This is a genomic window from Alcanivorax sp. DP30, assembly GCF_009882945.1.
GTDB lineage: Bacteria > Pseudomonadota > Gammaproteobacteria > Pseudomonadales > Alcanivoracaceae > Alcanivorax.
Window position 1 is genome coordinate 437215 of record NZ_WTUY01000004.1, and the last position, 54712, is coordinate 491926.

The following is a 54712-nucleotide window of genomic DNA, read 5'->3' on the forward strand; positions in this document are numbered from 1 at the left end:
CTGGAAACCCCGGCCTACATCATCCGCGCCGCCGCCATCACCAGCGCCTTCCGCTTCAACGAAGGCGACAGCCACCTGCGCATGGTCATCGTCGACGAAGCCTTCATGCACATGGACGAAAGCCGCTCCAAGAGCGTCATCAACTACCTCACCAACACCCTGGGGCTACAACTGATCTTCATCATGCCCACCAGCAAAGCCGGCCCCTTCCTGGACCTGATCAGCAACCAGTTCGTGTTCAGCAAAGTGCCCAGCCCCATGGCCGTCGGCGAACTCAACACCCGGGTACTGGTGGACCGACAACAACTCAACCAGGAACGCATCAGCGAACTGTGGGAACAACATCGAAGAGTGATTCGCCAGCAGGGGGCGCTGGACTTCATGGAGGAAGTAAACGGATGAGAGGCTTAAGGAAAAGCACTATTCACGAAGGATATTAAACTGCTAGACAGAAAGAGCAGGCCATGCCTGCTCTTCTCCCATACTACTTACACGCCTCTGGTGTGCGGCATGCACACTCAGTCGGCACATGACAGGCGTGGCCCGCGCAACGCATGGCTTGGAACTGCGACTTGTCTGGATAATGACCAAAGTGGCGCTCATACAGCGCACAGGTCTTGTCAAACGCCGTCACAAGCTGTTGATAGTCCTCTTTGCCATAAATACCGAAGTAGGGGAAATGGTGCATAAAGTAGCCGAACACCGTCTCACAATCCTTGGCATAGGCCATGGTATCGAGGATATGCGCATGCCATACCTTGTCCACCAGCTTGTTCGGCACTAATTCAACAGAGGGGTACCATGCTTTCAGAGAAAGGAAGCGGCGGTATTCCTGCTCACCGAAGTCCCATTCTGCCTCAGCCATTTCAGGCTCCTCACCTGTCGTGTACTTATGCTTGAGACGCGAAAAATCCAGCCCGACAACCACTGGGTGAAGCTGATTAAGGACAGGCAATGCCAGTTTGGGGTCAAACATTGCAATTGCAGTCATGATGTTTCTCCTTTGGAAATGGGATTCATCTTCGTGCAATCGCGCTTTCAAGCGCTTGACGTGTCACCAGCTCGAATTGCCGTTGGCCATCATCTTCTTCCCAGCAGAGAAGACGGTACTTCCGGCCAATCCTGAAACGCCATACGCCCTTTAAGGCACGGACTTTGCGTGCCCCCAGCTCATAGGGATTCCGGCCTTGCTCAAACGCCTCCAGCAAACTCATAACAGCCTGACGGTAGCAGTCAGGAACCCCCATCAAACAGGGCAACTCATTAGTTTCACTGAACTTTGAAGTGTTCATTATCTGTCTCCATGTGATCAATGGAGACAGATTCGGTTTGTGCGCCGCACAAACAACACCCTTTTCAGATTTTCCCCAAAATCGTCCTTAACTCTTCATGCTCGGCACGTCTGGAGCGAGCCTGATCAAGCAAACGCTCAGCCACAGGGATCCGGACGATACTTTCTTTTATTAATTGCTCCAGCGAAGAGATACAGCGAAGCAAGTCCCCAGCGTGGAATAAATCTTCGGCCTGATCGTAGACTTCTCGATACTCAGACCACGGAATGCTCTGGTCATAATGTGCAGCAATGACGGAAAGGCCTTCCCCTTCGAACGGAGAGGGAAGATGATCCCTCAAAATATCAAAATCGTCATAAAGCAAATGCTCGATGATTTTCTCATGCTTTTCCGGAACCACACCAAGAACCGCGAACTCAAAGCCTCTCGCCTTTGATGATTCCCGTATGGCACTAACCGACTCATCAATCAGATTGGAAAAAATTCTTGATGAAAACCTGGATAATGCATGCTTGGCGGTAATGAACTGTCGTGACTTAACCCCGCTACCTAACAGGTAAATCAATACCAAGGCGTTGGAAACCGAAGCCTCGTAGCCAGCCTGAACATCCTTTCTGTTCGAGCCAACTCGTTCTCTCAGAACAAGACCCAGCCATTTCTTGAGCTCAGGATCGGACTTCTTTTCTTTCCTTGCTCTGAAAACACTATTGATCTCATTCCTGAGCGTTTCAGGGATATCTCGGCCAAGTTTATCCCTGGCAACAGAAGCCAATGATCGGTTCATGGCTCCCACCAACAAAGAAGCTTCAAGGCTTCGTTTACTGTTTCAACTTTCCTGTTCACCACGACATTTGCCGCTTTCAATGTGTCAAATATCTCACAGCGATAATCAGTATAGGCGCTCATTGCATAAAGGGTTTTCAGCGCACCAGAGCAGGACCCGGCATAGGCCGACTCCTTCAAGGATGTGGTAAACATGCCGCCCACATTGTTATCCAGTTCTACCAATTCGTAGCAACGCTCCCAGAGAGGCACGTCACCGCCGCCAATTTCTGCCGACTCACAAGGCAGAGAGGCCAACAGCAAGAAAAAAGCAGTTAGTTTATTCATTCCCCGCTCTCCTTCCCGAAAACCCCATATAAAGAACAAGCCAGAAGACCATGGAGGATACGAAATCCATATCATCAAACCAGTACCCGCCTACTTCCATATCAACAGAGCCATGAATTGACCCTACCAGCAAAGGATCACGAGCAACCCCCACCCACATAGCAGTAAGAAATAGAACAGTGGAAACCCAAAGTGCCTTCAGAACGCAAGCACTTACGTAGGAAAAATAGAAACCAAACTTCCTCGCACCAGAAAGCCTCTTGTCTCTTGAGGCCGACATCAACATAAAAATAATCACATAGAGAGAAAAACCCCACATCATAATCTCGGCAATACTGATCCCCATGACGCCTGATTCAAAAGCAAAATAGATTGTGGCCACGATGATGACCAAGAAAAGCAGCCAGACCAGGCAATGGATGGGGTAAGACCACCATGACACACCAAGCTGATAGTTCCTTGCTCGTTTGGCCGGGCTAAAAATTGCGCTGATCGACTTCCCTGACGCCAATTTTATTTCTTCGGCTACTGCCTCCTCCGACATGGCTCCCCCATCAACACTCACAACATTCCCCTTTCATTTTTTCTTGTTTTTCTATAATCCCGAATAAATAGAGCCTTAAATCGCCACCACATGCCCATGCCGCTTCAACCATTCCCGGCATTCCTCATAATCCGGCAGCACCCGGCCCACCTCTGCCCAAAACTGTGGCGAGTGATCATGGCGAATCAAATGACACAACTCATGAACCACCACGTAATCCACCATCCGGTTCTGTGCCATCATTATCTGCCAGTTGAATTGCAGCTCGCCTTTGGCGGTGCAACTTCCCCAGCGGGATTTGAAGGTTTTGATAGACACATCCGGCACAGCAACACCTACCTGCGGTGCCCAGCGGGCGACTTTTTCTTTTAGCTTCTTTTCGGCCTGACGCTTGTACCAGCGGATCAGGGCGTTGCGGATCATGTGGGGTTGTTCCGCGCCCTGGGGCACGGACACGACCAGGCGGCCCTGCACCAACTTCACCGGGGCGAAGGGGCCTTTTTTCACTTTCAGGCGGTAGTTGCGACCGAGGTAAGAGAAGGATTCGCCGGAAACGTAGCGCTTGTTGCCGGGCGGGGTCATGTCCTGGTGGAGGGTGATCTTTTCCTTGATCCAGCGGCGCTTGGACGCCAGAAGCTCGTCGATGCGCTCCAGTGAAGTGTCTACCGGCACCACCACCGACACTGCCCCTTCCTCCACACGAATATCGGCAGACTTACGGCGACGTGTGCGGATCACTTCCGCGATGAAGCCATTGCCGTCGATAAATTCAGGGCGCGTCAAGTTATAGCTCTCTGATCCATTCCAGCGTTTCCGGGTGGCGCTGAATCAGGCGCATCAGGGTAGCTGAGCCCTGGTCCGGCTTGCCACGGTCCTGCTCCCAGCGCTCCAGAGTGCGCACACTCATGCGCAGCATGTTGGCGAAGATCGGACGGGAGACTTTCAGGCTTTCCCGTAGCGAACGGATTTCGGCAGCGGTGATCTCCACCGGGTCTTTCAATTCCAGCTCGGTGGTTTGCAGGGTTTGCTTGCCCTGCCGTGCGTCCTGCAACGCCTCAAAGCCTTCGGTCAGTTCACCGAAGATATCGCGTTTGTTGTCAGCCTTCTTTGCCATGGCGTCTCGCCTCCACCTCACGCGCCAGCAGCGCCTTGAGGGCTTTCTTCTGGTCGGCGGTTAAATCGGTTGCCTCATCCTTGCCATACAGGGTGAACAACCAGAACTGGGCGCCACCGGCGTACCAGTAATAGATGATCCGCACCCCGCCACGTTTGCCCTTGTTGCGCTTCTTGTCTACCCAGCGCACCTTGCGCAGCCCGCCGGTGCCCTGAATTACATCGCCCATATTGGGCGATTCCAGCAACATGGCCTGGAGCAGCCGGTATTCCTCGTCTTTCAGGTAGTCCGCCCGGTGGCGGCTGAAGGGCGGCAGCTCGACAAACAGCGCCTTCATGAGGTGCTCGAACCCAAGTATACGCGATTCGCGTATAGCGGCAAGTCATCGACTGTCAGCAACAGTCCATCAGCATACAAAGCCATCCTTGGCTCCTTGTATTTCAATTAGTTATATCCGAATTCTCTCCGTAGGAGCGTCGCTGGCGGCGCGATTCCAGTGTTGCTGATCGCGCCGCCAGCGACGCTCCTACGGCAGAGGCTTGGCCATCACCGAAACTTCGTCTTCGCCAGATCCATAAACCGCTCCTGCACCACATTTACTATCGCCTTGTCACCAAAACTGCAGTCCAGGATCGCCCGCTTGATGGCTTTCTTCATGCGTTTGATCTCTTCGCCTTTCTTGAAGAAATCCACGATCTGGGTGGCTTCGTCGAACATCTCCACCAGCGCCTGGGTGGTGGTCTTGATCTCATCCTCGACGCTTTCGCTCACCACCTCGTCTCCACTGTGCCGAGCCACTTCGGCCATGAGGATGTTATAGAAGGCCAACTCAGTCTCGGTCAGCCCCAAGTCTTCGGCGGCCTGTTTGTGGTCGCTTTCCAGGGAGCCAACCATATCCAGCAACAGCTCCAGCTGCTGCTCCCACTTGCCGTTGGTCTTCTCGATGATGTCACGCAGGCGCAGGCTCAGGGACTTGTAGTATTCCGGGTCATCATCCAGCTTCACGGTGATGTGATGCTTGATGGCGCTCTCGATCTCGGAAGCACGGGATTCCGGGGATTTGATCTGCTCAACGGATTCGCGGAAGTTGGCGGCCATCAAGTCCACCGGCGGGATCTTCGGATCAACGCCGGTGCTGATGATGTGCTCATCCACCAGTTGCCGTACCTTCTCGCCGGCATCGGCGATATTCAGGCCCGGGTCGCGGTAGCGGTTGCGGGCGGCGTTCTGCACCTTGCCCCACAGCTTCAGGTCAGGAATAAACGGCTTGGCCGCCGGGTCGGGCAGCACCACGTCCATCTGCCGGGCGAAGCGCTTGTAAGCCAGCTCGAACTGTTGGCGGATGTCTTCGTCCTTGAGGAACAGGACATAGTCATCAACATCCGAGCCTTTCAAACCACTGAACACCTGCGCCACCCGCGTATGGGTCGCCTTCAGCTTGGGGATCTCGTCCTTGAGGGTGACATAGGTGCCTTCCACGTCATCACTGCTGAACTGCTCCAGCGCCTCGGTGAGGCAATCAGAGAGGCCGTAGTAATCCACCACAAAGCCCGCCTGCTTCCCCTTGTAGGTTCTGTTCACCCGCGCAATGGCCTGCATCAGGGTGTGATCCTTCAGGCTGCGGTCAATGTACATCACCTGGGCAATGGGGGCATCGAAGCCGGTGAGCAGCATGTCCTTCACGATCAGGAAGGCCAGCGGGTTCTCGTTCAGGGGCTTCTTGAAGGCCTCAATGGCCTGCTTCTGTTGGGTCTTGTCGGTGTACTGGGCGATATAGCCCGGATCATTGTGGCTGCCACTGATAATCACCTCAGACAGTGGCGCGCCCAGCTCATCCAGGGTCTTCTTGTACACCGTAGCCGCATGGCGACTGCCCACCACGATCATGGCCTTGAAGCCGTTGGGTTGGATATGCTCCCGGTAGTGCTTGAGCAGATCCAGGCACACCCAGCGAATCCGCGCCGGGGCTTCGCGCACCGCCCGCTCTACCCCGTACTTCTTCTTGATCTCGCGCTTCTCGTCGTCGCTCTTGTCCTTGAAGTACTCGTCGAACAACTTGTCCAGGGATTCGCCCACCACCTGAGTCTGGGCCTGTCGGCCTTCGTAGATGATGCGCACCGTGGCGCCGTCTTCCACCGCCTCATTGATCTTGTACTGGTCAATGTAGCCGCCAAAAGCCTGATCCATCTTCTGGGTCTTCAGCAGCGGGGTGCCGGTGAAGCCGATCTTGGGGGCATTGGGCAGGGCCGCGTTGATGGTGGCGGCCAGGCCGCCGAACTGGGTGCGATGGGCCTCGTCAGCCAGCACGATGATCTTGTCGCTGGGGTTCAGGTCAGTAAAGTCGCCTTCCGCCTCCGCATCCTGAAACTTTTGCACCATGGCAGTGACAATGTCAGAGGCATCCTTGGTCAAAAGCTCCTTCAGCTTGGCCACCGAACTGGCGTTGTAGATGGTTTCGTTCTGGGCATCGCGGAAGGTGGCGGAGAGCTGGCTGTCCAGCTGGGTACGGTCGGTGACAAACACCAGCTTGTACTTCTGCAGTTCCGGGTCGCGGCGCATCTTCACCGCCAGCATGACCATGGTCAGCGACTTGCCCGAGCCCTGGGTGTGCCACACCACCCCGGATTTTTCCTTGCGGGTGGTGCCGTGCTTGAGGCGCTCAATCACCTTGTTCACCGCCCGGTACTGCTGGTAACGGGCCACCTTCTTGATCAGGCGACCTTCCACTGGTTCGAACAGGATGAAATTGCGAATCAGATCCAGGAAGGTGTCGTGGCTGAACATGCCCATGAGCAGGCGCTGCTGGGCGGTGATATCGCCCTGACTGGCTTCGCCTGCGCCGTTCCCTGCCGCCATGGCTTTCGCCTGTTCCAGATACGCCGTGGACGGCACATCTTCAACCTTGCTGGCGGCATTCCCGTCCGTCGCTACGCTCCCTGCCTCCAGCTTCGCCAGCAACCCACGGATATCCGCATCGGTATAGGGGTAAGCATCCTTCCAGTCACCGTAATGCTGGGCCATGGAACTGATGGTGCCGACCCGGGCCTGATCCCGGCAGGTGGACACCATCAACTGGTTATACCAGAACAGCTTCTGCGCCCCTTCGTCATCTTCCGGGCGGCGCAGGTTGGCGTAGCGGCGTAGCTGGTTGATGCCCTCGCCAATGGCATCGGCCACATAGGGGGATTTGCACTCGATCACCGCCAGCGGCAGGCCATTCACGAAACAGACAATGTCGGGAATGATGTTCTGGGTCGCGCCTTCTACCTTGAACTGGCTGGTGCAGAGAAAGTCGTTATTGGCCGGGTTGTCGAAATCCACCACGGTGACGGTCTGGCCCTTGCGGCCCGCGCCCAGATCCTGCTCCACCGAAAGCGCGTGATCGCCAGTGCAGCAGAGCATTTCCCACAGGGCCTGATTGTATTCAATCAGGCCAGCGAAATTGGGGTGGGTAAACTCCCGTAGCACCTTGCGCAGGTTTTCCTCGCTGATCCACGGGTTCAAGCGGCGCAGGGCGGCTTCCAGCCGTTTTACCAGCACCACATCGCGGTAATAGCTGCGCTCATCCCCCGACTGCCCCGGTGCCAACTCGGCACCGGGCACAAAGGCCCAGCCTTGCTGCTTTAGCTGCGCAATAGCAGGAATTTCGACTTTTTCGGCTTCGTCCTGAAACATAACGGGCAGTCACGCCGATCAGGCGACTGCGTTCTCCTTGTTATCGACGTTGACTCTGACCTTGCCGGTGAGCAGGTCTTGCATTAGGGCCTTCTTAAGTGCCTCACGGCCTGAAAGCTGAGCATTTTTCTTGGCAATATCATCATCTATAGCTCTTAAAATACTCGCGATACGCCGCTGCTCCTCTACAGGAGGAATTGCAAAACCAATGAACTTAAAATGCTCGAAATATAGTCTGAGCCTGTCACTGGTAAGTCCTTGTGAATACCGTCTAAGCATCTGTATTGCTGAAGGCATTTTCAGCATGTAACCAAGAAAATCAGAATCAATATCCTTAGAGGGGTAGCAAACCACATAGGCTGGACTGACCAGACAATCCGTGGGCGCAATACCTGAAGCACCTTGCCACATCCGCATCATGTTATAGGCTAGATCACCTTTTCGAACCAAACGGTTGTCACTAGACTCCAGCTCAGAAGCAACACGCCTTTCCACTGTACTTCTAGGAACCATTCCCCCATCCATAAGAACGGAATAGATTGGCAGACCATCCTCACCCTTCTGCTTTCGCTCCGATAAAAGCTCACCTATTCGGAGCACCCTCCACCCCTCCGGAATCCGCCCCACCGGCGAATCCTTGAACGCGGCATGCCCAATGCCTTTGGCCAACAGCTCCTGCATCATGCCGGTTTTCAGGTCTTTCAGCTTGTCGATCTGTGCGCGTGTTTTTTCGATCACGTCATCGACGGAGGACAGGATGGCTGCGATTTTTTGTTGTTCGGGGAAAGGGGGAACCAGCGCAGGAATATCTTTCATTTGCGACTGATTAACAGATGGCAGTGCGCCACCTTGAACAATTTCCCCTAAGTCAACATCCTGAAGAACGTAATACAGAAAGTTATCGTCATCAGAATTCGGAATGGCTGCCATCATATTGTTATCAATAGCTGTTTGCCGCGTGAGTATTCTCCTCCGATTAAGCAGTAGGGCCGCTCCAACTTTGGCAAAAACCACTGACTTCGATGGAAAAAGTTTAACCTTGGCTTCTGAGCGAATTTCTTCATTTATCCAGTTTGATGCCTTGATTATAAAACGCTCATTCCCTTCCAAATTCATGTCACTTACTTTTATGAAAGGATATTGCCCGCTCCTAACTCCTTGATACTTATCTTTAAAGGCGTTCCCACCAGAAAACGTACATAAATCACCCAAACTAACGGCACTCCAACCTTCCGGAACTGTACTACTCATACCCCAGCTCCTGCAGATAGCCCTTCATCACGCTTTCCGCTTCCGCCACCTGGGCATCGAGCTCACTGAGAGACACCCGATACTTGTCCCACCAGCGCTCCAGCTGGCTAATGACCTTGGCATCAACCTCACCCACGGTATCCCGGATGGCTTCTTTGCTGTCGATCTCCGGCTTGAAGTCGTAATAGTCTCCATTCGCTGAGGGCTCTCCTTCGTCCCGCTTCACAAACACCGCAGACACATCGAAGTCTTCCAGAATCTCTTCGCGGATATACTCGCTTTCCACTTCCCGCACCGGGATGCCGCCGTGGAGAATGGCGCGCACGTCGAAGATTTCCGGGGGCGGGCTGGTGTCGGCGTAGCGGCGGATGTTGAGGTTGAAATCGTTTTCCTCGATCTCCGCCAGCGCTACCACTTTGGAATAGCGCTTGATCTCCTCGAAGTGCTCGAAGGTGTGGACGATCTTGTCGATATCCTGCTGGCGCAGCTTGTTCTGGTTCTTGCCCTCTTCGTATTCCAGCTCGCTGTTGATAAACAGCACCTTGCCCTTCCGCTCTGCGGGCTTGGCCTTGTTGATGATCAGCAGGCAGGCGGGGATGCCGGTGCCATAGAACAGGGCGGCGGGCAGGCCGATGACGGCTTCCAGCAGGTCGTCGTTGAGGATGCCCTGGCGGATCGCCTTTTCACTGGAGCCCCGGAACAGCACGCCGTGGGGCATGACCACGCCCATCATGCCTTCGGCATTGAGGCTGGCGATCATGTGCTGGACGAAGGCCAGGTCGCCGGCGTCCTTGGGTGGAGTGCCGTAGGGGAAGCGGCCATAGGCATCGCTGTCGGCCTCTTCCTTGCCCCACTTCTTCAGGCTGAAGGGGGGATTGGCGATCACCCGGTCGAAGGTCATCAGCGCGCCGGCTTCGGTGTGCTGCGGCTCGCGCAGGGTGTCGCCCTTCTTGATGTCGGCGCTGTAGACCCCGTGCAGGAACATGTTCATCTTGCAGATGGCCCAGGTGTTCAGGTTCATCTCCTGCCCGTAGAGCGACAGGTTGGACGGGTTTTCGCCGTGGGTGGCCAGGTAGTTGCGGGTTTGCACCAGCATACCGCCGGAACCGGCGGTGGGATCGTAGATGCGCATGCCGGCGTGGGGCTTGAGCAGGGACACCAGCAACTGCACCACTTCCGAAGGGGTATAGAACTCGCCGCCCTTCTTGCCGGCGCTGTCGGCAAACTTCTTTATCAGGTATTCGTAGGCGGTGCCGAGCAAATCGGTGCGCTCGAAGTCTTCGTTTCTAAGCCGATACCGACCGAAGTGACTGAGCAGATCCTGCAGCTTTTTATCAGTTATCTTGTTTTTGATGTTGAAATCGATAGCAACCAACACGCCTTCAAGCGTGGGATTATATTCTTCAATGGCCTCGGTGGCCTTGTTGAGCTCTGCACCGATGTCGTGTTTCAGGTCTTTGATAGATCCCCAACGTGCCTGCGGAGGAATGTAGAATGTCTTGTCGTACTCATCCTCGTCGTCGGCCAATGCTTCGGCCTGCAACTGGGTCTTGCCCTTGCCCAGGTAATACTCGACAACCTTCTCCTGGGCCTCTTCAAACGCATCGGACAGGCGCTTGAGGAACAACATACCAAAGATGTAGGTCTTGTATTCGTTTGAATCCACTGTGCCGTGAAGGATATCGCAGCTTTCCCAGAGGAAGGATTCGAGTTGTTGCAGGGTGAGCTTTTGGGTCATTAAGGCTTCTCGGTATGATCAGGTTCGCCCGCTGGGCAGTTTGGTGGCCAGCGTGGCCGGTTATTCTTCGTTGAAGTAGTCGCTGTCGATCTGCTTCACGGCGTAGGTTTCCTTGATCCCCACACCCAGGTTGTACTGTATCATCAGTTTGGCCAGTTCCTGGCCGTCGATGAGTACGATCTTCTTTTCGATCAGGCCCACATACTCGCGGGCATCAGCGCTGAATTTGGAGGTGGTGATAAACACCCCCTTGCGGGCCCGCTGCATGTCCAGCGCCCCGGCAAAAGCCTGTACCTCCGGACGACCCACGCCTTTTTCGGTATAGCGCTTGGCCTGCAGGTAGATCACGTCCAGACCCAGCGGGTCTTCCTTGATGATGCCGTCGATACCGCCATCGCTGGTGTAGCGGGTGGCTTGCCCGGCATCTTCCCGGGAGCCCCCGTAGCCCATGGCCAGCATCAGATCCACCACCAGTTTCTCGAAGAAGCCTGGGGTGGCGGCGGTAATGGTGTCCAGCAGCTCATCGGCCAGGGAATCCATGAGCGAGGCATGGGCCTGCTGCAGCTGTTCATCCGGTGTCTCGTTACTGGTCTCGGCCTCGGGCTGCTCGGTCTTGTCTTCGCTGGGGGTATGGGTGTGGAAATCCACGAACTCCTGATACTTCTTCAGGTAGCGCACGGTAATCCGCTCCGGGCACTCCTCCATGGCCTGCCGGCCCCGCTCGGTGATCTGAATCAGCCCCTTGCCCGGACTGGTGAGCAACCCGGCCTTCTTCATGTACGTGCGCGCCCAACCCACCCGGTTCTTTATATAGGTCTGCTTGCCGGAGGGAAGGCGCTGAGCGCGCTCATCCTCGGAGAGCTGAAAGTGCTGACACACGTCTTCCAGCACATCGGCCATGAGCTTCGGGCTGCCATCGTTGATGGAGACAAGCATGGGGCGCATGACGGATTGGAAATCGGGTACTGGCACGAGCTGTTCCTCTTGATTTATTTATTTCCAGAAATCGTTTCGGCTCAAATACTTTTTGGCCTGATTGATCAGCTGGGTAATGGCGGCCTGTTCATCCGGGGTGAGGCTGAACCAGTCTTCGGCGTGGCGGCGGGGGATGATCAGGAGGTGACCGGGTATTTCTCTTCGCGGACATAGGCCAGGGCGTTATGCAGCTCGATACCCCCGCCAGTGCGGCAGGCTCTGCACAAAATGGACAATCCGGCATCCCCATCCCCTTTTTCTGCCTTGGCATTCCGTGCCTGAAGGCTGTTCATTATTGTGTGTGAACCTTATCACAAGCCCCCCGGCCTGCCAGCCATATCTGACTTGATCTTCTTATATGGCTTACAGCCATTGTCTACGCACTCGCATGACAATCAGTTTTAGCCCTCCCCCCAAACTGTGACCGCCTCGTTAGCGAGTCTTTACTCACCGCTTTACGGTGGCGGAAGGCAATACCGCATGCCAAGGAAACCCACGGGGGCAACATGAAACGATCTCAACGCAAACGCGCCGGTTTGGCCGGTGCTCTGTGTGCCTGTCTGTTGTTATTGAGTGGCTGCGGCGGTTCATCCGGCTCGGATTCGCCGCCGCCAGCCAGCGCACCCACACCCGACAACAGCACCGGTGCGGAATGGAACACCAGCAACTGGAATGAGGGGGAATGGCAATGAAACGGTTACCAATGATACAGGCAGTGAATGGCGTGCTGGCGTTAGCGCTGGCGGGCTCGGCCGGGGCGACGGAGGTCACCGGGCTGACCACCTTTGTGCCTAACACACCGGCCAAGGCGGAAGAAGTGAACGGCAACTTCACTGCGGTGAAGTCGGCGGTGGACGATAACGATCAGCGCATTACCGATCTGGAAGCGAAGCTGCCGGATGGCGCGGTGTCGTTGTCGGCGTATGCTTTTTCGGAGTGGCGGGCCAATACCAACCCCAGCTCGGATTGTCAGATGAACCGCCTTGGGACCTACGCGTATTTTGATCTTTTCTGGGCGAAGTCGGTTGGCTGCCAGATGTCCGCGCCGCTTCATTTACCTCAAGGGGCAACCGTCAGTGGTCTGTCCTGCCTGGTAAATGACAACATCTACGGCACCACCGAGGACACCTTCTTTTCCAATGTATCCTTGCGACGCCTGGACCTGAGCACGGCGAATCTGGATGTGATTTACCGTATTTCTCAGAACTCTATTAACGTAGGCCTGCAGACCATCACAGGCGCGCCAAACACACCGGAGCCGAATGATCTGATCATCGACAATACCCAGTTTGCCTATACGTTGATGGTCAGTTCCGATTATGCGTCTGACGTGGATGCGGGTGATGTTCTGAAACTGCATGGCTGCAAGGTGGAGTACAGCTTGCCGTAACTGTTTCAGTGCAGGGGACTGAGTTTGCACCTTTTACCGAAAGATATTCCCCTCGCTGAGGCTCGGGTTCGCAGCTCACCAAGCGAAGCGCAGGAACGTCGAAGACGGCCCCGAAGGGGGTGAGCGCAGCGAATAACCGGTGCCTACAGCCATCGGTAAGGTCTATGTTTGATTCTTGGGTCTGGTGTTTAATGGGGGCTCTTTGACTGGGTCTGAAGAGTGCGATGCGAACTCCTGTGTGGACGGATGAGAATCAGGCGGTGCTGAATCGGCGGCGCGCGCTGTTTGGTGGACTGGGCATTGATGTGCGGCTGAACAAGCGCACCCAGGTGGTGAGAGTGCCCTGCCCCTGTTGCGGTTATCCGACGCTGGAGCGGCGGGATGCCTATGAGATCTGTCATTTGTGTATCTGGGAAGATGATGGTGAAGACGATGCCACTACCCATGACTGGGGTGGCGGGCCGAACGGGGTGTATTCTTTGACCGATGCACAGGCGAATTATTTGGCGTTCGGGACCATGTATCACCCTGACAACAACACCACCGTGACCGGCAATGATTCGGCGAAAATTACGGCGCTGAAACAGGAATTGATGGCGCTGTATGAGGCGTTGCCGGGTTTGGCAGAGGGCGAGATGGTGGCGCACTGGAAGGCGATTCTGGATCAGGAGCGGGGGTTAAGGAAGGCGGAGGAGAAGCGCTGGAAGGATTTGAATCGGTAAAAAAATAGTCGCGAGTGGCGAGTTTCGAAAATCAAAGATCGCCTGCAGGCATACCCTAAAGGGCACAGAGGGCTCCTACGGTTCCATCTGCTGTAGGAGTTCCTCTTGAGGGACGAAGGTTTTTTAATTTCGAGCCGGAAGGTTCGCCCCTCGAGAGGGGCTCCTACGGGAGACGGCGGATCAGAATTTTCTGTGGGAGCTTGCCTGCACGCGATAGAGCATTGCCAACCGCACCATCGTCTGCAGGCAGACTTCCCACAGGGGCAACACCAACCCTTGGCGCTAGCGCTTCACCGCCAGCACCGCGAAGGTGTCGCCCACATTGATCAGCGCCGGGTGGCGGCGGCCGATGAGCATGGCGTCGTAGGGGGCGCGGTATTCTTTTGGCGGTGCGCCGGTGCGATGCAGGTCGTAGATGCGGGCGATGACGTCGCCTTCCTTGATCCAGTCACCCAACGCCACAATAAATTCCAGAATCCCTTCATGTTCACTGACCCGGTAGGCATCGCCATCGGGAATTTCCAGCGCCTGTAATGGCAGCGTCTCCACATCACCAGGCAACACCCCTGAGTAACGCAGCACGTTGTCGATACCGCGCTCGGCGATGGCGATAGTCTCCGGGGTGGTGGTGCCACCGCCGCGCAGTTCAGTGCTGATGAATACCTTGCCCTGCCCCTCCACCGCGCTGTCGAACAGCACATCCCCTTCCAGCTCGGCCATGTACAGGGTGTACGGTGCGCCGAAGGCGGCGGCACCGGCCAGGCAGCGCGCTTCGAAATCCTTGTCGGCCATGCGGTGGGTGGCGGCAAAGGGCAGCAGGTCCAGAGTCTTGCCGCCGGAGTGGATATCCAGCACCACGTCGCTAAGGGGCACCAGATAACGGGTCAGATAGTCCGCCAGCTTTTCAGTGAGTGTGCCCGCCGGGTTACCGGGGAAGCTGCGGTTCAGGTTGCCGCCATCCAAAGGCGAAGTACGCGAGCCATTAAGCACCGCCGGGTGATTGAGCATGGGAATGATGATCACCCGGCCGCTGATCTGTTCCGGCGTTAGCCGGTTGGCCAGTTTCAATAATGCGGTAATGCCTTCGTATTCATCACCATGGTTGCCGCCGGTGAGCAGCACCGTCGGCCCCTCGCCATTGCGCACCACCGTGATCGGGGTCATCACATGACCCCAGGCGGAGCCATCATGGGAGTGGGGCAATTTGAGAAACCCGTGCTGAAGACCGTCTTCATTGAAATCCACGGTGGCGGAAACAGGACTGTGACGCATACAGGGAGCACCAACCGAATGAATGTGATTTGCGCCATATTGCGCCTTTCACTGTCTACTTTCACCGGCTTTCACGGTCACCAACCGCGCGGAAAATGTTTCCATACAGCAGATTGAGACAATAAATTTGATCTGTATCAAAACAAGGCAGAGCTGCGCCTCTACGCTGCACCCAATACATGGAGGAGAACGCATGCAAACCCAGACCAGGAACAACGCTTATACCAACAACAAGGCGCTTCACCAGACCGTCACCAAGGAGTCTCTCCAGAAACAGTTGGAGGTAATGACCCAGCGTGTGCTGGACCCGGAAATTGGGCTGTATGGCCCGGACTCCATGGCATGGAAGATCCACGGCAATATCTCGGTGATGTTTGGTGCCGGCGCCGCCAACCTGCTGCAGCTGGCCCACCCGTGGGTGGCCCAGGCCATTGATCAACATTCCCAGACCCAGACCGATCCCATGGGCCGGCTGCAACGCACCTTCCTGAATGTGCACTCCATGGTGTTTGGCAACCTGGACCAGGTGCTGGAATCTGCGGTGCGGGTGCACAACATCCACGCCAGGATTACCGGCCAGGTCTCCGAGTCCACCGGCCGCACCAGGAAGAAGTCCGAGTACTTCGCCAATCAGGTGGAAGCGCTGCTGTGGGTACATGCCACCCTGTGGATCATCGCCCTGCGTGTGCACGAGTTGTTTTATGGGGCACTGAGCCAGGCCGAGCGCGAGCAGTATTACGAGGAATCCAGGCTGTTCGCTTATCTGTTCGGCATCCCCGAAGACGCCATGCCGGAAAACTGGGACGCCTACGTGGCCTGGTTCAATGACGTGGTGGATTCCGATCTGTTGGCGGTGGGCAAGGTGGGTCGCGAGCTGGTGGATTATCTGTTCACCATGCGCAGCTGGCTGATTCCGTTCCTCAATCGCCACCGTATTCATACCTCTGTGCTGCTGCCGGAATCCCTGCGCGAGCCCTTTGGCATGCCGGCGATCACTCCGAGCGTGCAGAAGAAATTCGACTTCGATGTGCGCCTGATCCGCACCGCCATGAAGTTTGTCCCTGTGCATCTGCGCTGGATCCCGTCCCAGATAGAGGCCCGCCGTCGCATCAAGGGCAAGAAGGCTGATCTGATTACCCGCATGACCAACAAGGTGGTCTACGGCCGACCCCTGCCGGTGTCCTGATCTGACGAAGCGTTGCCGCCTGAAATGTTGTTATCTCGCCATCTTGAGCCCGCCTTTGGCGGGCTTTTTTAGGCACGCCCAGCAGGCAAAATCCGCTACCCACACAGTGGCCGCGGCGCCTGCTCGCCAAGAGGTCGGCAAAATCGCCTGCAGGCCGACGCCCACCGCGCCGCGTAAAGCCTGCGACATCTCCCGAAATGACTGTCCGCCAGCTTCCCCCTATAATGCGCCCTTTACCCGGGATCACAGGACTCTGCGCGTATGGCCGACAAAGGCACTCTTTATATCGTTTCCGCCCCGTCTGGCGCCGGCAAGACCAGCCTGGTAGCCGCGCTGGTGGACAAGCTGGCCCAGCTGCGTCCGTCCGTGTCCCACACCACCCGCCCGATTCGCCCCGGCGAAGAGGATGGGGTGAACTACCACTTCACCGACCGGGACACCTTTGTACGTCAGGTGGAGCAGGGCCGCTTCCTGGAGCATGCCGAGGTGTTCGGCAACCTGTATGGCACCAGTTCTGACTGGGTGAAGCAGACGCTCCACGGCGGCGAAGATGTGATTCTGGAAATTGACTGGCAGGGTGCCGCCCAGATCCGCAAGCAGATGCCGGAGTCCGTGAGCATTTTTATCCTGCCGCCCTCCATTGAAGTGCTGGCCGAGCGCCTGCGCGGCCGGGATACGGATGACGAAGACGTGATCCAGCGACGCCTGGACGGCGCCCAGGACGAGATGAGCCACTATGGCGAGTTCGATTTCCTGATCGTTAACGATGACTTCAACCGTGCCCTGTATGAGCTGGAGGCTATCGTCGAAGCCCGCCGGCTGGATACTCGCCGCCAAAGCGTGCGCCTGGAGCCGGTGCTGGAGAATCTGCTGGCAACACGCTAGGGGGGAACGGCTTGTCCGTGAGAATCCCCTTCCTTCTGTAGGAGTTCCTCTCGAGGGACGAAGGCTCATGTGGCTTAGAACCGAGAGGTTCGCCCCTCGAGAGGAGCTCCTACAGAATGGTGGTCAAAATATGCTGTGGGAGCCTGCCTGCAGGCAGGCTCCCACAGCCTCGCTGTCGCCCGGATCGCCATGCGAGCATGGGCTGCTACGGGGCTGCCTTCTCCGGGACGCCCCCACCCCAGGACACAAGCACCGCCCGCCGGCACTGGACTGATCAGCTTTTCGCCATTAAAATCCCCGCCTTGCGAATTATTGTGGTGTTGCCCGCTGGCAGCACCCACCTGTAGGAGAACAGCATGGCACGTGTAACCGTAGAAGATTGCCTGGAACAACTGGATAACCGCTTCGAGCTGGTACTGGTAGCTGGCAAGCGCGCCCGTCAATTGCAGACTGGCGGCAAGGAGCCGCGCGTGGCCTGGGAAAATGACAAGCCCACCGTGGTTGCCCTGCGTGAAATCGCAGAAGGTCACGTGACTGCCGAATCCGTGGATAACCCCATGGCTGACCGCAGTGCCGATGTGGACGAACTGGCGCTGCTGACCCAGTCTTTCGGCGAGTAACATCCGGTTTGGCGCAAATCCCCCACGGGGGTTTGCGTCTCACTGCCCAAGCCCCTCCCCGCTTTACCGATTGGCCCCCTCTCTCTGTACGACAACCTGCCTCCTTGTCATAGACAAAGCTCGTCCTCAAATCTAAGCTAAGAGTGAATCTCACTAGCTAACCCGCCAAGGGCGTGACGAGGACTTTTGCCCACCATCCATAATCTGGAAAAACGGCTACGCAGTTACCTGGACGACGACCAGATCGGCCAGGTCGTACGCGCTTATCATTTTGCCGAGAAGGCACATGAAGGCCAGTACCGTCGCACCGGCGATCCTTACATCACCCATCCCCTGGCGGTCGCCAATATCCTCACCGACATGCACATGGACCATGCCTCGCTCATGGCCGCCATGCTGCACGACGTGATTGAAGACACCGCGTACAGCAAGGAACAGCTGGCGGAAGAGTTCAGCGAGGAAGTGGCCGAGCTGGTGGACGGCGTGTCCAAGATTGCGCAGATCAAGTTCGAGTCCAAGGCCGAGCAACAGGCGGAAAACCTGCGCAAGATGATGCTGGCCATGACCCGGGATATCCGCGTCATCCTCATCAAGCTGGCCGACCGCCTGCACAACATGCGTACCTTGCATGTAATGCGCGCCGAAAAACGCCGCCGCATTGCCACCGAAACCCTGGAACTGTACGCGCCCATCGCCTTCCGGCTGGGCATGTACAACATGCGGGTGGAATACGAAGACCTGGCCTTCCACGCCATCTACCCCATGCGCGCCAAGCTGATTGGTCAGGCCGTGAAAAAGGCCCGCGGCAACCGCAAGGAAATCCTCACCACCATCAAGACCAGCCTGGAACATTGCCTGGAAGAAGAAGGTATTGAGGCGCGGGTACTGGGCCGTGAAAAACACCTGTTCAGCATCTATTCCAAGATGAAGGAACAGCACAAGCCGTTCGCGGACATCATGGATGTGTTCGGCTTCCGCATCATTGTCGACCGGGTGGACACCTGCTACCGGGTGCTGGGCGCCGTACACAATTACTTCACCCCGATTCCCGGTCGCTTCAAGGATTACATCGCCATTCCCAAGGCCAATGGCTACCAGAGCCTGCACACCACCCTCAAGGCGCGCTCCGGGATCCCTCTGGAAATGCAGATCCGCACCGAGGAAATGGAGGCCATGGCCAACAATGGCATCGCCGCCCACTGGCTGTACAAGGCAGACGGCGAACCGGGCACCCCCACCCACAGCCGCACCCAGAGCTGGATGCAGCGTCTGCTGGAACTGCAGCAGAAGACCGGTAACTCCATGGAGTTTATCGAGAACGTGAAGGTGGACCTGTTCCCGGACGAGGCCTATATCTTCACCCCCAAGGGCGACATCAAGGAACTGCCCGGCGGCGCCACCGCCGTGGATTTTGCCTACGCGGTGCATACCAAGGTGGGTAACAAGTGTGTGGCCGCGCGTATCGACGGCAAGCTGGCCGCCCTGTCCACGCCACTGGAGTCCGGGCAGACGGTGAAGATCATCACCGCGCCCAACGCGACGCCGAACCCGGCCTGGCTCAACTTTGTGGTCACCGGCAAGGCGCGCACCAATATCCGCCACTTCCTCAAGCACCAGCAACGGGAAGACGCGGTGGAGCTGGGGCAGCGTTTGCTGGAAAAAGCCCTGCACAGTTACGACATGGGGCTGGATGACCTGCCCATCGAGCGGGTCGTCAGCGAACTGGCCGGCAATGGCTATTTCGAACTGGATGATCTGCTGGAAGATATCGGCATCGGTAACCGTCTCGCGCCACTGGTGGCCAGAAAACTGGCCGGCGCCCGCGACGACGATGAACGCCAGCATGAAGACGATCGCAAGCCACTGGCTATCCGTGGCAGTGAAGGGCTGATGGTGAGCTACGCCAAGTGCTGTTATGCACTGCCCGGCGACACTATCATTGGCCACCTCAGTGCCGGCCGCGGCATCGTGGTACACCGTGACAATTGCAAGAACCTGTTGGCGGAAATGCGCAACGCCCCGGAAAAATGCATTGCGCTGAGCTGGGACAAGGACGTGGAGCAGGAATACACCGCGGCCCTGCGCCTGGAGCTGATCAACAAGCGCGGCGTGCTCGCCACCCTGGCCAACAGCGTGTCGGAACTGGGCTCCAACATCGACACCATCGACATGGCCGAGAAAGATCCCACCCTGACCATCCTGAACGTGACCATGACAGTGAAGGACCGCATCCACCTGGCGCGCATCATCAAGAAACTGCGCACCATGGACAGCATCGTGCGGATTCACCGGCTATAAGAGACGCGCTGTAGCCCCCTGTGGGTTGGCCACCACGTATCGGGCCAAACGCTTCACATCTTCTTCTTGTCTTACCGCATGATCATGAAAGCTCTGCTGCCACACGCAGGCATACCCCTCTGACCTCAGCGTTCTTGTGGTGCACGACTTCACTCGCTGAACCACAGAGGACAGCGATTCACGTTCACCCAGCTGCATCAGCCAATGAAAGTGGTCCGGCATCACTACGAAGGCCTGAGTCTTTGCATACCCTGCCTGCTCACAATCCATGAACTGCCGAATCAGAATTCTGGCCGGCAGCAAGGAGGCAAAATAAGGCTGTCGGTCATCAGTGACGGAGGTCACCAAGTAAACCCTCTGAGATTCACTGTGACGGCCCTTTCTCAAACTTTTGCTATCCGGTGATTGGCGCATCCATAAAGTTTATTCACCACCGGCCAATCCAAAAGTACGCCTGGAGCCCTTTTTGACGTGGGAGTTTGCCTGCAAACGATGTCCTACTTTTCCGGTAATGAATCGCTTGCAGGCAAGCTCCAACAGGGAAATGCCACCCCTCAGAAAGGGCGTCCAGCGCTATTGCGTGCGGGCGGGCAGCGTGCCAGCATAGCCGGTTCCTGTTTCCGCCTGCCGGCTGTCGCCGGGGGGCATAACCAATGAAGAACGTATCATGTCCAACCATTCCGTAATCAGCACCGACAAGGCCCCCCAGGCCATTGGCACTTATTCCCAGGCCATCAAGGCCGGTACCACCGTGTATCTGTCCGGCCAGATCCCGCTGGTTCCGGAGACCATGGAGCTGGTGGACGGCGATATGGAAGCGCAGATCGAGCAGGTATTCAGCAACCTGACCGCCGTGTGCGAAGCCGCCGGCGGCACCCTGCAGGACATCGTCAAACTGAACATCTTTCTTACCGACCTGAGCCACTTCGCGCTGGTCAACGAAGTGATGGCGCGCCACTTCACGCAACCCTACCCCGCCCGGGCCGCCATCGGCGTGGCCGCCCTGCCAAAAGGTGCGCAGGTGGAAATGGACGGCATCATGGATATTGCCTAACGCCGCTTCACGCAGCATGCAACACGCCCGCTTTAGCGGGCGTTTTTGTTTGTACCAGATCCATGCCTGACCCTGAGGCAACCAACACAAGTCCAACCTGCCTCGTTCCAGCTGTTGGAGATCGGCCCACGGTCTTCGTTTTCAAGATCGAATGTTCCACTGCTCATTCAGATCACCTCCCGGGCTGATCCCCTGTGCCCCCTTTCGCACTCAAACCGCCACACAAACCCACCCATAAGGAGGGGAGACAGAGGGGTTGAAAAGGCGCAGGATCGAAGGCAGGTAAATAGAAACACCCATCTTTAACCTGCAAGAACAGGGAGAGCGATATGGATACCGCGACCCACGATCTCAATAGCCTGTTTGCCCAGCTTGGTCTGGATAACAGCGATGACGATATCGAAGACTTCATCCACCAGCATGCCGGCAAACTCAGCGACAGCATGCATCTGCATCAGGCTCCGTTCTGGTCGGAATCCCAATCGAAATTTCTGGCGGAATCCGTGCGTGAGGATGCGGACTGGGCGGAGGTGGTAGATTCGTTGAGTGCCTTGCTGCGGCACTGAAAAAGCAGCGTTGAGCGTCTAGAAGTCTAAAGCCTTTTACTGTGGGAGCTCTCTGTGCTCTTCAGGGCATGCCTGCAAGCGATCCGAGCGACAGCGAGGTGAACATTTCGAATTGCGAGAAGCGAGTGACGAGTTTCGAAAATCTAAAACCTGCGACCAGACCCTGGGTTGAGGGTTTGCCCTTCGAAACTCGTGACTTGTAACCCGAGCCTTTTTCCTCGCCAAGGCTCGGATCGCTTGCAGGCAAGCTCCCACAGGAATAGACCCGAGGGTTTGGGCGCTTTCGGATGGCACGGCCTTAATCCGCGTTGCAGCTTGGAGCTTGTATCTACCCGATCGGCAACAGCAACAGAATCCGGTCGAAGAACAGACAGTAAAGCGTGATCGGAAACGGCAGGCCGAGCAGGGTGCCGATCACATAGGGGCGCAGTGGAACGCCGCTGAGCGCCAGGGTGTAGTTGAGTGCCGGCATGGTCTGAAAGAGCATGCGCATCACGGTCACACTTCGCACCGGGTGGGTATCCAGTCGGGCGAGAATTTTCTGTGCCAGGGGGCTTTTGATTTCTCTCAGTGCGTTCCCGCCCAATCCGCGCACCAGGGCAAAGGTCACCAGGCACGAGGTCACTGCGGCTATATAAGTCACCACCCCACCCATGACGGTGCCCAATGCCAGAATCGCCGCCACCAGGAAGATCCAGCCAGGCAACTGGATTAGATTGCCCACCACAAACACCAGCACGAAAATCACCATTCCGGTGACCGGGTTGGCCTCCAGATTCTCGCGCAGGAATGACACGGACAATTGCTCCCGCAGGCCGGTCATCTCCACGGCGATCAACACCAGGGCAATGATCATGACCAGCATGATCAGACGACGGTAACGGGTTAGCGATAGCGCAAGCGACACGATGGCAAATCCTGAAAATGGGTGATGGGGATAGTTTAGACCATTCGCCCCGGTAATTACCGTGAAGAGAAGGCAGTGGCACGTTTCAAATTGAAACGTGCGCCGGGCACGGTCACCAGACCTGCGGCTGAACCAACTTGCCGAGGACATCGTGCATGGCCGGGTTCTCAGACTGAGACCACAGCTTGACGCTCTCACCGCTGCCACTTCGTCCGGAGTCGCCGACACACTTTGGCGCCGCTACCTGCCGGCCAGCGCCTCGCGCCTTGAAAGTGGTTTCCGGCAATTCGACACTAAGCTCCATAACAACAACCTGAGACTCCCATGCCCGTCACTCTGACCAACCAGATACTGATCGCCGCGCCCTGCCAAACGGTTTTTGAATATGTCACTCAGCCCTGGCGATGGCATGAATGGCACCCCAATTCCCGCTCCGCAAAAGCGGAGGTGGAACGCCTGCAAGCGGGCGACGTTTTTGATGAAGTCATCGAAGTACAGCCCCTGGCACCGCTACCACCACGGATGAAACGGCAGACTCACTATGTGGTGGAAGCCAGTGAACCCCACCGGCATTGGCAAGTACGCGGTGATACGGGGGATGGTTGGCTGGTGATTCGCTATGAGCTGACAGCGGAGGGCAAGCAGGCCCGTTTCCAACGAACGCTGACCTTTGACGTGCGCTGGCCCACCCGGCTGCTATTGCCCGCACTGAAACGGCAGATGCGCGCCACATCCGCAGTGGCGCTGGGGAATTTGAAAAGGAAAATTGAGGGGTAGGGACGGGTTGAGAAAACCCTGGCGCCGCAACCGGTCCAGGCCTTGGCGCCACCTTTCCTCGCCCACCAAACCAGGCCGGTTTTCGCCTGCAGCGGCTTTGCCCAGCGGCGGTTCAGCCGAGTTTCAGTTCGGAGTCGAGCAAGTCCTGATAACCTGCGGGCAGAACGTCGGCCCAGGCATCCAGCCCCTTGCGCAGGCCGGCCAGAGTATCTGCAACCAGGTTGGCGTGGCCCACCTTGCGGCCCGGGCGTACGCTCTTGCCATACCAGTGCACCACACCGGGGTGTTGCAGCCAGGCGTTTTCGAAGGGGGTGCCAATCAGGTTGACCATGGCGGAGGGGCCGTGGACGTTGAGGGCATGCAGCGGCACGCCGGCCAGGGCGTGGACGTGCAGGTCGAACTGGGACCAGTCCGCGCCTTCGTGGGTCCAGTGGCCGGAGTTGTGTACCCGCGGGGCGATCTCGTTGACCATCAGCTGACCATCCACCTCGAAGAACTCCACCGCCATGACGCCGGCATAGTCCAGTTCTTCCATGATGCCCTTGAGCATCTGCTCCGCCGGTTTCTGCAAGTCAGCACAGGCGTTGGCCGGGGCCAGGCTCAGGCGCAGGATGCCGTCCACGTGCCAGTTGCGGGTGAGTGGGTAAAACAGGGTTTCGCCACTGATGCTACGCGCGCCAACGATGGACAGCTCGCGACGGAAGGGAATCTTCTTCTCCACGATGGCCTTGCCGGCCAACTCGGCAGTGGGCACGGCGGACAAATCGCCTCCCTCGCCCACAATCCAGGTGCCGCGGCCGTCGTAACCGCCACTGCGGGCCTTCACCACCACGCCACCAAATTGCTCCACGGCGCCCTGCAGGTCTTCGACCTTGTCCAGGGTCACCCAGGGGGCAGTAGGGATACCCAGCTTGTCGAGCATGGACTTCTGGGTGAAACGGTCCGGGATCACTGACAGGGCACCGCGGGCCACGCAGCGATCGCTTTTCGCCAGATCCGCAGACAGCCCCTCTTCCGGGAAGGCTTCGCGTTCCACGGTGATCACCGGGTAGCGTTCCTGACACTCTTCCCAGCTGATCGGCACCGCCAGGTCCGAGGTGCCCGGCAGCAGCAGGGCGCGCTCCGGGTCGTAACGATCCACCACCAGGCCCAACCGGGCTGCGGCTTCCGCCATCATCAGGCCAAGCTGGCCACCACCGAGAACGAGTACGCGATTCATAGCAGGTCCGTTAACAGATCAGGGGCAGGCGCTGCACCAGGGGTTAACCCTGGCCCAGCTCCGCGTTGGCCAGCACCTCATCGGCGCGGGACGCTTTCCAGTCGGCGATCTTCTGGAGCAGCTCGGGATTGTCGGACGCCAGCATCTGCGAAGCGAGCAGACCGGCGTTCCAGGCGCCGGCGGCGCCGATGGCCAGGGTGCCCACGGCCACGCCCTTGGGCATCTGCACAATGGACAGCAGGCTGTCCCAGCCGGAGAGAGTGCGGCTTTTCACCGGCACGCCGAGCACCGGCAGCGGGGTCAGGGAGGCAATCATGCCCGGCAGGTGCGCAGCACCGCCAGCACCGGCAATAATCACCTTGTAGCCGTTTTCGTGGGCACTTTTGGCGAAGTCGTACATGCGCTGGGGGGTCCGGTGGGCAGAGACCACCTCGGCCTTCCAGCCAATACCAAACTGGGTCAGGGCGTCACAGGCTTCTTTCATGGTTTCCCAATCGGACTGGGATCCCATTACCACGGCAACCGGTGTGCTCATTCACTTCACTCCATTGCGCCCACCACGGGCATTTGCAGCGCATCGGGGTAACCCGGCACCGCCACAGACAGAATTTGAGGCGCACACTTTACTAATGCCTGCGCCGGAGGCAAGTCTATCGGCGAAAAAACCACCAATTCTCCGGCCATTCTCCGACCGGAGGAGGATTTTAGCGTGAAAATGCCGGAAATGCGCTTTAAGAGCAGCGGCAAGCTGCAAGCGACAAGGCGCGGGTGAGGCCAAAGTGGATTCAGCACCGTGCCCGCGCCCCATGCTTTAGTTCGACGGCCGTTCAAAAGCGATTTTTTACCACAGAGGGTGCAGAGGTCACTGAGTGAAGCGACTTTCTGCTATCCCCACCGTAGGAACCGGAGTTCACGTAGGTAACAGCCGAAGGCTGGCCCGAAGGGTGAGCGCAGCGAATAATCAGCCTGCTGGCGAATCAGGACGGGAAAGGTGCGTAATCGCTTGCAGGCAAGCTCCCACGGCGGACAACACGCCACCCGAGCTGGTGCGCGGGCACAACATATCAGCGCACAGCCACCCCAACCCGCGCCTTGTCGCTTGCAGCTTGAAGCTTGTAGCTCACCGCTCCGCCAGCACCTGCGCATAGCCGTCCTGATACCCCGGATACTGAAGGGTGTAATGCCCCTGGGAAATGTAGAGGCTTTTGACCTGCTTGCCGGCAGGGGCGTCGTCAGGGACATCCAGCGTCAGCCCCTGCTGCTCGGCCAGCCACTGCAGCACATCCAGATTGCGACCGCCCACGTTGTCGGTGCCCACCACCAATGGCGGCATCTCGCGGCCTTGCAGCCAGCCGTTGACCACGCTGTGCAGCAGGCCAACGCAATCATCGCGGTGAATACGGTTGGTCCACTGGGCCTCTGGCAGGGGTTCCTCACTCCGTGCCAGCCGTGCGGCCTTGTCGATCTGCCGATGACGACCCGGCCCATAGATGCCCGTGAAGCGCACCACCGTGCTCATGGCGCGGACGCTGATTTCCTCTTCCGCCGCCAGCAACACCTTGCCGTTGTAACGCGCCGGATTGGGGGGGGTTGCTTCATCCACCTGGCCACTGAGCTCTCCGAACACGGCACTGCTGGAAACAAACACCACCGGTGGCAAAGGCTGCTGTTGCGCCAGCGCGTCCAGCAAGGTCAGCGGCGCGCGCACGAAGGCCTTCAGGTAGCCCTCTTCGCTGTATTCAGACGGCGTCATGATGATCACCAGCACATCCACCTGATCCGGCGGCAGCATGGCCGCCCCTGCGGTGAGATCCTGGCTATACAGTTCCACCCCGGCCGGGCAGGTATCGCCACGACGAATGGCGCTGACGCGATGACCATCCGCCAGCAGCTTTTCCGCCAGCCCTGTACCCAGGTCACCCAGACCGGCAATCAAGATGTGAGACATTTGAAAACCAATTAATAGTTAATAATGAATAATTAATAACGAAAAGCCGCCAACACCTTCACAATGAAAGCGCGGCCTTTGGAGGTGAAGCTTCCGCCCACCTTGCCCGCGAGTTATTCACTATTAACTATTCATTATTAATCATTTGCGCCTCTGGCATCACACCTTGCGGAGGTGCACAATGCAGAGATCATCGGTTTAACGTATCGACGCTATGACACTAACAGAACTTCGCTATCTAGTCGCCCTGGCCCGCGAGCGCCATTTCGGCCACGCCGCCCAGGCCTGCAACGTGAGTCAGCCAACGTTGAGCGCGGCCATCAAGAAGCTGGAAGAACAGCTGGGCATGCCGCTGTTCGAGCGGCGCCCTCGCGAAGTGGTGGTGACGCCCCAGGCAGAGCCCATTATTACCCAGGCGCAGCGAGTGCTGGAGCAGGCAGATCTGTTGTCGCAGATGGCCATGAGCCAACGGGATCAGCTTGGCTCGCCACTGCGGGTGGGCGCCATCTTTACCGTGGCGCCGTATCTGTTTCCCACCATGGTCCCGCGGGTGCGCAAGGCCGCCCCGGACATGCCGCTGTTCATCGAGGAAAACTACACCCATGTGCTGCGCCGCAAGCTGGAGCACGGTGAGCTCGATGCCATTATTGTCGCCCTGCCCTTCTCCGGTGGTGGCCTGGTGCGCGCGCGCATGTACGAGGAATCGTTTTCGGTACTGCTGCCTGGAGACCACCCCTGGAGCAAACAAAAAAAGATCGCGCCGGAACAACTGCTCAACGAAACCCTGTTGCTGCTTGGCGAGGGCCACTGCTTCCGCGATCAGGTCATGGAACTGTGCCCGGCCATCGATTCCCAGAGCCAGCGCAACCTGGTGCAGATTGAAGGCGGCTCCCTGGAAACCCTTCGCCACATGGTCGCGGGCGGTCTGGGCGTCACGGTGTTGCCGAACTCCGCACTCCACCAGCATGGCTATGACAAGGACACCTTTACCGTGCGTCCATTCGAAGACCCGGTGCCCTCGCGAACCATCGCCCTGGTATGGCGCGACAGTTTCCCGCGCCCCAAGGCCATCGAAGTGCTGCGCCAGGCCGTGCCCAAGGAAGGGCTGGCAGGATAACCATGGGCAGGAACGTTTCTCCCTGTAGGAGCACCTCTCGAGGTGCGAACCCTACCCAGGCAAGACGCTGGAACCAGATTCGCACCTCGAGAGGTGCTCCTACAGCGGTGTTGCCCAACCATGGCCACTGACTCTCTCTCCAGCCTCCCTCTTCATCGCCTCAAGGGCGTAGGGCCGGCTGCGGCTGAGCGGCTGGCCAAGCTGGGGCTGCATAATCTGGAAGACCTGCTCTTCCATCTGCCGTTTCGCTACGAGGACCGTACCCGCATTACCCCCATCGGCAGTCTGCGTCCGGAAACCGGTGTGGTAATCGAAGGGGAAGTGATGGCCGCGGATGTGGTGTTTGGCCGGCGGCGTTCCCTGCTGTGCAAGGTGGCGGATGGCACAGGCATGGTCACCCTGCGCTTTTTTCACTTTACCGCCGCGCAGAAAAACAATCTGGAACGGGGCCGTCCCATTCGGGTCTACGGCGAACCGCGGCCCGGCGCCGCCGGGCTGGAGTTCTACCACCCGGAATACCAGATCGCCCACGGCAGCCAGCCACTGCCGCCCCTGGAAAAAGCGCTTACACCGGTGTACCCCACCACCGATGGCGTCAGCCAGAAAACCCTGCGCAATCTCACCAGCCAGGCGCTGCAGTATCTGCAGGCCCACCCGCCCCAGGAACTGATACCCCACGCCCTGCTGGACCAGAGCGGCCTGCCCTCACTGACCGACGCACTGCACAAGCTGCACAATCCCCGCCCGGACGACCCGGTGGATCTGCTACTGGACGGCAAGCACCCGGCGGTGAAGCGGCTGGTCATGGAAGAGATGGTGGCCCACCAACTGGGCATGCTGCAGAAGCGGGCCGGCCAGAAGGCATTCCATGCTCCGCGTCTGGCTGGCAACCAGCTGTTCGAAAAACTCCAGGCCAGCCTGCCCTTTGCCCTCACCGGCGCCCAGCAGCGAGTGATCGGCGAACTGATGAGCGACATGGGCAAACCTCATCCCATGCTGCGACTGGTGCAAGGCGATGTGGGCTCGGGCAAGACCCTGGTCGCCGCCGCTGCCGCGCTGGCCGCTATCGAGGCCGGTTATCAGGTGGCGCTGATGGCCCCCACGGAACTGCTGGCCGAACAGCACCGCGACAACTTCCGTCACTGGCTGGCCCCCTTGGGCATCGAGGTGCACTGGCTGGCCGGCAGTCTGGGCGTCAAGGCCCGCCGGGAAACCAATGCGGCGCTGGCCGAGGGTTCGGCACAGATTGTGGTGGGCACCCATGCCCTGTTTCAGGAGGCAGTGCACTTCCATCGCCTCGGCCTGACCATCATTGATGAACAGCATCGCTTCGGGGTACAGCAACGTCTGGCACTGCGCGAGAAGGGCCGCTTCGACACCCCCCATGGTGTGCAGGTGCCCCATCAACTGGTGCTCACCGCCACCCCCATTCCCCGCACCCTGGCCATGAGCGTCTACGGCGATCTGGATACCTCAGTGATCGACGAGATGCCCCCGGGACGCAAGCCCATCGATACCCTGGTGCTGCCGGAAGGCCGTCGCCCGCAGGTGATCGAGCGCATCAATGATGCCTGCCGGGCCGGCACCCAAGCCTACTGGGTGTGCACCCTGATCGAAGAATCCGAAGAACTGCAGGCCCAGGCCGCGGAAGCCACTTTTGAAGAACTGCAGGCCGCTCTACCGGATCTGAACGTAGAGCTGGTCCATGGCCGCATGAAGGCAAAGGAAAAAGCCGAACGGATGGCACGGTTCTCCAGTGGCGAAGCGCACCTGCTGATTGCCACCACCGTGATCGAGGTGGGCGTGGATGTGCCCAATGCCACCTTGATGGTGATGGAGAATGCCGAACGACTGGGTCTGGCCCAGCTACATCAGTTACGCGGCCGGGTGGGTCGCGGCGGCGAACAGAGTTACTGCCTGCTGCTCTACAAGAGCCCGCTGTCACTCACCGGCAAGAAACGGCTGGCGGTGATGCGTGACACCACCGATGGCTTCGTGATTGCGGAAGAAGACCTGAAACTGCGCGGGCCCGGCGAATGGCTGGGCACGCGCCAGACCGGCGACCTGGCTTTCCGGATTGCGGATCTGGTCCGTGACGAGGCGTTGATGGAACCGGCCCGCGAGGTGGCGGACCGGTTAATGGAGCAGTGCCCGGACCTTGTGGACCCGCTGCTGCGCCGCTGGCTCAAGGGCGGCCAGGATTACGCGGATATTTGATACCCCAGACGCTGGATCCCTGAAGCCTCACGCTACAACTTCACAGAGCGGCCCTCTACTGTAAGCGCTTGCCTGCAAGCGATGCAGCCTTACCCGATGCCCTATCGCTTGCAGGCAAGCTCCCACCGCTGACTTTAAGCGCCAGGCATCTGGCGTTCATTCCCCCGCCAGAATCTTCACCGGGATCCACTTGTGTTTGAGGCGCATCAGTTCCCCATTGTTCATCCATGCTTTCAGCGACGCATCCACCTGCTCCTTCAACAGTCGGTTTTCCGGGGCCATGACCCAGGCCAGCTGCTCGGAGGTAAGGGGTTTGTAGAGGCCCAGAAGCCCGGAGCGATATTTCGGATTGTTGGCCAGGTTCCAAACCGTGGGCGCATCATGCACAAAGGCATCCACCTGCCCGCCGATCAGGGCGGTCATGGCCTCGGCATTACTGGCAAAGCCCACCCCGTTATCCGTCTTCTCCATCACCAGTGCCTCACCGGTGGTGCCGGTCTTGTACCCCACACGGAAATCACTGCGCAGCAACACGCCGGGGGCAGACAGTTTTGCGGCGTCCTCCAGTCTCACCACGGCCATCTGGCCGATGGTGGTGTAAGGCAGGCTGAACAGGTAATGCTGCTGGCGCTGGGGGGTGATGGAAATGCCCGACATGATGATGTCGATCTCGCCCTGCTCCAGTGCCGCAAACAACCCTGCAAGGGAATATTCCCTGAAGCTCACCGGACGATTCAGGTCCTCACCCAGTTGATGGGCAAAATCCACTTCCAGTCCTGCCAGCTCTCCGCTGTCGTCACGGAAAATGATCGGCGGATAGTCTGCCATCACCCCAACCCGCAATGGCTCACCCCTGGGCTCCGCCTGGGTGACACAGCCTGCCAGCAGCACCAATACCGACATCATCAGGACACCGGCTTGCCCCCATCGTACCCATCCGCTTTTCTTCATTGCTCTGCATCCTTTATAGAGTGAGCCAAGACTACCAGCTTGCTATTCACGTCACAGCACTCCAGTGGCGTCAGCAAAAGGGATTGTGCAGGATAATGACAACATTCGTTATCAGGGAACGATCATGATCCATTTGCGACAGGCTTTTTCATTGCTTTTGTTTTCCGCTCTGGGGACTCAGTCCGCCCTTGCCCAGGAGCGGGCCATGGAGGAAACCTTTTCCGTTTCCGCCGGTGGGTACCATGTGTTTCGTGCCGACACCACGCTATCACTGGTTAGCCGCAACGCAGGCGCCGGTGCCGCCATACGCCCTGCCGATACCCTCGGGCTGGATCTGGAAAATACCGTACTCAAGGTCAACGGCCGCTACCGGTTCAGTCCCACGTCCCAGGTCGTGGTGTCCTGGTACAGCGTGGGCTCGAACGCCACTCGCACACTGGAATCGGATGTGGACTGGGTCTCCCCCGACGGCAACGAAACCATCATCGCAGAAGGCAGCCGCGTCTCCAGCTCGCTGGACTACGACATCACCAAGGCCAGTTATTACTGGTCCTTCTATCACAACAACAAGGTAGAGCTGATGGCCGGCGCCGGGCTGCATGTCTCCCGCTTTGGCGTAGACCTGGATGTGCTCAACGCCCCCGGAGGAGCGGCATCCAGTCAGCGCACGGAGAATGCAGAAACCACAGTGCCTCTGCCAACGCTGGGCTTTGGGCTTAACTACCGGGTCAACCCCAGGCTGCACTGGTATCTGCGTGGTGAGGGCTTCTATATGGAGTTCGATGACTGGCGTGGTCTGTTCACGGATCTGGAGGTGGGCATGGAGTACCGCATCTGGAAAGGACTCGGTGCCGGCGTGGGTCTGGCCAGCGACAGCCTCAACGTTACCGAAACCAACTCCGACTATAAATTCCGCTATGACAACCGTCTCAGCGGGGCGCATTTTTATCTGTCCTGGACTCATTAAGCGGCGTATGATCGCGCGCCCGCACCGGCCCCTGCCAGTGCGGGCAACATCATCACAGGAGAACTACAGAATGGCAGCAGCCCCTAAACCCATGCGTAACTGGGCAGCAATGGACCCACTGATGCGCAAGGGCGGTGCCCACCAACCACCGAAAAAACAGACCCGCCCGAAACTGGACTGGCGCAATGCGCTGGATGATTTCGACGACTGGCGAGACAGCGACGCAGATGACAATGCAGAGGCAGACAACGAGGGGGCGAAAGTCCCCTCTTTTTTTGTCCGCATGCGGCTGCTGCAGGCGCCACACACCACATGTAAAACCATTAAAATCGAGGCGCAGCCGCTCTCTGTTTCAGGATCAGCCTGACCCAATACACTCAAGCCTTTGCCCCCTCCTTCGTTCAGCAAGCTGAAACTCCAACTATCCTCATCACCCCTCTTGCTGTGCCTTTCGAAACTCGCTTCTCGTCACTCGCAACGGAACCCCTCACGCAGTTAACGCCACCATATCCTCCATTCCCCTGACGGATTTCGTCATTGTTGGCGCCCATGACAACGGGCATGCTGCGCAGAACCAGTGAGTTCTGAAGCGGATAGATCATGACCGACAAACGCATTCTCGTGACCGGTGCCACCGGTGCCCAGGGCGGCGCCCTGATTCCCCTGCTGCTTGAGAAGGGCTTTACCGTTCGCGCCCTGACCCGCAACCCGGACAAACCTGGCGCCCAGGCTCTCCTGCGCAATGGGGTAGAGGTCGTGGCCGGGGATCTGGATGACAGCGTATCCCTGCAGCTGGCCTGCCAGGACTGCTACGGGGTCTTCGCCCTGCAGAACTTCTGGGAAAAGGGCGTCGGCTATCAGCGTGAGATTGAACAGGGCATTCGCCTGGCCGATGCGGCCGCGGCCGCCGGCGTCCAGCATTTCCTGCAGACCTCGGTAGCCGGCTGCGAGGAAGCGGGCAACGTACTGCACTTCGCCAGCAAGTGGAAAATCGAACAGCACATCGAAAAGCTGGGCCTGCCTTTTACCATGTTGCGTGAAGTGTTCTTCATGGAAAATTTTTTCGAACCGGTGATGGGCAACAAAGGCAAGAAAGCCATCAACCCGGCCCTGGTGCTGGCTACGCTGGACGGCTGCCTGAAAAAAGACGTGCCGTTTCACATGGTCACCGTGGATGACATTGCCCGGGCCAGCGCGGAAATCTTTGCCAACCCGGACAAGTTCATTGGCCGTAAACCGGATCTGGCCAGTGATGTACTTACCGTGCCGCAGATGAAAGCCCTCTACCGGGAAGTGACGGGCAAGCGACCACTGCCGTTCCGTATTCCACTATGGGCGCTGCGCATGACCAATGCGGAAGCGGCTCGCCAGTATGTCTGGAACAACAACGTTCGCTGGCGTTTCGATCTGGCAGCCGTACGCGAGGACTTCCCGTTCCTCACCTCATTCGAGACTTTCCTGCGGCAACGGCTTGCCGCTCAACACGGGTAAACAAGGAGCAGATCATGGCGGCCATTTTCGTCGAACACACTTTCACCCGGAATGCGGACACCGTATGGCAACGGATTCGGGATTTCTCCGATTTGAGCTGGCTGCCCGGGGTAACCGGTTGCCGCGTGGATGGCGAAGGGGTGGGGGCCGTGCGAACAGTCTCAACGGTGGACGGCGGCCAGGTGATCGAAGCGCTCACCGCACTGGATGATCAGGCTCGCACCTTTGCTTATCGCATCGTCCAGGCTCCCGGCGTTCGGGAAGAAACCGATTACCGGGCGAGCGTCACGGTGACGCCTTCTGCGTCGGGCTGCACTGTCACCTGGCAGGCCACTTTCAATGGCGGCAACGCGCCGCAGGACAAGGTGGAGAAGGCACGGCAGGGGGCGGAGCAAATGTACCGTGTTTGCCTGGCGAATCTGGCCACGGTGCTGGAGTAAGTGCAGGTACGAGTTTCGAAGAGCAAAATCTGTCGCGCCCTTGAGGGGCTTGCTTTTTACCTGTTGCCTTTCGCAACTCGAAACTCGTCACTCGCACTGAATACATCGAAAGCATCAGGGCTCGCAGATCCAGACCTTTGCCTGGTATATCTGGTCTCTTTCGAACACCTGCACCTGAATATTGCTGAACAGTCTGGATGACAGGCTGCCTAAACGGCGGACCCAATCAGCGTCGGACACAACCACCTTACGCTCCACGTCGTTCCAGTGACGAATGCCGAATTTCAGATCTTCCAGCAGCGTATCCATGGCCACGCCACCGAAGCTCTCAAGCTCCACATAAACACGCACCTTGTCATGCTTCGCCAGCACCGCCTCCAGCTTCTCCACCATGCTGTCGAACTCCGGGCGGGTGATCTTGCCGGAAATGCGCACGCCAATGACGCGGGTGTCATCAAACGGAATCAAGGTCAGCATGACATCCTCCCTTCACTTACCCGTTAACAGGACCAGAGTCCCGGCTCTTACGCAGAAAAAGCCACCTCAGCATTGTGCAGTTACTGTCCGCTTTCACCCAGACCGCTCGTCGCGTGGCTCTGCCGCTCTCTCTCGCTGGTACTCGCCTCCTGCTTCACTTCCACCTTGTCCGGGACAGAGGTACTGAGGCGGGTAACGCCCTCTGCAGACTCCGCCCAGGCCGATGCCGTTGTCACCAGCATCAGTGTGGCGGCCGCCAGTAGTTTGTTTGTCATGTTCGCTCCTGAACTGTGAACGTCAGGAATAGGACAACAGAAACCGGTATTTCGCTCCCACCGGGGATGCAAAAACCGTAAAAGAACAGCAATGGGGACAGGGAAGGCACACAGGAGGAGGGCAAGTGCCCCGGTACGGGGCACCCGTAAGGTCTGGCTTATGCCTTGAGGATATAGGTCAGCATCTCCACGACCTGCTCGGGAGTGCGGGCCACGGCATCCGCCGCTGCATCCACTTCCTTGAGCGGGTGGTCATGTTCTGCATCGTGAAGAATGATCATCGGTGTGCCCAGCGCAGCGGTATAGCCCGCGTCAAACGCCGCATTCCACTGCTTGTACTGGGGGCCGAAACGAACCACCACCAGATCTGCTTCGTCGATCAGCTTGCGGGTACGGATACCGTTGATACCGGCGCCCAGACGGTCTTCCCAGAAGCGCTTGTCTTCTGCGCCCAGAATATTCACTCCCACCTTGTCGCTGGCTTCATGATCCGTGACCGGACTGGAAAATTCGATATCCAGTTCTTTTTCGGCACAACCCTGAATGATCCGTTCGCGCCAATCGGTGTGGATCTCACCGGACAGATAAACAGTCCAAAAACTCATTTCGCTTCTCCCAATGACAGCAATCGCGACCCCCGAAGGGCCGGTGCAGGATAGTGCTTGCTGTTCACGGTTGCAAAAGGCAACTTGAACACGCAAAAACGCTGGCATTAAATGCCTTTACTCGTGTTCACCACCTTATAGAAGGGTACGTCATGCGCATGACAATGGCGCTTCTGCTTGGCCTTTTGCTGCTGAGTGGTTGCGACAATACCGAAGCGCCCGACACAAACCGGGCCGACAGCCATACCAGCAACCCATCCGCTCAAACAAACGGAAAACTGACCCGCATCCGCATTGAGCTGAACAAAAGCGCACCACAGTGTGAAGGGGATGGCTGCCCCCGGGTACATATTGCCTGGGTCAACTATGAAGACCAGCCCGAACTCAACGCGGCCATCGAAACCCGCCTCGCCTCCATGCTGGTGCGGATGGATGGTGACGCCACTCATGATGGCAGCATCGAAGGCCTGGCCGATGCCTTCCTGGCCGACGCCGCCGACATGGCCATGGCCGCTGAGCAAGGTTGGGAACTCAGCGCTACCGTGAAACAGCAACGCAGCGAAAATGGTCTGCTGACCCTGAGTATGGAAAGCTACGAATACACTGGCGGGGCCCACGGCCAACCCAATGTGGGCTACTTCCACTGGGACGTGGAAAACCAGCAATGGCTTCAACTCAATGATCTGCTGGTGCCAGGCCAACAGGAGGCGTTCTGGAACCGGGCACGACAAGCCCACAAGGATTGGCTGGACACTCAGGACCTGGATGACAACTTCCGGGACAGCTGGCCCTTCGAGCAAACCGACGACGTGTTTTTCAACGGCAAGGGGCTGGTGCTGCAATACAATGTCTACCACATTGCCCCCTACGCAATGGGCCAGCCCCGGTTGACATTACCCTATGAAAAACTGACCGGGATTGTGCGGGAGAAATATTTGCCGGCGGAATAAACGCGTTTCGAGGCGCGGGTTGCCAAGTTCAAAACCTTTCGAAACTCGCGCCTCGAAACTCAAAACCCTTTACCTCTACGCTGCCGCAAGCAACATCAAAAACACCAGCTCCGACAACACCACACTGGCCCCCAGTGCATCGCCCGTATAGCCACCCAGGCTACGTTTCAGCATGGCGCCCCATAGCGCGGCCACAAGGACTACCGCGATCAGCGCTGGCAACAGCACATCAAACAACACTGCCATAATCACAACCCCGACAGCCGCCACCAGCAAACGCTGACCACTGAATCCTTCTGCCACCGGCTTACTCTTGCTGGTATCCGGGTCGGACACATAAGGCAGCCAACGCATCAGGCACAGGGGCGCAAGGCGGCTCACCGCCGGGGCGAGCAGCAAGCCCAGCCACACCGGTGTCACCTCGGTCAGCAGCGCCACTTTCAGCAACAACACCAGCATCAAGGCCGCCGCCCCATAGGTGCCAATGCGACTGTCCTTCATGATCTCCAGGCGCCGCGCCACTGTATAACCGCCGCCCAGACCATCCGCGCTATCGGCCATGCCATCCTCATGGAAGGCGCCGGTAATCCACAGATGAAAGGCCAGCACCAGCAACACACAGACCAGCGGTGACCACCAACCGGACAATACGGTATAAAGGCCGGCGTAAATGGCGCCCAGCAACAAACCCACCAGTGGAAAGTAGACACTGCACTGGTTCATCAATCGCTGGGAATAGTCAACTTTCACCAACATGGGAAGCCGGGTCAGAAAACCCAGCGCCAACCAGAAGGCCTGCCATTCACGTTGCAGGCCGGTTGCCGGTCGCGTCATTCACCCACTCCCCGAAAATGTGCCAGCGGATCCAGATAGAACATCTTCTTCCAGCCCTGGGGTTCTGCATCCGCCTTCCAGAACAACGGCAACAGACTCACCAGCGAATAGTGCAGGTGCGGCGGCTTGCCCGCCGCATTGCCGCTGTCGCCCACAGTACCCAGCTGCTCTCCCGCTGCTAGCCACAGCGCATCACCGACGGTCTGATCAAGATGGGCGTAATACTGCAGCCGCCATTTCGGACCCAGCAGCAACACTACCTTGCCTCCGCGGGCCAGCTCACCGCGGAACAGCACCAGCCCGCCACTGCTGGCGAGCACCGGCGTGCCTTTCAGCGCAAAAATATCCACGCCCTTGTGAACCCCGGAACGGCCCCACGGGTAATACCAGAAGGTATCCGGGTGCCAGTCGCCAGTCTCGGCGCCCACCACGGGCATCTGGCCACGCTCCGGCAGGAACAGGCCTGCTACCAGTACGATACCCATAACCCATAAAGAACGACGCACTACAGTGCGGATGCGCGACATAGTTCCAACCACCTCTCAATGCCCGGGCTGCGATATTTCTGCCGATGCAGCACAAAATAAAAATCCCGACTGAAATCCCGCTGCGGCACCGCAAGCTCTACCAGGGACCCACGTTTAAATGCCTCACGCAGGCACACCCGCGACAGGCAGCTGATACCAAGCCCTGCTTCCACCGCCCGCTTGATGGCCTCGGTATGCTCCAGCTCCAGGGCCAGATTCAACTCTGGCACCAGTCCATGCAGGGCTCGCTCAAAGGTCTGGCGGGTACCCGAGCCGGATTCGCGAACAATCCATTGCGCCTCTCGCAGGTCATCATCCGTGAGGGACGACTTGCCCGCCAACGGGTGATCCGGACTACAAAACACCACCAGCTCATCTTCCCGCCAGGGCAGCAGCTCCAGATCCGGATGATTCAACTCCCCCTCAATCAGCCCCAGGTCCAGCTCGAAGGCCAGCACCCGATCCACGATGGAACGGGTGTTGGCCACTTCCAGATGCACCCGGGCACCGGGCTGCTGGGCCATATAATCGGCCATGATGCCCACTGCCAGATAGTTGCCGATGGTCAGGGTGGCGCCCACATTCAGCTGACCCAGATCCCGGTGGCTCTGCAGATCTGCCTCCAGCTCCCTGGCCTGGGCCAGCAGCGCCTCCGCCCGGGGCCAGAACTGACGGCCCAGCTCGTTGAGCTTGAGACGTTTGCCGGCTCGCTCAAAGAACTTCACGTCATACAGGCTCTCCAGCTCCTTGAGCGCCCCGGACGCCGCAGACTGGCTCATGCTCAGGCTTGCCGCCGCCTTGCTGATGTTCTCGTGGTGCGCCGTGGCCAGGAACACCTGGAGCTGGCGCAAGGTAAATTTCATGACTCCCTCCGGTCGAGCCTGACGCCTATATCGTCATTGCCGATATACAATATCGTAATTACCCATTTTACCGATAACAAGGATTGGATTAAATTTCCACCAACTGGAATTTTGGAATAAGCGCAGAGCTGACTATGTCTAATTTGAATACCGAAACCGTCACCAGCGTTCGCCACTGGAACGATACCCTGTTCAGCTTCACCACCAGCCGGGACTCTGGCTTCCGTTTCAAGAATGGCCACTTCACCATGATCGGCCTGGAACAGGACAATGGCCGTCCGCTGCTGCGCGCCTATTCCATTGCCAGCGCCAACTATGAGGAAGAGCTGGAGTTCTTCAGCATCAAGGTGCCGGATGGCCCGCTCACCTCCCAGCTGCAGAACATCAAGCCGGGCGACAAGATCTATGTGAGCCGCAAGCCCACCGGCACCCTGGTGGCGGACCATCTGCTGCCGGGCAAGAACCTGTGGCTGCTGTCCACCGGCACCGGTCTGGCGCCGTTCATGAGCATCATCAAGGATCCGGAAGTCTACGATCAGTACGACCGCGTCATCCTTACCCATGGGGTGCGCCATGTCTCCGAGCTGGCCTACCAGGACACCATCCAGAACGAACTGCCCAACAATGAGTTCTTCGGCGAGTTCGTGAAGGGCAAGCTGCTCTACTATCCGACGGTAACCCGGGAGCCGTTCCGCAATCAGGGCCGCCTCACCGACCTGATGACCAGCGGCAAGATTTTCGACGATCTGGGCCTGCCCAAGCCGAGCCTGGAGAACGATCGCTTCATGCTCTGCGGCAGCCCTGCCATGCTCAAGGATACCACCGACATTCTGGATAACTGGGGCTTCAAGGAAACCCGCGGCGGGGTGCTGGGTGAGTACGTCATCGAACGGGCGTTTGTGGAGAAATAAACGCTGCAAGCCAACAAAAAAGGGCCGTCGCTGCGGCCCTTTTTTTGTTGGCTACCCGACTCTGAAGATCGCTTGCTAAAACGCGGCTACAGCTTTTGGAAAGCCTGGCGTTTTTGCATTCCAGAATCCTGGCGCCAGCTTGTCGCTACTTCTTCGGCGGTTGCAGGCTCACCGGCTGGGCAAGCGCATCAATGGCTTCTGCCGGTTTTTCGTCGAGATTCTTGGTTGCACCGCAGGACACGCATTCCATCCACTGGCGATCGCCGTCGATAACACGCTGTATCTTGTCCATCTGCCCACATTCCGGACAGGTGGCACCGGCAATAAACTGGCGTTTCATGGTTAGTCCTTTTTTCACCACAGAGGGCACAGAGTTCACGGAGAAAAATATCAAAGGAATCTGTACCGCCCCTGGACTGAAAATCTATGTCGGTTAACGGGCACCCACTGCAACAAAACAGGACACCAACAAGGCACGGAGTCCTGTATTTCTCAGTGAACTCTGTGGCAAAAAATCACCCGTTGATGCCACAGTGACGCAGCAGCGGTTCCACGCTGGGTTCGCGGCCGCGGAAGGCCTTGAACAGGTCCATGGGTTCGCGGCTGCCGCCCATGGCCAGGATGGCGCTACGGAATTCCCGGCCGGTAGCCTCGTTGAACTCACCCTCTTCCTCAAACCGTGAGAACGCATCGGAGGACAACACTTCCGCCCACTTGTAGCTGTAGTACCCCGCCGCATAACCACCGGCAAAGATATGCCCGAAGCTGTTGGGAAAACGGTTAAACGCTGGCGGTTGAATCACTGACACCTGTTCGCGCACTTCATCGAGCACTTCCTGAATGCTCAATCCATCCTGATACTCGGCGTGGATACGCATATCGAACAGGGAGAACTCGATCTGTCGCACCATCTGCATGGCACTCTGGAAATTCTTTGCGGCCAGCATTTTGTCCAGCTTGTCTTTGGGCAACGGCTCGCCAGTTTCATAGTGGCTGGAAATCAGGGCAATGCCTTCCTCGGTCCAACACCAGTTTTCCAAAAACTGGCTGGGCAGCTCCACCGCATCCCAGGCCACACCGTTGATACCGGAAATACCGGACACATCCTGCTCGGTGAGCATGTGATGCAGGCCATGGCCAAACTCGTGGAACAACGTCACCACTTCATCATGGGTGAGCAAGCCCGGCTTGCCACCGGCAGGCGGCGCAAAGTTACAGGTCAGGTAGGCTACCGGGGTCTGCAGACTGCCATCCGGACGACGGCGACGAATGCGGGCGTCGTCCATCCAGGCACCACCACGCTTGCCGGTGCGGGCATACATGTCCAGGTAAAAAGCCGCCCGTACGGAGCCATCATCGTCCACCAGTTCATAGAAACGTACGTCGTCGTGCCAGGTATCCACGTCTTCGCGTTTTTCGAATTTGATGCCGAACAACTTGCCGACGATACCGAACATGCCGTTGATCACGGTGTCCGCCGGGAACCAGGGACGCAGCTCTTCCTCGGAAATGCTGTAGCGCGCCTCTCGCAGGCGCTCGCTCCAGAAACCGATGTCCCAGGGCTGCAGATCCTCGGCACCCTGCTCGGCAGCGAACGCTTTCAGCTCCGCCAGCTCCTGCTCTGCCTGGGGCTTGGCCCGCTTGGCCAGGTCCTCCAGAAACACCGTCACTTCCTGAACATCCCGCGCCATCTTGGTGGCCAGTGACTTCTCACCATAGTTGGCAAACCCCAGCAGGCCGGCCTGCTTGTGACGCAAAGCAAGGATTTCATCCATCAGCGCCGCATTATCGAACTCGCCGGCATTAGGTCCCTGGTCGGAGGCCTTGGTGGTCCAGGCGGTGTACATTTCCTTGCGCAGATCCGCATTCTTGCAGTGGCTCATGACGGCGATAAACACCGGCGCATCCAGTGTCAGCACCCAGCCATCCTTGCCATCGGCGGCAGCACGATCCGCGGCGCCGGCCTTGGCGCTTTCCGGCAGCCCATCCAGCTCGGCCTCATCGGTCACCTGTTTGGTCCAGGCCTGAGTGGCGTCCAGCACGTTGTCAGAGAACTTGCTGGTCAGTTCGGATAAACGCTTGGAGTTGGCCATGTACTCGGCTTTCTTGTCGTCCGGCAAATCCACCCCGGAAAGGCGGAAATCACGCAAGGTGTTTTCCAAGTCTTTCTGCTGGGCTTCGCTGAGTGACCCCCACTCATCACTGTCACGCAGGGACTGGAAGGCCGCACACAGCGCCGCGTTCTGACCGACTTCGGTGCCATACTCGCTGAGCAAGGGCAGGCAACTGTTGTAGGCGTTTCGCAGCGCGTCATCCTGAGCTACCGCATTCAGGTGCCCGGCCGGACCAAAGGCCTTGCCGAGACGATCATCTTCCTCATCCAGAGCCTGAACCAGATGGGCATAGTCGAAATTGCCTGCTGCCAATACCGCCTGAATGCGCGCACGGCCATCGGCCACCAGCTGCTCCACTGCCGGCAATACATGCTCGGGCTTGATGGCAGAGAATGGGGGAAGATCGGGATAATCAATCAGCGGATTGTTGTTGCTCATTCGGTATCGGTCCTGCTTCTGTGGGCGCCACGGGCAAACGATGACGGGCAGTGTCATCCGGTTGCAGCAGCGTCTGGAAAATCAGCCACTTGCTCAGCAGAAAAACGCCAAGCAAGATCATCACTATTAACAGTATACGGGTGGGTGGCTTGTTCATGCGCCTCCCTGACCATGAATTTGAACTATCGAGTGTATCAGTGATGGGGATTCGCCGCTTTGAAGACAAGACCCCGCAGTTGGGGGAACGGGTATTCGTTGACCAGGACGCCACCGTGCTGGGTGACGTGACTCTGGGTGATGACTGTTCGGTGTGGCCGAAGGCCGTCATTCGCGGCGACATGCACCAGATTCGCATCGGCGCCCGGGTGAGCATCCAGGACAATGCGGTGCTGCACATCACCCACGACTCCACCTTCAATCCGGGCGGCTATGGCCTGCAGATCGGCGATGACGTGACCATTGCCCATCAGGCCATGCTCCATGGCTGCACCCTGGGTAACCGGGTGATGGTGGGCATGCAGGCCATCATCATGGACGGCGCCGTGGTGGAAGACGAAGTGATCGTCGCCGCCGGCTCCCTGGTGGGGCCGGGCAAGCGTCTGGAAAGCGGATACCTTTACCGCGGCCAGCCGGCGAAGCAGGCGCGCCCGTTGACCGATGAGGAGCGGCAGTTTCTCACTTATGTGGCGGGGAATTATGTACGCCTGAAGGATCGCTATATGGCGGATGGGGAGCACATTTAGGCCCCCTTGTTCGCAAGAGCTTCATGCAGGCTCTACAGCGGCGACATAGAGGTCTCTGGGCTCATCGCTGTTATCAAATCTTCCACATGAACGACATGTTGCCGAAGCTGAGCAAATCGTCGCTGTTGCGCAGCGGCGACTGTGAGCCTTGCAGAGTCAGAGTGAAGGAAAAATTGTCCAGGTGCAGGCCACTACCGACAACCACGCCCAGGGTGCCGTCACGGGTCTCCAGATCGTACAGATCTGATTCTTCTTCCAGATAGAAGTAGCCAATGTATTCGGCAGAGGCACCAAGGAAGACTTCCCACCCCATGCCATTGTGCTCGAACAATCCCACCAACGAACTGGATGTGCCAACACCGGCATAATCGGGAGTAAAGTTTTTCGGCAGGTTTTCACCCAGACGCAAAAAGGCACTCACCCCCGCCGTGCCGAGAAAGTTATTCGCATCGAGCATGGCCGCATAGCCCATGTCGGTCTGTAAACCATTGTCGTGATCATGACGGAAAAGGCGATTGGCAAACACGGCAATGACACCGCCGATCACATCCGGACCCAGTTGATTATCCCAGCCGCGGGGCTGTTCGGAACCGGTAATCTTGTGAATCACTTTCTGGCTTTGTTCCGCACCGGAATCCGGCCCCGTAACGCCAAGACGAATGCCGTAACCCACCAGGTAGTCGTCGTTCCAGTTAAACATGCCCAATTCCAGATTGCTGTAACCCACATAGGGCACATCGTCATAATCTGGCTCTTCACGGGTAATGTCGGAGGGCGTCACCATGGTCTGTTCCAGCCCCACGGCAAGTGCATGCTTCTGATCCTTCAATCGGACGCCGGGAAGTGGCGCCATGAATCTGGCGAGGCCACAAGTCAGACCGTTATCGGTATTGCCATCACACTGATCGTGGGCATTGCCCACCCAGCTAACACGCACTCCATTGGTGTAACGACCATCTTCGCCAACGAACAGGTCATTGTCCCAGGAAAACCCTATTGTGGAAGCATGAGAGAAACTCGGTGCGCAAGCGAACAGCAAAACGGCAAAGGACACGCGAAACACAATCAGCATTGGACAATCCTTTAATAGACATGGTTGTCCCCGGAAAGCAGTTGAATGTTTAAAGTTCAAATGCGAATCAGGCAGAACCGTTTGCCATGCCCTGCCCACGTTCCTTGGTAACGGCGCGGGCACGATGCACAAAATACGAAAACGTATCTCGCGCCTCTTCAACTTTAAACTTTCAACTAAAACCGCCAGCGCCTCTGCATCACCAAAAACGCGAACGACGCCGACCAGGTAATCAATATCAATCCGTTGAGTGCTTCCACCCCGGCGATCAATCGCAAGGTGCCCATGGGGAACAGGTCGCCCAGCCCCAATGAGGTATAACAGGCTGCAGAAAAATACAGGTGGTCAAGGAAGCTGCCATCCACGGCACCACCAATGCTCATGGCGGTATCGTTGTTGTCGAGCAGCAGATACACCCAGCCATAGAGGGTGATTTCGACCATGTGCGCGGCAAACATGGCGATCACCACAAACAGGATTTCGCCACGAAAACGCTGCTTCCAGCGCTTGAGAAATGCTGACAGGCCATACAGGGTCCAGTAGTGCAGGGTCACCGTGACCAGCACCATGCCAAGGCTCACCAAGGAGGCATAAAGGACTTCGTAGAGGACCGTATCGTTTTCCACTTTTTATCTCAGCATAGCCATCACTGGTGCCGTATCCGGCCGCCAGCCGCGCCAGATTTCAAAGGCTTCTGCCGCCTGCTCCACCAGCATGCCCAGGCCATCGGAAACGGCAGCAGCACCCTGTGCCTCTGCCCAGCGCATAAAGGGAGTGGGCTCCTTGCCGTAGACCATGTCATAGGCGACGGCACCATCTGCCAGTAGACCATCGGGCAAGGCCGGCATCTCGCCATGCAACCCCGCAGAGATGGCATTGATGACCACATCGAACTGTCCGGACAATCCCTCCAGCCCACTGCCCAGCACCGGTGAATTACTGCCATCCATAAACTGGCGCGCGAGGATTTCGGCTTTTTCGGCTGTGCGATTGGCGATACGTACCAGCGTCGGTTTTTCCGCCAGCAACGGCCCCATGACCCCACGCACAGCGCCGCCGGCGCCCAGTACCAGCACCCGCTTGCCCTGGATCTGCCAAGCCAGGTTGTCGCAAATATCCTTCACCAAGCCGGCTCCGTCCGTGTTGTCTCCGTTGAGCTGGTCACCATCCCACCACAGGGTATTCACTGCTCCCGCCTGGTTGGCACGCTCCGTGACCGCATCGCACTGGCCAAACGCCTGTTCCTTGAACGGCACCGTCACATTGGCACCGAGACCACCGTCTGCGCGGAAGGCCTGCAAGGCACCGACAAAATCCGCCAGCGGCGCTTCACGCTTTTCATAACACAGATCTTCCTCTTTCTGTTTTGCAAAAGCGTGATGAATATCCGGTGATCGGGAGTGGGCAACCGGGTTACCGAAGACACAATACAACGCGCTCATAGCCACTCCCGCTTGATCAGAAATTTCTCGTACAGCTCGCTTTCCGGACTGCCCGGCTCGGGCTGCCAGTCATAATCCCAACGCACCAGCGGCGGCAGGGACATGAGGATGGATTCGGTGCGGCCACCGGATTGCAGCCCGAAGATAGTGCCGCGGTCGTAAACCAGATTGAATTCCACATAGCGGCCACGGCGATAGAGCTGAAAGTTTCGCTCGCGCTCGCCGTATTCGTGATCCTTGCGACGGGCGATGATTGGCCGGTAGGCCTCGATGAAGGCATCGCCAACGCTGCGCATCAGCGCAAAGCTGGTATCAAAATCGAAACGGTTCAGGTCATCAAAGAACAGACCACCGACCCCCCGCGGCTCATCACGATGCTTGAGATGAAAGTAGTCATCACACCAGTTCTTGAACTCGGGGTAGATGTCCTCGCCAAACGGTTGGCAGGCGGCCCTGGCGGTACCATGCCAGCTCACCACATCTTCTTCGAAACCGTAGTAGGGAGTCAGGTCGAAGCCACCGCCAAACCACCATACCGGTTCCTCGCCTTCTTTCTCCGCCACGAAGAAACGCACATTCGCGTGGCTGGTGGGCACGTAGGGGTTCTTCGGGTGAATCACCAGAGACACACCCATGGCCTGAAAACTGCGGCCGGCCAGCTCAGGTCGGGCCGCCGTGGCAGAAGGAGGCAACTGCTCCCCGAACACATGGGAAAAGTTCACCCCGCCCTTTTCGATTACCGCGCCATTTTCCAGTACCCGGCTACGGCCACCGCCACCCTGTTCACGTTCCCAGCTATCTTCCCGGAAACCGGTGCCGCCGTCTTCAGCAGCCAGTTGTTCACAGATGCGGTCCTGCAGACCCAGCAGGTAATCTTTTACGGCCTGCAGCGAAACCTCTGACATGATTCTCTCCCCGGGAAATACTTTATGCCGGACGCCAGGCCTCCGGCCGCTTTGCCCTCTCCGCCAGGGAGAGGGAAGCCATTCGTCAGGCGCGCAAGGTGCGCCCGCTTTCAAGATCAATAATGGTAGAGGGTTTGTTTGCCCGGTCACAGGCTCCGGACACGATAAAGTCCAGCTGGTCGCCCAGTTGACGGGCTACCTGAAAGCGATTGCGTGCGGATGGCCGACCTGACAGGTTGGCACTGGTGGAAATGATCGGATGGCCCACAAGCCGGCAAAGCTCCCGTGCCAGCGGATGGTCCGGCACCCGGATGGCCACCTTGGGATGTTCGCCCCGTACCCAGGCGGGCACTGCGTCGGTAACCGGCACCAGCCAGGTCAGTGGTGCCGGCCAACCGGCAGCCAACTGCTGCTGCTCCTCAGCGGTGAGCTCCACATAGGGGGCCAGCTGCTGCAGATCGGCACCGATCAGAATCAGCCCCTTGTCCACCGGGCGCAGTTTGATGGCCAGCAGGCGCATCACCGCTTCTTCATTGAAGGGATCACAGCCCAGCCCATAGACAGACTCGGTGGGATAGGCCACCACACCACCGGCCTGGATAATTTCTGCTGCAGATTGAAGATGCTGATTCATGAAGGGACCCGGCACCAAAACGCGCAACATACCCTGCCTGCTGGTGGCTCACAAGAGTGGGGGATGTTGGTAAGTGGACGGGGCTGTTACCAGGGCGCCGCGACACGGCGGGCGAGCAGGCGCAGATGGCCCTGCTCGTCGGTCTGCTGCTCACACTCTATCCTGTCGCCGGCGCCAAAACGCAGGGCTGGCGCGCCCTCCGGCACGGAGGTTATGCGGTACAGGTCGCCGCCCAGAGAGACCGCATCCACCGCAAACCACTGAGACGGGTCATCCCGGTATGGCACCAGAATTTCAAACATGCTGACAGCCCTCCCCGGCATGGCCGGTTGGCAGGTCACACCGTCATGGTAGGCGCTTGGCACACCGGGGGAAACCGTCCTCAGCCTGACGTGATTTCAGCGCCAGCGGCAGAGCATCAAGCCCCCAGCGTCCTTTTCACGACGCCCTCGAGGTGTCACTACGCTTGAGGTAACCACCCGCCACGCGCTCCACCCAGCCCTCCATTTCCAGATCAGCGAGCTGACCGGCCAGTTCATTCATGGGCATACCGGTGCGCGTCTGCAGCATGTCGAGAGAATTGATGCCGCTGGTGAGATGTTGAAGCAGTGGCGGCTGACTGCCTGCCTCGCCCAGACCACAGCTATCCACGGCACGGCGAAAATCACCGAAGGCATCGAAGATATCCTCCATGGATTCCAGCCAGGTGGCGCCATCACGCAGCAAATGGTGACAGCCCTTGCTGAGCGGATTATGGATGCTGCCAGGGATGGCAAACACTTCCCGGCCCTGAGCCAACGCAGTTCGAGCCGTGATCAGTGAACCGCTGCGAATGGCCGCTTCCACCACGATGGTGCCCAAACTCAGGCCACTGATGATGCGATTGCGTTGCGGAAACTGTGAAGGCAGCGGCGGCGAACCGGGTGCGAACTCGGATATCACCGCCCCACCCTGATCGGCAATCTGGTTCGCCAGGGAAGCATTGCGCGGTGGGTAAAGCCGGTCCGGGCCACTGCCCAACACCGCCACGGTCCGGCCAGTTGCGAGGGCACCCCGGTGAGCGGCGGCATCCACGCCCAGCGCCAGGCCGCTGGTCACCACAAAGCCGGCAGCAGCCAGCTGACGGGCAAACCTGCGGCTGTTATCCAGCCCATCCGCCGAGGCATTTCTTGCCCCCACCATGGCCAGAGACGGCGCACTCAGCGCCGCCACCTCCCCGCGCACCGCCAGTACCCCGGGCGGATCACTGATGCTGGCCAGCAGCGGCGGGTAATCCTTGTCGCCAAGAGCGATCCAGCGCCATCCCCGCTCACGTAACTGCTCGTAATGGGCAGAGAGGTTGCCGGTATTGTCCAGCAACCGGGCACGGTCCTTGAGGCCCGCCGGCAACAGTGGCAGAAAATGAGAAACCGGCGAGGTATTGATCTGATGCTGTTGCAGAGCACGGCCCAGGGCCGCTGAAGAAGGAGAAAACAACGCCTGCAACAGCAGGCGTTTGAATTGTCCGTCCATCGCCCACCTCCTTGTGTGCGTTGACGGTTAATGGGTGGCCAGGAGGCCTGGCGGTGAGCGCTACTGCGTTTTCCTGTGGAGCAAAATCAGTAGCTGCCCGCCGGGCTCTTGGCAATGTCATTCATATAAATAGGCCGGGTGGACTCCATAATCAAGCCGTAGCTGACTTTATCGAAGACCCGGAAGACCACCAGGGAACCTGTCTTCTCGGCAGGCAGGGCCACATTGTCGCCCACCTGGCGATCCCGGACCACTTCACCCTTACCGAAAATATCCAGTACGTTGCCTTCCTTCAGGCCATCACGAATACCCTTGTTCAGTACCACCACATCGTTGCGAGCCACGCTATTGAGGCGGTCAAAGAAACGAATAACCTGGGCTTCGATTTTGGTGTCCGGCGCACTGGGGTACAGCACTGCACGCACGCGACGATCTTCGGTGGAGAAAATACGGTCATCGATGCGCACGTCTTCAGTGGAATCGGTCAGACGCAGGGTGACAATCTCGCCCTCGTGGTTGGACACCCGGCCCAGACCCACCTGGCGGGCTTCATAACCCAGCACTTCGTTGGTCTGCGGATCCACATACTGCTCGCCGGTGCGGTAAACGCCGTAACCCTGATCCAGCTCTTCCCACTGGGTGCGGGTATCACGGGCATAGACAGTATCGCCTTCACCGAACACCACGCGGCGATCACGGCCGCCGACGATATAAGGCGCTTCCTGAATTTCCTGACGGGTCACCACCAGGCCTTCTTTCAGGTAGGCCGCGATGGCGCTGGCGGGAATCACCGGAATGGCTTCGTCATTGGCAATTTCGCGCACACTCGGGGTGAGCTTGACGACGCCGTTGGACATGACGGTTTCTTCCACGCCACGCTTCACGGACAGACGCGGTTCGCCGTTCACATAGGACAGGCGAATCTCGTCACCCGGATAGATCAGGTGCGGATTGCCGATTTCTTCATTGATTTGCCAGATTTCCGGCCATTGCCACGGCTCTTGCAGAAAACGGGAGCTGATATCCCACAGAGTGTCGCCATTCTTGACATAATACTTGCCGGGATGCCCATCTTTGAGCATCACTGCAGCGGAGGCCAGGCCTGTCACTGACAGCAGCAGCCCGACGGTAAAGGCGCGCTGGACCGATTTCATCATCATCGGATTCCTTTTATCATTATTGGACTCATCCCCTAAGAGGCCGTGCGACGCCGAGGCAGACACGGTTTCTTTTGGATATTAGCAATGCGATCATATATTTAGCAACCGAATTTCGAGTGCTATCGCAACTTCTGAGAAGGTACATGGCCAAACTGGAAATACTGGAATTCCCTGACCCCCGGCTGAGAACCGTAGCAAAGCCGGTGGAAAAGGTGGATGACGAGCTTCGCAAACTCATCGATGACATGTTCGAAACCATGTACGACGCCCCCGGCATCGGCCTGGCCGCCACCCAGGTCAATGTGCATAAACGGGTGATCGTCATGGACCTGTCCGATGACAAGAACGAGCCACGGGTATTCATCAACCCGGAGATCACGCCCCTGACCCAGGATCTCGCTCCCTACGAGGAAGGCTGCCTGTCAGTGCCCGGCTTCTATGAAAAGGTGAAGCGCCCGGCGCGAGTCAAGATCAAGGCCCTGGACCGAGACGGTAACGTGTTCGAGGAAGAGGCCGACGAACTCCTCGCCACCTGCATCCAGCACGAGATCGATCACCTGGAAGGCAAGCTGTTCGTGGATTACGTATCCCGCCTGAAGCGCGACCGGATCAAGAAGAAGCTGGAGAAGGTGCACCGGCTGCAGGGGTAAAGACAGCTGCAAGCTACAAGCCTCAAGCTGCAAGGCGCGCCCACCATCTTCATCTTTTTCATGTATGGTGCCCGCGCCCAGGCCTTGTGCGCGGCCATCACCGTTTCAGAACCCACATACCTTTTTCGCGTTGCAGCTTGTAGCTTGAAGCTTGCCGCTCACAACCCAGAGGCTGTTCATTGAAACCCTTACGTCTCGCCTTCGCCGGCACCCCGGATTTTGCCGCCGCCAGCCTGCAGGCGGTGCTCGACAGTGACCATGACGTGGTGGCGGTGCTGACCCAGCCGGACCGGGCTGCCGGTCGCGGCAAGAAAGTGCAGAAAAGCCCGGTCAAGCAGCTGGCTGAAGCCCATGACATTGCCGTACTGCAGCCGGAAAACCTCAAGGGTGAAGAGATCCGCCAGAAGCTGCGTGATCTGCAGCTGGATGCCCTGGTGGTGGTGGCCTACGGGCTGATCATCCCCCAGGCGGTGCTGGATATCCCGCGCCTGGGCTGCCTCAACGTGCATGGCTCACTGCTGCCGCGCTGGCGCGGTGCCGCGCCAATCCAGCGCGCCATCACCGTGGGCGATACCGAAACCGGCAACACCATCATGCAGATGGAAGCCGGGCTGGATACCGGCCCCATGCTGCTCAGTGAAGCCCTGCCCATCGGCGACAATGAAACCGGCGGCGAACTGCATGACCGGCTCGCCGCCCAGGGCGCGCGCCTGCTGGTCACCGTGCTGAACGATCTGGAGCAGTACCTGGCCAATGCCACCGTACAGCCCGACGAAGGCGTCACCTACGCTCACAAGCTGAGCAAGGCAGAGGCCCGACTGGACTTTCGCCTGCCCACCCGCGCGCTTTATAACCGCATTCGTGCCTTCAACCCTTTCCCGGTGACCTGGGTGCCACTCAAAGGCCAACCCATGCGCATCTGGCAGGCCAGTGTAAGTCCGCTGCCCGGCAAAGATGACGATGAGCCCGGCCACATCCTCAAGGTCGGCGAAGACGGCATTCAGGTGGCCACCGGCGATGGCATTCTGATACTTGAAGAACTGCAGCTGCCCGGCAAACGGCGCATGGCGGTGGCCGATCTGTTGCGCGGCAATCCGGATCTGTTCAGGGAAGGCGACATGCTGGGTGATTCCATTGACGACGCCTGATCCGCGCCTCAGCGCCGTCCGCGCCCTCGATCGCGTCATCCCCGGCAAGGGCGACGGGCAAAGCCTGCGCGAAGTGCTACGCGATTTCCCCCTGCAAGGCAGTGACGGCGGCCTGATGCGCGACATCTGTTTCGGTGTCTGTCGTCACCTTCGCCCCCTCAATCACTGGCTCAACCAACAGCTCGCCAAACCGCTCAAGCCCAGCGCGCAACCGGTGCGCCTGGCCCTGCTGGCCGGGCTGTACGAGCTGTGGTTCAGCGACCGGCCGGCCCACGCCATCGTCAATGCCTACCCGCAACTGTGTCGCAAAATGAAAGCCCCCTGGGCCGCCGGCCTCAGCAATGCAGTACTGCGCAAGGCCAGCAAGCTCACCATTGAAGAGGCCCTGGAAGGCGCGCCAGCCAACATCCAGTTGAGCCTGCCGGACTGGCTGCACAAGTGCTGGGTCCAGGACTGGCCTGACCAGGCCGAGGCCATTGCCCAGGCCAACCTGTATTCACCGCCGTTCACGCTGCGCGTAAACCGCCAGCAGCAACAACGCCCCGACGCCATCGCCACCCTGGGCGAAGGTGTCCGCCCTGGCGAACTGTCACCATGGAGCCTCTATGTGAGCCCGGCTCGGCCGGTATCTCAGCTCCCCGGTTTCGACCAGGGCGCCCTGTCCGTTCAGGATGAGGCCGCGCAACTGCCCGCAGAATTATTGCAGGCGCCACCCCGGGGCCGGATTCTCGACGCCTGCGCCGCTCCCGGCGGCAAGACGGGCCAACTGTGGGAAAAATTCCCCCACGCCGACCTGGTGGCCCTGGAGCTGGACCCCCGCAGACTCACCCGCGTTGAAGAGAATCTGGCCCGCCTCGGCGCCACTGCCACCCTGTTACAGGGTGACGCCAGCCAGCCTGACCAGTGGTGGGACGGCACCCCTTTCGATGCCATCCTGCTGGATGCTCCCTGCTCCGCCACCGGCATCCTGCGCCGGCAACCGGATGCAAAATGGCACCGCAAGGCGTCGGACATTCCTGCGCTGGTTGATTTACAAGCGCGAATGCTGGATGCACTATGGCCGCTGCTTCAACCCGGCGGCATGCTGGTATATGCCACCTGTTCGGTACTGCGCGACGAGAACGATCGCCAGATCAGCGCGTTTCTGCAGCGCCAGCCACAGGCACGGGATGTGACGCCGCGCCCGGAACAGGCCACAATGGTCGATGCAGGGTGGCAGCTGTTCCCGCAGCAGGACGGATCAGACGGCTTTTATCTGGCTTGCCTGCGGAAAAATTTGTGATCGACCCAAAGGCGGATTCCAAGGAATCGGGGGCTCAGCACAACGCATGAAAATCATTATTCTCGGTGCCGGTCAGGTCGGCGGCACCCTGGCGGAAAACCTGGCCAACGAGCGCAACGACATCACCGTGATCGACACTGATGCGGAACGTCTGCGCGAACTGGGCGACCGCCTGGATATCGGCACCGTGCGCGGCATGGGCTGTTACCCCAACGTGCTCAAGGAAGCTGGCGCCGAAGACGCCGACATGCTGATCGCCGTCACCAACTCTGACGAGGTCAACATGGTGGCCTGTCAGGTGGCCTACTCCCTGTTCCGCACCCCGTCCAAGATTGCCCGTATCCGTACCGCGCACTACACCAGCCGATCAGACAAGCTGTTCAATGAAAACGCCCTGCCCATTGATGTGATCATCAGCCCCGAGCAGGTGGTCACGGACTACATCCGCCGCCTGATCGAACACCCCGGCGCCCTGCAGGTGGTGAACTTTGCCGGCGGCCGGGTACAGCTGGTGGCAGTGCGCGCCTATTACGGCGGCCCGCTGGTGGGCAACGAGCTGCGTGAACTGCGCAAACACATGCCCAACGTGGACACCCGCGTGGCAGCCATCTTCCGTCGTGGCCGGCCCATCATTCCAGAAGGCAACACCGTCATCGAAGCCGACGACGAAGTGTTCTTCATTGCTGCCAAGAACGACATTCGTGCCGTGATGAGCGAACTGCGCCGCCTGGAACACAACTACAAGCGCATCCTCATCGCCGGCGGCGGCAACATCGGCTACCGCCTGGCCAAGACCATTCAGCACCGCTACAACGTGAAGGTGCTGGAGCGGAACCCGGGGCGGGCAGACTGGCTGGGCGAAAAACTGGCCCAGACCGTCGTCCTGCAGGGCATGGCCACGGACCGCGACGAACTGCTGCGCGCCAATATCGAGAACACCGACGTATTCTGCGCCCTCACCAACGATGACGAAGCCAACATCATGGCGTCATTGCTGGCCAAACGGCTTGGCGCACGCAAGGTGATGACGCTGATTTCCAACCCGGCCTATGTGGATCTGGTGCAGGGTCACGACATCGACATTGCCATCTCGCCCCAGCAGTCCACCATCGGCAGTCTGCTCAGCCATGTGCGCCGTGGCGATGTGGTCAACGTCTACTCACTGCGCCGGGGCGCAGCGGAAGCCATTGAGGCCATCGCCCATGGGGATGCACGTTCCTCCAAGGTAGTGGGCCGCGCCATCGAAGACATTGATCTGCCAGAGGGCACCACCATCGGTGCCGTTGTGCGTGGCGAAAAAGTACTGATCGCCCATGACCATGTGATCATCGAACCGGACGACCATGTCATCCTCTTCCTGATCGACAAGCGCCGCACACGGGACGTGGAAAAACTGTTCCAGGTGGGGTTTACGTTCTTTTAGGGGATTCTGTGGTGGCTGGAGTGGCGGCAATGTGGGCAGTTTCTTTAGACCGATCGGATGTCGGACGTCGGACGACAGACGCCTGGAAACTCAGCCAGCAGCATAATTTTTTCGCGTCAGACATCCCACGTCCGACGTCCGGCCGGGCCTCTTAACCATGCACTTCGCGCTAATTTCGAAAATCCTGGGCCTTCTGCTGGTGGTGTTCAGCTTCACCATGATGCCCCCGGTAGCTGTGTCCTACTGGTATCAGGAGGGCAGCGAAGCGCCGTTTCTTATTTCCTTCGTGATCACCCTGGCCCTGGGACTCAGCCTCTGGCTTCCGTTTTTCCGCAACAAGGCCGAACTGCAGACCCGCGACGGCTTTCTGGTGGTCACCCTGTTCTGGTCCGTACTGGGGGTCATCGGGGCCCTGCCGTTGATGATCAGCGATGATGTACCCGTGGGCTTCACCGATGCGGTATTTGAATCCGTCTCCGGGCTGACCACCACCGGCGCCACCATTCTTTCCGGCATCGATTTTCTGCCCAAATCCATCCTGTTCTATCGCCAGCAACTGCAGTGGCTGGGCGGCATGGGCGTGGTGGTACTGGCGGTAGCCATTCTGCCCATGCTGGGCATCGGTGGCATGCAGCTTTACAAGGCCGAAATCCCAGGCCCCATGAAGGATGCGAAACTGACCCCGCGCATCGCCGAGACAGCCAAGGCTCTGTGGTTTATTTATCTGTTCATCACCATTGCCTGCGCCACCCTGTTCTGGGCGGCGGGCATGACCGTATTCGATGCCATCTGCCACAGCTTCAGCACGGTATCCACCGGCGGCTTCTCCACCCACGACGCCTCCATGGCCTACTGGGACAATCCCTGGATTGACTGGACCGCCACGCTGTTCATTCTTATTGGCGGGATCAACTTTGCCCTGCACTTCGCCATGTGGCGTGGTCGCTCGTTGCTGGTGTTCCTGCGCGATCCGGAATTCCGGTTCTTTATTTCCCTGTTCCTGATTTACACCAGCATCATC

The 54712-nt window shown here is 58.5% G+C and carries 64 protein-coding genes (2 of these 64 running past the window's edge); 25 read left to right on the forward strand and 39 right to left on the reverse strand.

Annotation, left to right across the window (positions count from 1 at the left end):
• On the forward strand, nt 1-402 hold the 3' portion of the coding sequence (locus GQF00_RS08320; protein ID WP_161318695.1) for an ATP-binding protein. The gene continues 3252 nt to the left of window position 1, outside the view; 402 of the gene's 3654 nt are visible here — the last part of the coding sequence; the start codon falls outside the window, past its left edge; its stop codon occupies nt 400-402.
• A gap of 82 nt (nt 403-484) precedes the next feature.
• Here the strand turns inward: GQF00_RS08320 and GQF00_RS08325 are convergent, their stop codons facing one another.
• From GQF00_RS08325 to GQF00_RS08390, 14 genes are all read right to left on the reverse strand, one after another.
• The gene (locus tag GQF00_RS08325; RefSeq protein WP_161318696.1) at nt 485-991 is read right to left on the reverse strand and encodes a hypothetical protein; all 507 of its coding nucleotides are present in this window, start codon (nt 989-991) and stop codon (nt 485-487) included.
• 25 nt (nt 992-1016) lie between these two features.
• Nucleotides 1017-1292: a type II toxin-antitoxin system RelE/ParE family toxin gene (locus GQF00_RS08330; RefSeq protein ID WP_161318697.1), complete on the reverse strand. Its 276-nt coding sequence runs from the start codon at nt 1290-1292 to the stop codon at nt 1017-1019.
• Between the two features lie 64 nt (nt 1293-1356).
• On the reverse strand, nt 1357-2076 hold the full coding sequence (locus GQF00_RS08335) for a hypothetical protein (RefSeq protein ID WP_161318698.1): 720 nt from the start codon (nt 2074-2076) through the stop codon (nt 1357-1359).
• Nucleotides 2073-2402 (reverse strand): hypothetical protein, encoded by a 330-nt coding sequence (locus tag GQF00_RS08340; RefSeq protein ID WP_161318699.1) that lies wholly within the window; start codon nt 2400-2402, stop codon nt 2073-2075. Before GQF00_RS08340 ends, GQF00_RS08335 begins: the two co-directional genes overlap by 4 nt.
• A complete protein-coding gene (locus GQF00_RS08345; protein ID WP_161318700.1) occupies nt 2395-2967 on the reverse strand; it encodes a hypothetical protein in 573 nt (190 codons plus the stop codon). Before GQF00_RS08345 ends, GQF00_RS08340 begins: the two co-directional genes overlap by 8 nt.
• Before the next feature lie 54 nt (nt 2968-3021).
• Nucleotides 3022-3729 carry a M48 family metallopeptidase gene (locus GQF00_RS08350; protein ID WP_161318701.1) on the reverse strand — a complete coding sequence of 236 codons (708 nt, stop codon included), beginning with the start codon at nt 3727-3729 and terminating at the stop codon, nt 3022-3024.
• A gap of 1 nt (nt 3730) precedes the next feature.
• Entirely contained in the window at nt 3731-4060 is a 330-nt protein-coding gene (locus GQF00_RS08355; RefSeq protein WP_161318702.1) for a DNA-binding transcriptional regulator, read from the reverse strand.
• Nucleotides 4044-4397: a toxin gene (locus tag GQF00_RS08360; RefSeq protein WP_161318703.1), complete on the reverse strand. Its 354-nt coding sequence runs from the start codon at nt 4395-4397 to the stop codon at nt 4044-4046. Before GQF00_RS08360 ends, GQF00_RS08355 begins: the two co-directional genes overlap by 17 nt.
• A 209-nt stretch (nt 4398-4606) precedes the next feature.
• Nucleotides 4607-7735, reverse strand: a complete 3129-nt coding sequence (locus GQF00_RS08365; RefSeq protein WP_161318704.1) for a type I restriction endonuclease subunit R — start codon at nt 7733-7735, stop codon at nt 4607-4609.
• Nucleotides 7736-7753: 18 nt separating this feature from the next.
• Nucleotides 7754-8986 carry a restriction endonuclease subunit S gene (locus GQF00_RS08370; protein ID WP_161318705.1) on the reverse strand — a complete coding sequence of 411 codons (1233 nt, stop codon included), beginning with the start codon at nt 8984-8986 and terminating at the stop codon, nt 7754-7756.
• Entirely contained in the window at nt 8979-10724 is a 1746-nt protein-coding gene (locus GQF00_RS08375; protein ID WP_161318706.1) for a type I restriction-modification system subunit M, read from the reverse strand. Before GQF00_RS08375 ends, GQF00_RS08370 begins: the two co-directional genes overlap by 8 nt.
• 60 nt (nt 10725-10784) lie before the next feature.
• A complete protein-coding gene (locus GQF00_RS08380) occupies nt 10785-11696 on the reverse strand; it encodes a restriction endonuclease (protein ID WP_370519472.1) in 912 nt (303 codons plus the stop codon).
• A gap of 21 nt (nt 11697-11717) precedes the next feature.
• Nucleotides 11718-11855: an HIT domain-containing protein gene (locus GQF00_RS16825; RefSeq protein ID WP_161319202.1), complete on the reverse strand. Its 138-nt coding sequence runs from the start codon at nt 11853-11855 to the stop codon at nt 11718-11720.
• Nucleotides 11837-11992, reverse strand: a complete 156-nt coding sequence (locus tag GQF00_RS08390) for a hypothetical protein (protein ID WP_161318707.1) — start codon at nt 11990-11992, stop codon at nt 11837-11839. Before GQF00_RS08390 ends, GQF00_RS16825 begins: the two co-directional genes overlap by 19 nt.
• 213 nt (nt 11993-12205) lie before the next feature.
• Here GQF00_RS08390 and GQF00_RS08395 point away from each other — a divergent pair, with 213 nt between their 5' ends.
• The 3 genes from GQF00_RS08395 to GQF00_RS08405 all read left to right on the forward strand — a co-directional run bounded on the left by GQF00_RS08395 (nt 12206) and on the right by GQF00_RS08405 (nt 13811).
• Nucleotides 12206-12391, forward strand: a complete 186-nt coding sequence (locus GQF00_RS08395) for a hypothetical protein (protein WP_161318708.1) — start codon at nt 12206-12208, stop codon at nt 12389-12391.
• Entirely contained in the window at nt 12388-13089 is a 702-nt protein-coding gene (locus GQF00_RS08400) for a hypothetical protein (RefSeq protein WP_161318709.1), read from the forward strand. Before GQF00_RS08395 ends, GQF00_RS08400 begins: the two co-directional genes overlap by 4 nt.
• Before the next feature lie 224 nt (nt 13090-13313).
• Complete coding sequence (locus GQF00_RS08405) at nt 13314-13811, forward strand: CPCC family cysteine-rich protein (RefSeq protein ID WP_202560433.1); 498 nt, start codon at nt 13314-13316, stop codon at nt 13809-13811.
• Nucleotides 13812-14093: 282 nt separating this feature from the next.
• Here the strand turns inward: GQF00_RS08405 and doeB are convergent, their stop codons facing one another.
• The gene (doeB, locus tag GQF00_RS08410) at nt 14094-15083 is read right to left on the reverse strand and encodes a N(2)-acetyl-L-2,4-diaminobutanoate deacetylase DoeB (RefSeq protein WP_161318710.1); all 990 of its coding nucleotides are present in this window, start codon (nt 15081-15083) and stop codon (nt 14094-14096) included.
• A 193-nt stretch (nt 15084-15276) separates the two neighbouring features.
• On the opposite strand from doeB, the gene GQF00_RS08415 reads away from it, so the two are divergent.
• The 4 genes from GQF00_RS08415 (at nt 15277) to GQF00_RS08430 (ending at nt 20072) form a co-directional block, all read left to right on the forward strand.
• Entirely contained in the window at nt 15277-16269 is a 993-nt protein-coding gene (locus GQF00_RS08415; RefSeq protein ID WP_161318711.1) for an oxygenase MpaB family protein, read from the forward strand.
• A gap of 261 nt (nt 16270-16530) precedes the next feature.
• Nucleotides 16531-17154, forward strand: coding sequence for a guanylate kinase (gene gmk / locus GQF00_RS08420; protein WP_161318712.1), 624 nt, complete (start codon nt 16531-16533; stop codon nt 17152-17154).
• A 356-nt stretch (nt 17155-17510) separates the two neighbouring features.
• Complete coding sequence (gene rpoZ / locus GQF00_RS08425; protein WP_161318713.1) at nt 17511-17774, forward strand: DNA-directed RNA polymerase subunit omega; 264 nt, start codon at nt 17511-17513, stop codon at nt 17772-17774.
• Between the two features lie 186 nt (nt 17775-17960).
• Entirely contained in the window at nt 17961-20072 is a 2112-nt protein-coding gene (locus GQF00_RS08430; protein ID WP_161318714.1) for a bifunctional (p)ppGpp synthetase/guanosine-3',5'-bis(diphosphate) 3'-pyrophosphohydrolase, read from the forward strand.
• Here the strand turns inward: GQF00_RS08430 and GQF00_RS08435 are convergent.
• Nucleotides 20067-20486 (reverse strand): transposase, encoded by a 420-nt coding sequence (locus GQF00_RS08435; protein ID WP_161318715.1) that lies wholly within the window; start codon nt 20484-20486, stop codon nt 20067-20069. The genes GQF00_RS08430 and GQF00_RS08435 overlap by 6 nt on opposite strands.
• 253 nt (nt 20487-20739) lie before the next feature.
• On the opposite strand from GQF00_RS08435, the gene GQF00_RS08440 reads away from it, so the two are divergent.
• Together GQF00_RS08440 and GQF00_RS08445 are read left to right on the forward strand one after the other, a co-directional pair.
• On the forward strand, nt 20740-21126 hold the full coding sequence (locus GQF00_RS08440; RefSeq protein WP_161318716.1) for a RidA family protein: 387 nt from the start codon (nt 20740-20742) through the stop codon (nt 21124-21126).
• Between the two features lie 329 nt (nt 21127-21455).
• Complete coding sequence (locus GQF00_RS08445) at nt 21456-21692, forward strand: DUF2789 domain-containing protein (protein WP_161318717.1); 237 nt, start codon at nt 21456-21458, stop codon at nt 21690-21692.
• Between the two features lie 328 nt (nt 21693-22020).
• Here GQF00_RS08445 and GQF00_RS08450 read toward each other — a convergent pair whose 3' ends face one another.
• On the reverse strand, nt 22021-22599 hold the full coding sequence (locus tag GQF00_RS08450) for a TVP38/TMEM64 family protein (RefSeq protein WP_370519473.1): 579 nt from the start codon (nt 22597-22599) through the stop codon (nt 22021-22023).
• Nucleotides 22600-22711: 112 nt separating this feature from the next.
• Nucleotides 22712-22903, reverse strand: a complete 192-nt coding sequence (locus tag GQF00_RS08455; RefSeq protein ID WP_161318718.1) for a hypothetical protein — start codon at nt 22901-22903, stop codon at nt 22712-22714.
• 20 nt (nt 22904-22923) lie between these two features.
• Between GQF00_RS08455 and GQF00_RS08460 the strand changes: the two genes are divergently transcribed.
• Nucleotides 22924-23376 (forward strand): SRPBCC family protein, encoded by a 453-nt coding sequence (locus tag GQF00_RS08460; RefSeq protein ID WP_161318719.1) that lies wholly within the window; start codon nt 22924-22926, stop codon nt 23374-23376.
• A 112-nt stretch (nt 23377-23488) separates the two neighbouring features.
• On the opposite strand, the gene GQF00_RS08465 is transcribed toward GQF00_RS08460, so the two are convergent.
• The 3 genes from GQF00_RS08465 to GQF00_RS08475 all read right to left on the reverse strand — a co-directional run bounded on the left by GQF00_RS08465 (nt 23489) and on the right by GQF00_RS08475 (nt 26543).
• Nucleotides 23489-24595 (reverse strand): 5-(carboxyamino)imidazole ribonucleotide synthase, encoded by a 1107-nt coding sequence (locus GQF00_RS08465; RefSeq protein ID WP_161318720.1) that lies wholly within the window; start codon nt 24593-24595, stop codon nt 23489-23491.
• Between the two features lie 43 nt (nt 24596-24638).
• Entirely contained in the window at nt 24639-25130 is a 492-nt protein-coding gene (gene purE / locus GQF00_RS08470; RefSeq protein WP_161318721.1) for a 5-(carboxyamino)imidazole ribonucleotide mutase, read from the reverse strand.
• Between the two features lie 585 nt (nt 25131-25715).
• Entirely contained in the window at nt 25716-26543 is an 828-nt protein-coding gene (locus tag GQF00_RS08475) for an NAD-dependent epimerase/dehydratase family protein (protein WP_161318722.1), read from the reverse strand.
• Between the two features lie 214 nt (nt 26544-26757).
• Between GQF00_RS08475 and GQF00_RS08480 the strand changes: the two genes are divergently transcribed.
• Both GQF00_RS08480 and recG read left to right on the forward strand, forming a co-directional pair.
• Entirely contained in the window at nt 26758-27660 is a 903-nt protein-coding gene (locus tag GQF00_RS08480; protein WP_161318723.1) for a hydrogen peroxide-inducible genes activator, read from the forward strand.
• A gap of 120 nt (nt 27661-27780) precedes the next feature.
• Nucleotides 27781-29877 (forward strand): ATP-dependent DNA helicase RecG, encoded by a 2097-nt coding sequence (gene recG / locus GQF00_RS08485; protein WP_161318724.1) that lies wholly within the window; start codon nt 27781-27783, stop codon nt 29875-29877.
• 156 nt (nt 29878-30033) lie between these two features.
• Here recG and GQF00_RS08490 read toward each other — a convergent pair whose 3' ends face one another.
• Complete coding sequence (locus GQF00_RS08490) at nt 30034-30828, reverse strand: transporter substrate-binding domain-containing protein (RefSeq protein WP_161318725.1); 795 nt, start codon at nt 30826-30828, stop codon at nt 30034-30036.
• Between the two features lie 124 nt (nt 30829-30952).
• On the opposite strand from GQF00_RS08490, the gene GQF00_RS08495 reads away from it, so the two are divergent.
• From GQF00_RS08495 to GQF00_RS08510, 4 genes are all read left to right on the forward strand, one after another.
• Nucleotides 30953-31795 (forward strand): hypothetical protein, encoded by an 843-nt coding sequence (locus GQF00_RS08495; RefSeq protein ID WP_161318726.1) that lies wholly within the window; start codon nt 30953-30955, stop codon nt 31793-31795.
• A gap of 70 nt (nt 31796-31865) precedes the next feature.
• A complete protein-coding gene (locus tag GQF00_RS08500) occupies nt 31866-32162 on the forward strand; it encodes a hypothetical protein (protein WP_161318727.1) in 297 nt (98 codons plus the stop codon).
• Between the two features lie 233 nt (nt 32163-32395).
• Nucleotides 32396-33286 carry an NmrA/HSCARG family protein gene (locus GQF00_RS08505; RefSeq protein ID WP_161318728.1) on the forward strand — a complete coding sequence of 297 codons (891 nt, stop codon included), beginning with the start codon at nt 32396-32398 and terminating at the stop codon, nt 33284-33286.
• A gap of 14 nt (nt 33287-33300) precedes the next feature.
• Nucleotides 33301-33726, forward strand: coding sequence for an SRPBCC family protein (locus tag GQF00_RS08510; protein WP_161318729.1), 426 nt, complete (start codon nt 33301-33303; stop codon nt 33724-33726).
• A gap of 114 nt (nt 33727-33840) precedes the next feature.
• Here GQF00_RS08510 and GQF00_RS08515 read toward each other — a convergent pair whose 3' ends face one another.
• The 3 genes from GQF00_RS08515 to GQF00_RS08525 form a co-directional block, all read right to left on the reverse strand.
• Nucleotides 33841-34203, reverse strand: coding sequence for an STAS/SEC14 domain-containing protein (locus tag GQF00_RS08515; protein ID WP_161318730.1), 363 nt, complete (start codon nt 34201-34203; stop codon nt 33841-33843).
• Between the two features lie 80 nt (nt 34204-34283).
• On the reverse strand, nt 34284-34478 hold the full coding sequence (locus GQF00_RS08520) for a hypothetical protein (RefSeq protein WP_161318731.1): 195 nt from the start codon (nt 34476-34478) through the stop codon (nt 34284-34286).
• A gap of 158 nt (nt 34479-34636) precedes the next feature.
• Nucleotides 34637-35083 (reverse strand): YtoQ family protein, encoded by a 447-nt coding sequence (locus GQF00_RS08525; RefSeq protein ID WP_161318732.1) that lies wholly within the window; start codon nt 35081-35083, stop codon nt 34637-34639.
• A gap of 152 nt (nt 35084-35235) precedes the next feature.
• Between GQF00_RS08525 and GQF00_RS08530 the strand changes: the two genes are divergently transcribed.
• On the forward strand, nt 35236-36033 hold the full coding sequence (locus tag GQF00_RS08530; RefSeq protein WP_161318733.1) for a DUF3298 and DUF4163 domain-containing protein: 798 nt from the start codon (nt 35236-35238) through the stop codon (nt 36031-36033).
• Nucleotides 36034-36108: 75 nt separating this feature from the next.
• Here the strand turns inward: GQF00_RS08530 and cobS are convergent, their stop codons facing one another.
• Genes cobS through GQF00_RS08545 form a run of 3 tightly spaced genes read right to left on the reverse strand, consistent with a single transcriptional unit; the run spans nt 36109 to nt 38257 of the window.
• Nucleotides 36109-36867, reverse strand: coding sequence for an adenosylcobinamide-GDP ribazoletransferase (cobS, locus tag GQF00_RS08535; RefSeq protein ID WP_161318734.1), 759 nt, complete (start codon nt 36865-36867; stop codon nt 36109-36111).
• On the reverse strand, nt 36864-37394 hold the full coding sequence (locus GQF00_RS08540; protein ID WP_161318735.1) for a M23 family metallopeptidase: 531 nt from the start codon (nt 37392-37394) through the stop codon (nt 36864-36866). The genes cobS and GQF00_RS08540 overlap by 4 nt, the downstream gene beginning before the upstream one ends.
• Nucleotides 37373-38257, reverse strand: coding sequence for a LysR family transcriptional regulator (locus GQF00_RS08545; protein ID WP_161318736.1), 885 nt, complete (start codon nt 38255-38257; stop codon nt 37373-37375). The genes GQF00_RS08540 and GQF00_RS08545 overlap by 22 nt, the downstream gene beginning before the upstream one ends.
• A 134-nt stretch (nt 38258-38391) precedes the next feature.
• Between GQF00_RS08545 and GQF00_RS08550 the strand changes: the two genes are divergently transcribed.
• Entirely contained in the window at nt 38392-39168 is a 777-nt protein-coding gene (locus GQF00_RS08550; protein WP_161318737.1) for a ferredoxin--NADP reductase, read from the forward strand.
• A gap of 145 nt (nt 39169-39313) precedes the next feature.
• Here GQF00_RS08550 and GQF00_RS08555 read toward each other — a convergent pair whose 3' ends face one another.
• The 3 genes from GQF00_RS08555 to GQF00_RS08565 all read right to left on the reverse strand — a co-directional run bounded on the left by GQF00_RS08555 (nt 39314) and on the right by GQF00_RS08565 (nt 41877).
• Entirely contained in the window at nt 39314-39508 is a 195-nt protein-coding gene (locus tag GQF00_RS08555; protein WP_161318738.1) for a YheV family putative metal-binding protein, read from the reverse strand.
• Nucleotides 39509-39683: 175 nt separating this feature from the next.
• Nucleotides 39684-41720, reverse strand: coding sequence for an oligopeptidase A (prlC, locus tag GQF00_RS08560; protein WP_161318739.1), 2037 nt, complete (start codon nt 41718-41720; stop codon nt 39684-39686).
• Nucleotides 41695-41877, reverse strand: coding sequence for a hypothetical protein (locus GQF00_RS08565; protein ID WP_161318740.1), 183 nt, complete (start codon nt 41875-41877; stop codon nt 41695-41697). The genes prlC and GQF00_RS08565 overlap by 26 nt, the downstream gene beginning before the upstream one ends.
• 43 nt (nt 41878-41920) lie before the next feature.
• On the opposite strand from GQF00_RS08565, the gene GQF00_RS08570 reads away from it, so the two are divergent.
• Complete coding sequence (locus GQF00_RS08570; protein ID WP_161319205.1) at nt 41921-42463, forward strand: gamma carbonic anhydrase family protein; 543 nt, start codon at nt 41921-41923, stop codon at nt 42461-42463.
• 73 nt (nt 42464-42536) lie between these two features.
• Here GQF00_RS08570 and GQF00_RS08575 read toward each other — a convergent pair whose 3' ends face one another.
• The 8 genes from GQF00_RS08575 to GQF00_RS08610 form a co-directional block, all read right to left on the reverse strand.
• Nucleotides 42537-43535, reverse strand: coding sequence for a lipid A deacylase LpxR family protein (locus tag GQF00_RS08575; RefSeq protein WP_161318741.1), 999 nt, complete (start codon nt 43533-43535; stop codon nt 42537-42539).
• Between the two features lie 176 nt (nt 43536-43711).
• The gene (locus GQF00_RS08580) at nt 43712-44161 is read right to left on the reverse strand and encodes an ion channel (protein WP_370519474.1); all 450 of its coding nucleotides are present in this window, start codon (nt 44159-44161) and stop codon (nt 43712-43714) included.
• A 3-nt stretch (nt 44162-44164) separates the two neighbouring features.
• Nucleotides 44165-44977: a shikimate dehydrogenase gene (gene aroE, locus GQF00_RS08585; protein WP_161318742.1), complete on the reverse strand. Its 813-nt coding sequence runs from the start codon at nt 44975-44977 to the stop codon at nt 44165-44167.
• A complete protein-coding gene (hemF, locus tag GQF00_RS08590) occupies nt 44974-45882 on the reverse strand; it encodes an oxygen-dependent coproporphyrinogen oxidase (protein ID WP_161318743.1) in 909 nt (302 codons plus the stop codon). Before hemF ends, aroE begins: the two co-directional genes overlap by 4 nt.
• An 85-nt stretch (nt 45883-45967) precedes the next feature.
• Nucleotides 45968-46516, reverse strand: a complete 549-nt coding sequence (locus tag GQF00_RS08595) for an L-threonylcarbamoyladenylate synthase (protein WP_161318744.1) — start codon at nt 46514-46516, stop codon at nt 45968-45970.
• A gap of 86 nt (nt 46517-46602) precedes the next feature.
• Complete coding sequence (locus GQF00_RS08600; RefSeq protein WP_161318745.1) at nt 46603-46818, reverse strand: hypothetical protein; 216 nt, start codon at nt 46816-46818, stop codon at nt 46603-46605.
• A 136-nt stretch (nt 46819-46954) separates the two neighbouring features.
• Nucleotides 46955-48028, reverse strand: a complete 1074-nt coding sequence (gene dprA / locus GQF00_RS08605) for a DNA-processing protein DprA (protein WP_161318746.1) — start codon at nt 48026-48028, stop codon at nt 46955-46957.
• A gap of 86 nt (nt 48029-48114) precedes the next feature.
• Nucleotides 48115-49185, reverse strand: a complete 1071-nt coding sequence (locus GQF00_RS08610; protein WP_237440445.1) for a LysM peptidoglycan-binding domain-containing protein — start codon at nt 49183-49185, stop codon at nt 48115-48117.
• Nucleotides 49186-49331: 146 nt separating this feature from the next.
• On the opposite strand from GQF00_RS08610, the gene def reads away from it, so the two are divergent.
• From def to GQF00_RS08635, 5 genes are all read left to right on the forward strand, one after another.
• Entirely contained in the window at nt 49332-49838 is a 507-nt protein-coding gene (gene def, locus GQF00_RS08615; RefSeq protein ID WP_161318748.1) for a peptide deformylase, read from the forward strand.
• A 179-nt stretch (nt 49839-50017) separates the two neighbouring features.
• Nucleotides 50018-50986: a methionyl-tRNA formyltransferase gene (gene fmt / locus GQF00_RS08620; RefSeq protein WP_161318749.1), complete on the forward strand. Its 969-nt coding sequence runs from the start codon at nt 50018-50020 to the stop codon at nt 50984-50986.
• A complete protein-coding gene (gene rsmB / locus GQF00_RS08625) occupies nt 50964-52268 on the forward strand; it encodes a 16S rRNA (cytosine(967)-C(5))-methyltransferase RsmB (RefSeq protein ID WP_370519475.1) in 1305 nt (434 codons plus the stop codon). The genes fmt and rsmB overlap by 23 nt, the downstream gene beginning before the upstream one ends.
• A gap of 46 nt (nt 52269-52314) precedes the next feature.
• Nucleotides 52315-53691, forward strand: coding sequence for a Trk system potassium transporter TrkA (gene trkA / locus GQF00_RS08630; RefSeq protein WP_161318751.1), 1377 nt, complete (start codon nt 52315-52317; stop codon nt 53689-53691).
• Between the two features lie 157 nt (nt 53692-53848).
• A protein-coding gene (locus tag GQF00_RS08635) for a TrkH family potassium uptake protein (protein ID WP_161318752.1) crosses the window boundary here: on the forward strand, nt 53849-54712 show its 5' portion. Its footprint extends 588 nt past the window's final position; only the first 864 of its 1452 coding nucleotides appear in the window; its start codon is at nt 53849-53851; the stop codon falls past the right edge of the window.

What these genes read in the sequence shown, in the direction of transcription:
- GQF00_RS08465 (WP_161318720.1), bottom strand. Translation starts at nt 24,595, where the DNA reads ATGAATCGCGTACTCGTTCTCGGTGGTGGCCAGCTTGGCCTGATGATG.
- GQF00_RS08460 (WP_161318719.1), top strand. Translation starts at nt 22,924, where the DNA reads ATGCCCGTCACTCTGACCAACCAGATACTGATCGCCGCGCCCTGCCAA.
- GQF00_RS08530 (WP_161318733.1), top strand. Translation starts at nt 35,236, where the DNA reads ATGCGCATGACAATGGCGCTTCTGCTTGGCCTTTTGCTGCTGAGTGGT.
- GQF00_RS08375 (WP_161318706.1), bottom strand. Translation starts at nt 10,724, where the DNA reads ATGACCCAAAAGCTCACCCTGCAACAACTCGAATCCTTCCTCTGGGAA.
- GQF00_RS08570 (WP_161319205.1), top strand. Translation starts at nt 41,921, where the DNA reads ATGGGGATTCGCCGCTTTGAAGACAAGACCCCGCAGTTGGGGGAACGG.
- GQF00_RS08390 (WP_161318707.1), bottom strand. Translation starts at nt 11,992, where the DNA reads ATGAACAGCCTTCAGGCACGGAATGCCAAGGCAGAAAAAGGGGATGGG.
- GQF00_RS08325 (WP_161318696.1), bottom strand. Translation starts at nt 991, where the DNA reads ATGACTGCAATTGCAATGTTTGACCCCAAACTGGCATTGCCTGTCCTT.
- cobS (WP_161318734.1), bottom strand. Translation starts at nt 36,867, where the DNA reads ATGACGCGACCGGCAACCGGCCTGCAACGTGAATGGCAGGCCTTCTGG.
- GQF00_RS08445 (WP_161318717.1), top strand. Translation starts at nt 21,456, where the DNA reads ATGGATACCGCGACCCACGATCTCAATAGCCTGTTTGCCCAGCTTGGT.
- GQF00_RS08495 (WP_161318726.1), top strand. Translation starts at nt 30,953, where the DNA reads ATGATCCATTTGCGACAGGCTTTTTCATTGCTTTTGTTTTCCGCTCTG.
- GQF00_RS08545 (WP_161318736.1), bottom strand. Translation starts at nt 38,257, where the DNA reads ATGAAATTTACCTTGCGCCAGCTCCAGGTGTTCCTGGCCACGGCGCAC.
- recG (WP_161318724.1), top strand. Translation starts at nt 27,781, where the DNA reads ATGGCCACTGACTCTCTCTCCAGCCTCCCTCTTCATCGCCTCAAGGGC.
- GQF00_RS08360 (WP_161318703.1), bottom strand. Translation starts at nt 4,397, where the DNA reads ATGAAGGCGCTGTTTGTCGAGCTGCCGCCCTTCAGCCGCCACCGGGCG.
- GQF00_RS08575 (WP_161318741.1), bottom strand. Translation starts at nt 43,535, where the DNA reads ATGCTGATTGTGTTTCGCGTGTCCTTTGCCGTTTTGCTGTTCGCTTGC.
- GQF00_RS08480 (WP_161318723.1), top strand. Translation starts at nt 26,758, where the DNA reads ATGACACTAACAGAACTTCGCTATCTAGTCGCCCTGGCCCGCGAGCGC.
- GQF00_RS08415 (WP_161318711.1), top strand. Translation starts at nt 15,277, where the DNA reads ATGCAAACCCAGACCAGGAACAACGCTTATACCAACAACAAGGCGCTT.
- GQF00_RS08555 (WP_161318738.1), bottom strand. Translation starts at nt 39,508, where the DNA reads ATGAAACGCCAGTTTATTGCCGGTGCCACCTGTCCGGAATGTGGGCAG.
- GQF00_RS08330 (WP_161318697.1), bottom strand. Translation starts at nt 1,292, where the DNA reads ATGAACACTTCAAAGTTCAGTGAAACTAATGAGTTGCCCTGTTTGATG.
- GQF00_RS08525 (WP_161318732.1), bottom strand. Translation starts at nt 35,083, where the DNA reads ATGAGTTTTTGGACTGTTTATCTGTCCGGTGAGATCCACACCGATTGG.
- GQF00_RS08510 (WP_161318729.1), top strand. Translation starts at nt 33,301, where the DNA reads ATGGCGGCCATTTTCGTCGAACACACTTTCACCCGGAATGCGGACACC.
- GQF00_RS08400 (WP_161318709.1), top strand. Translation starts at nt 12,388, where the DNA reads ATGAAACGGTTACCAATGATACAGGCAGTGAATGGCGTGCTGGCGTTA.
- gmk (WP_161318712.1), top strand. Translation starts at nt 16,531, where the DNA reads ATGGCCGACAAAGGCACTCTTTATATCGTTTCCGCCCCGTCTGGCGCC.
- GQF00_RS08370 (WP_161318705.1), bottom strand. Translation starts at nt 8,986, where the DNA reads ATGAGTAGTACAGTTCCGGAAGGTTGGAGTGCCGTTAGTTTGGGTGAT.
- GQF00_RS08440 (WP_161318716.1), top strand. Translation starts at nt 20,740, where the DNA reads ATGTCCAACCATTCCGTAATCAGCACCGACAAGGCCCCCCAGGCCATT.
- GQF00_RS08435 (WP_161318715.1), bottom strand. Translation starts at nt 20,486, where the DNA reads ATGCGCCAATCACCGGATAGCAAAAGTTTGAGAAAGGGCCGTCACAGT.
- GQF00_RS08340 (WP_161318699.1), bottom strand. Translation starts at nt 2,402, where the DNA reads ATGAATAAACTAACTGCTTTTTTCTTGCTGTTGGCCTCTCTGCCTTGT.
- GQF00_RS08515 (WP_161318730.1), bottom strand. Translation starts at nt 34,203, where the DNA reads ATGCTGACCTTGATTCCGTTTGATGACACCCGCGTCATTGGCGTGCGC.
- GQF00_RS08610 (WP_237440445.1), bottom strand. Translation starts at nt 49,185, where the DNA reads ATGATGAAATCGGTCCAGCGCGCCTTTACCGTCGGGCTGCTGCTGTCA.
- prlC (WP_161318739.1), bottom strand. Translation starts at nt 41,720, where the DNA reads ATGAGCAACAACAATCCGCTGATTGATTATCCCGATCTTCCCCCATTC.
- GQF00_RS08355 (WP_161318702.1), bottom strand. Translation starts at nt 4,060, where the DNA reads ATGGCAAAGAAGGCTGACAACAAACGCGATATCTTCGGTGAACTGACC.
- aroE (WP_161318742.1), bottom strand. Translation starts at nt 44,977, where the DNA reads ATGAGCGCGTTGTATTGTGTCTTCGGTAACCCGGTTGCCCACTCCCGA.
- GQF00_RS08520 (WP_161318731.1), bottom strand. Translation starts at nt 34,478, where the DNA reads ATGACAAACAAACTACTGGCGGCCGCCACACTGATGCTGGTGACAACG.
- purE (WP_161318721.1), bottom strand. Translation starts at nt 25,130, where the DNA reads ATGAGCACACCGGTTGCCGTGGTAATGGGATCCCAGTCCGATTGGGAA.
- trkA (WP_161318751.1), top strand. Translation starts at nt 52,315, where the DNA reads ATGAAAATCATTATTCTCGGTGCCGGTCAGGTCGGCGGCACCCTGGCG.
- GQF00_RS08455 (WP_161318718.1), bottom strand. Translation starts at nt 22,903, where the DNA reads ATGGAGCTTAGTGTCGAATTGCCGGAAACCACTTTCAAGGCGCGAGGC.
- GQF00_RS08505 (WP_161318728.1), top strand. Translation starts at nt 32,396, where the DNA reads ATGACCGACAAACGCATTCTCGTGACCGGTGCCACCGGTGCCCAGGGC.
- doeB (WP_161318710.1), bottom strand. Translation starts at nt 15,083, where the DNA reads ATGCGTCACAGTCCTGTTTCCGCCACCGTGGATTTCAATGAAGACGGT.
- dprA (WP_161318746.1), bottom strand. Translation starts at nt 48,028, where the DNA reads ATGGACGGACAATTCAAACGCCTGCTGTTGCAGGCGTTGTTTTCTCCT.
- GQF00_RS08600 (WP_161318745.1), bottom strand. Translation starts at nt 46,818, where the DNA reads ATGTTTGAAATTCTGGTGCCATACCGGGATGACCCGTCTCAGTGGTTT.
- hemF (WP_161318743.1), bottom strand. Translation starts at nt 45,882, where the DNA reads ATGTCAGAGGTTTCGCTGCAGGCCGTAAAAGATTACCTGCTGGGTCTG.
- GQF00_RS08550 (WP_161318737.1), top strand. Translation starts at nt 38,392, where the DNA reads ATGTCTAATTTGAATACCGAAACCGTCACCAGCGTTCGCCACTGGAAC.
- GQF00_RS08595 (WP_161318744.1), bottom strand. Translation starts at nt 46,516, where the DNA reads ATGAATCAGCATCTTCAATCTGCAGCAGAAATTATCCAGGCCGGTGGT.
- GQF00_RS08490 (WP_161318725.1), bottom strand. Translation starts at nt 30,828, where the DNA reads ATGAAGAAAAGCGGATGGGTACGATGGGGGCAAGCCGGTGTCCTGATG.
- GQF00_RS08405 (WP_202560433.1), top strand. Translation starts at nt 13,314, where the DNA reads ATGCGAACTCCTGTGTGGACGGATGAGAATCAGGCGGTGCTGAATCGG.
- GQF00_RS08475 (WP_161318722.1), bottom strand. Translation starts at nt 26,543, where the DNA reads ATGTCTCACATCTTGATTGCCGGTCTGGGTGACCTGGGTACAGGGCTG.
- rpoZ (WP_161318713.1), top strand. Translation starts at nt 17,511, where the DNA reads ATGGCACGTGTAACCGTAGAAGATTGCCTGGAACAACTGGATAACCGC.
- GQF00_RS08335 (WP_161318698.1), bottom strand. Translation starts at nt 2,076, where the DNA reads ATGAACCGATCATTGGCTTCTGTTGCCAGGGATAAACTTGGCCGAGAT.
- GQF00_RS08565 (WP_161318740.1), bottom strand. Translation starts at nt 41,877, where the DNA reads ATGAACAAGCCACCCACCCGTATACTGTTAATAGTGATGATCTTGCTT.
- def (WP_161318748.1), top strand. Translation starts at nt 49,332, where the DNA reads ATGGCCAAACTGGAAATACTGGAATTCCCTGACCCCCGGCTGAGAACC.
- GQF00_RS08365 (WP_161318704.1), bottom strand. Translation starts at nt 7,735, where the DNA reads ATGTTTCAGGACGAAGCCGAAAAAGTCGAAATTCCTGCTATTGCGCAG.
- GQF00_RS08540 (WP_161318735.1), bottom strand. Translation starts at nt 37,394, where the DNA reads ATGTCGCGCATCCGCACTGTAGTGCGTCGTTCTTTATGGGTTATGGGT.
- GQF00_RS08500 (WP_161318727.1), top strand. Translation starts at nt 31,866, where the DNA reads ATGGCAGCAGCCCCTAAACCCATGCGTAACTGGGCAGCAATGGACCCA.
- GQF00_RS08395 (WP_161318708.1), top strand. Translation starts at nt 12,206, where the DNA reads ATGAAACGATCTCAACGCAAACGCGCCGGTTTGGCCGGTGCTCTGTGT.